Origin of the sequence: Listeria immobilis (assembly GCF_014322765.1) — a bacterium.
GTDB lineage: Bacteria > Bacillota > Bacilli > Lactobacillales > Listeriaceae > Listeria > Listeria immobilis.
On the sequence record NZ_JAASTZ010000002.1, the window covers coordinates 115,344 to 173,014 of the forward strand.

52 protein-coding genes and 5 pseudogenes (2 of these 57 cut by a window edge) are annotated in these 57,671 nt (G+C 36.5%); 37 read left to right on the top strand and 20 right to left on the bottom strand.

Annotation, left to right across the window (positions count from 1 at the left end; genetic code table 11):
• Positions 1 to 775 carry the 3' portion of a DNA cytosine methyltransferase gene (locus HCJ50_RS01810; RefSeq protein ID WP_185346035.1) on the top strand. Its footprint begins 455 nt before the window's first position, so 775 of the gene's 1,230 nt are visible here — the last part of the coding sequence; the start codon falls outside the window, past its left edge; its stop codon occupies positions 773 to 775.
• Positions 776 to 1,240: 465 nt separating this feature from the next.
• Positions 1,241 to 1,447: pseudogene (locus HCJ50_RS01815) on the top strand (ChbG/HpnK family deacetylase); the annotation flags it as partial.
• 87 nt (positions 1,448 to 1,534) lie between these two features.
• Here the strand turns inward: HCJ50_RS01815 and HCJ50_RS01820 are convergent.
• Positions 1,535 to 2,950 (bottom strand): glycoside hydrolase family 1 protein, encoded by a 1,416-nt coding sequence (locus HCJ50_RS01820; RefSeq protein WP_185346033.1) that lies wholly within the window; start codon positions 2,948 to 2,950, stop codon positions 1,535 to 1,537.
• Between the two features lie 258 nt (positions 2,951 to 3,208).
• Between HCJ50_RS01820 and HCJ50_RS01825 the strand changes: the two genes are divergently transcribed.
• Positions 3,209 to 3,868, top strand: a complete 660-nt coding sequence (locus tag HCJ50_RS01825; protein ID WP_185346031.1) for a GAP family protein — start codon at positions 3,209 to 3,211, stop codon at positions 3,866 to 3,868.
• A gap of 37 nt (positions 3,869 to 3,905) precedes the next feature.
• Here HCJ50_RS01825 and tkt read toward each other — a convergent pair whose 3' ends face one another.
• From tkt to dhaM, 10 genes are all read right to left on the bottom strand, one after another.
• Positions 3,906 to 5,903 (bottom strand): transketolase, encoded by a 1,998-nt coding sequence (gene tkt / locus HCJ50_RS01830; protein WP_185346029.1) that lies wholly within the window; start codon positions 5,901 to 5,903, stop codon positions 3,906 to 3,908.
• A 1-nt stretch (position 5,904) separates the two neighbouring features.
• The gene (fsa, locus tag HCJ50_RS01835) at positions 5,905 to 6,561 is read right to left on the bottom strand and encodes a fructose-6-phosphate aldolase (RefSeq protein WP_185395459.1); all 657 of its coding nucleotides are present in this window, start codon (positions 6,559 to 6,561) and stop codon (positions 5,905 to 5,907) included.
• 45 nt (positions 6,562 to 6,606) lie between these two features.
• On the bottom strand, positions 6,607 to 7,371 hold the full coding sequence (locus HCJ50_RS01840) for an SDR family oxidoreductase (protein ID WP_185346025.1): 765 nt from the start codon (positions 7,369 to 7,371) through the stop codon (positions 6,607 to 6,609).
• Between the two features lie 22 nt (positions 7,372 to 7,393).
• Positions 7,394 to 7,840 (bottom strand): ribose 5-phosphate isomerase B, encoded by a 447-nt coding sequence (rpiB, locus tag HCJ50_RS01845; protein WP_185346023.1) that lies wholly within the window; start codon positions 7,838 to 7,840, stop codon positions 7,394 to 7,396.
• Between the two features lie 6 nt (positions 7,841 to 7,846).
• Positions 7,847 to 8,611, bottom strand: a complete 765-nt coding sequence (locus HCJ50_RS01850; protein WP_185346021.1) for a triose-phosphate isomerase — start codon at positions 8,609 to 8,611, stop codon at positions 7,847 to 7,849.
• Between the two features lie 3 nt (positions 8,612 to 8,614).
• On the bottom strand, positions 8,615 to 9,265 hold the full coding sequence (gene dhaL / locus HCJ50_RS01855) for a dihydroxyacetone kinase subunit DhaL (RefSeq protein ID WP_185346019.1): 651 nt from the start codon (positions 9,263 to 9,265) through the stop codon (positions 8,615 to 8,617).
• A gap of 21 nt (positions 9,266 to 9,286) precedes the next feature.
• Positions 9,287 to 10,282 carry a dihydroxyacetone kinase subunit DhaK2 gene (gene dhaK2 / locus HCJ50_RS01860; RefSeq protein WP_185346017.1) on the bottom strand — a complete coding sequence of 332 codons (996 nt, stop codon included), beginning with the start codon at positions 10,280 to 10,282 and terminating at the stop codon, positions 9,287 to 9,289.
• Between the two features lie 21 nt (positions 10,283 to 10,303).
• Positions 10,304 to 10,645, bottom strand: coding sequence for a Lin0368 family putative glycerol transporter subunit (locus tag HCJ50_RS01865; protein ID WP_185346015.1), 342 nt, complete (start codon positions 10,643 to 10,645; stop codon positions 10,304 to 10,306).
• A gap of 15 nt (positions 10,646 to 10,660) precedes the next feature.
• Positions 10,661 to 11,092, bottom strand: a complete 432-nt coding sequence (locus HCJ50_RS01870; RefSeq protein WP_185346014.1) for a Lin0368 family putative glycerol transporter subunit — start codon at positions 11,090 to 11,092, stop codon at positions 10,661 to 10,663.
• Positions 11,093 to 11,174: 82 nt separating this feature from the next.
• Positions 11,175 to 11,552 (bottom strand): dihydroxyacetone kinase phosphoryl donor subunit DhaM, encoded by a 378-nt coding sequence (dhaM, locus tag HCJ50_RS01875; RefSeq protein WP_185346012.1) that lies wholly within the window; start codon positions 11,550 to 11,552, stop codon positions 11,175 to 11,177.
• A gap of 181 nt (positions 11,553 to 11,733) precedes the next feature.
• Between dhaM and HCJ50_RS01880 the strand changes: the two genes are divergently transcribed.
• The 9 genes and pseudogenes from HCJ50_RS01880 to HCJ50_RS16065 all read left to right on the top strand — a co-directional run.
• Complete coding sequence (locus tag HCJ50_RS01880) at positions 11,734 to 12,498, top strand: DeoR/GlpR family DNA-binding transcription regulator (RefSeq protein WP_185346010.1); 765 nt, start codon at positions 11,734 to 11,736, stop codon at positions 12,496 to 12,498.
• Between the two features lie 325 nt (positions 12,499 to 12,823).
• Positions 12,824 to 13,657, top strand: coding sequence for a BglG family transcription antiterminator LicT (gene licT, locus HCJ50_RS01885; protein WP_185346008.1), 834 nt, complete (start codon positions 12,824 to 12,826; stop codon positions 13,655 to 13,657).
• A gap of 111 nt (positions 13,658 to 13,768) precedes the next feature.
• Positions 13,769 to 15,637 carry a beta-glucoside-specific PTS transporter subunit IIABC gene (locus HCJ50_RS01890; RefSeq protein ID WP_185346006.1) on the top strand — a complete coding sequence of 623 codons (1,869 nt, stop codon included), beginning with the start codon at positions 13,769 to 13,771 and terminating at the stop codon, positions 15,635 to 15,637.
• The gene (locus tag HCJ50_RS01895) at positions 15,630 to 17,072 is read left to right on the top strand and encodes a glycoside hydrolase family 1 protein (RefSeq protein ID WP_185346004.1); all 1,443 of its coding nucleotides are present in this window, start codon (positions 15,630 to 15,632) and stop codon (positions 17,070 to 17,072) included. The genes HCJ50_RS01890 and HCJ50_RS01895 overlap by 8 nt, the downstream gene beginning before the upstream one ends.
• Positions 17,073 to 17,289: 217 nt before the next feature.
• Positions 17,290 to 18,960, top strand: coding sequence for a MucBP domain-containing protein (locus HCJ50_RS01900; RefSeq protein ID WP_185346002.1), 1,671 nt, complete (start codon positions 17,290 to 17,292; stop codon positions 18,958 to 18,960).
• A 454-nt stretch (positions 18,961 to 19,414) separates the two neighbouring features.
• Positions 19,415 to 25,696, top strand: a pseudogene (locus HCJ50_RS01905) (DNRLRE domain-containing protein); the annotation flags it as partial.
• A gap of 548 nt (positions 25,697 to 26,244) precedes the next feature.
• Entirely contained in the window at positions 26,245 to 26,799 is a 555-nt protein-coding gene (locus HCJ50_RS01910) for a hypothetical protein (RefSeq protein WP_185346051.1), read from the top strand.
• 67 nt (positions 26,800 to 26,866) lie between these two features.
• Complete coding sequence (locus tag HCJ50_RS01915; protein WP_185346000.1) at positions 26,867 to 27,280, top strand: YxiG family protein; 414 nt, start codon at positions 26,867 to 26,869, stop codon at positions 27,278 to 27,280.
• Positions 27,281 to 27,479: 199 nt separating this feature from the next.
• A pseudogene (locus HCJ50_RS16065) lies at positions 27,480 to 27,681 on the top strand (RHS repeat-associated core domain-containing protein); the annotation flags it as partial.
• A gap of 1,620 nt (positions 27,682 to 29,301) precedes the next feature.
• Here the strand turns inward: HCJ50_RS16065 and HCJ50_RS01925 are convergent.
• A complete protein-coding gene (locus HCJ50_RS01925) occupies positions 29,302 to 30,828 on the bottom strand; it encodes an AMP-binding protein (protein WP_185345998.1) in 1,527 nt (508 codons plus the stop codon).
• Positions 30,829 to 31,068: 240 nt separating this feature from the next.
• On the opposite strand from HCJ50_RS01925, the gene HCJ50_RS01930 reads away from it, so the two are divergent.
• The 9 genes from HCJ50_RS01930 to HCJ50_RS01970 all read left to right on the top strand — a co-directional run bounded on the left by HCJ50_RS01930 (position 31,069) and on the right by HCJ50_RS01970 (position 41,293).
• Positions 31,069 to 32,589 (top strand): flavocytochrome c, encoded by a 1,521-nt coding sequence (locus tag HCJ50_RS01930; protein WP_185345996.1) that lies wholly within the window; start codon positions 31,069 to 31,071, stop codon positions 32,587 to 32,589.
• Positions 32,590 to 32,824: 235 nt separating this feature from the next.
• On the top strand, positions 32,825 to 33,841 hold the full coding sequence (locus tag HCJ50_RS01935) for an oxidoreductase (RefSeq protein ID WP_185345994.1): 1,017 nt from the start codon (positions 32,825 to 32,827) through the stop codon (positions 33,839 to 33,841).
• 191 nt (positions 33,842 to 34,032) lie between these two features.
• Positions 34,033 to 34,473, top strand: coding sequence for a DUF1433 domain-containing protein (locus tag HCJ50_RS01940; RefSeq protein ID WP_185345992.1), 441 nt, complete (start codon positions 34,033 to 34,035; stop codon positions 34,471 to 34,473).
• Positions 34,470 to 36,155: a molecular chaperone HscC gene (locus HCJ50_RS01945; RefSeq protein ID WP_185345990.1), complete on the top strand. Its 1,686-nt coding sequence runs from the start codon at positions 34,470 to 34,472 to the stop codon at positions 36,153 to 36,155. The genes HCJ50_RS01940 and HCJ50_RS01945 overlap by 4 nt, the downstream gene beginning before the upstream one ends.
• On the top strand, positions 36,146 to 37,561 hold the full coding sequence (locus tag HCJ50_RS01950) for a molecular chaperone DnaJ (protein WP_260443037.1): 1,416 nt from the start codon (positions 36,146 to 36,148) through the stop codon (positions 37,559 to 37,561). The genes HCJ50_RS01945 and HCJ50_RS01950 overlap by 10 nt, the downstream gene beginning before the upstream one ends.
• Before the next feature lie 190 nt (positions 37,562 to 37,751).
• Entirely contained in the window at positions 37,752 to 38,198 is a 447-nt protein-coding gene (locus tag HCJ50_RS01955; RefSeq protein ID WP_185345988.1) for a PTS sugar transporter subunit IIA, read from the top strand.
• Positions 38,199 to 38,211: 13 nt separating this feature from the next.
• Positions 38,212 to 39,606 carry a PTS fructose transporter subunit IIC gene (locus tag HCJ50_RS01960; RefSeq protein ID WP_038406621.1) on the top strand — a complete coding sequence of 465 codons (1,395 nt, stop codon included), beginning with the start codon at positions 38,212 to 38,214 and terminating at the stop codon, positions 39,604 to 39,606.
• Complete coding sequence (locus HCJ50_RS01965) at positions 39,606 to 40,466, top strand: ketose-bisphosphate aldolase (protein ID WP_185345986.1); 861 nt, start codon at positions 39,606 to 39,608, stop codon at positions 40,464 to 40,466. Before HCJ50_RS01960 ends, HCJ50_RS01965 begins: the two co-directional genes overlap by 1 nt.
• 56 nt (positions 40,467 to 40,522) lie before the next feature.
• Positions 40,523 to 41,293, top strand: a complete 771-nt coding sequence (locus tag HCJ50_RS01970; RefSeq protein WP_185345984.1) for a DeoR/GlpR family DNA-binding transcription regulator — start codon at positions 40,523 to 40,525, stop codon at positions 41,291 to 41,293.
• 7 nt (positions 41,294 to 41,300) lie between these two features.
• Here HCJ50_RS01970 and HCJ50_RS01975 read toward each other — a convergent pair whose 3' ends face one another.
• Entirely contained in the window at positions 41,301 to 41,918 is a 618-nt protein-coding gene (locus HCJ50_RS01975) for a peptidase E (RefSeq protein WP_185345982.1), read from the bottom strand.
• Positions 41,919 to 42,016: 98 nt separating this feature from the next.
• On the opposite strand from HCJ50_RS01975, the gene HCJ50_RS01980 reads away from it, so the two are divergent.
• The 4 genes from HCJ50_RS01980 to HCJ50_RS01995 all read left to right on the top strand — a co-directional run bounded on the left by HCJ50_RS01980 (position 42,017) and on the right by HCJ50_RS01995 (position 44,695).
• Positions 42,017 to 42,958: a helix-turn-helix transcriptional regulator gene (locus tag HCJ50_RS01980; RefSeq protein WP_185345980.1), complete on the top strand. Its 942-nt coding sequence runs from the start codon at positions 42,017 to 42,019 to the stop codon at positions 42,956 to 42,958.
• Positions 42,959 to 43,000: 42 nt separating this feature from the next.
• Positions 43,001 to 43,510: an NUDIX hydrolase gene (locus tag HCJ50_RS01985; RefSeq protein ID WP_185345978.1), complete on the top strand. Its 510-nt coding sequence runs from the start codon at positions 43,001 to 43,003 to the stop codon at positions 43,508 to 43,510.
• Positions 43,511 to 43,607: 97 nt separating this feature from the next.
• Complete coding sequence (locus HCJ50_RS01990; protein WP_185345976.1) at positions 43,608 to 44,327, top strand: YebC/PmpR family DNA-binding transcriptional regulator; 720 nt, start codon at positions 43,608 to 43,610, stop codon at positions 44,325 to 44,327.
• Positions 44,328 to 44,356: 29 nt separating this feature from the next.
• Positions 44,357 to 44,695: a zinc ribbon domain-containing protein YjdM gene (locus HCJ50_RS01995; protein WP_185345974.1), complete on the top strand. Its 339-nt coding sequence runs from the start codon at positions 44,357 to 44,359 to the stop codon at positions 44,693 to 44,695.
• Positions 44,696 to 44,740: 45 nt separating this feature from the next.
• Here the strand turns inward: HCJ50_RS01995 and HCJ50_RS02000 are convergent, their stop codons facing one another.
• The gene (locus HCJ50_RS02000; protein WP_038406627.1) at positions 44,741 to 45,454 is read right to left on the bottom strand and encodes a GntR family transcriptional regulator; all 714 of its coding nucleotides are present in this window, start codon (positions 45,452 to 45,454) and stop codon (positions 44,741 to 44,743) included.
• Positions 45,455 to 45,610: 156 nt separating this feature from the next.
• Between HCJ50_RS02000 and HCJ50_RS02005 the strand changes: the two are divergent.
• The 4 genes and pseudogenes from HCJ50_RS02005 (at position 45,611) to HCJ50_RS02020 (ending at position 48,986) form a co-directional block, all read left to right on the top strand.
• Positions 45,611 to 47,078 (top strand): annotated as a pseudogene (locus HCJ50_RS02005) (glycoside hydrolase family 1 protein).
• The gene (locus HCJ50_RS02010; protein WP_185345970.1) at positions 47,047 to 48,381 is read left to right on the top strand and encodes a PTS sugar transporter subunit IIC; all 1,335 of its coding nucleotides are present in this window, start codon (positions 47,047 to 47,049) and stop codon (positions 48,379 to 48,381) included. The pseudogene HCJ50_RS02005 and the gene HCJ50_RS02010 overlap by 32 nt, the downstream one beginning before the upstream one ends.
• A 17-nt stretch (positions 48,382 to 48,398) precedes the next feature.
• Positions 48,399 to 48,701, top strand: coding sequence for a PTS sugar transporter subunit IIB (locus tag HCJ50_RS02015; RefSeq protein ID WP_003718473.1), 303 nt, complete (start codon positions 48,399 to 48,401; stop codon positions 48,699 to 48,701).
• 90 nt (positions 48,702 to 48,791) lie between these two features.
• Positions 48,792 to 48,986: a hypothetical protein gene (locus HCJ50_RS02020; protein WP_003718474.1), complete on the top strand. Its 195-nt coding sequence runs from the start codon at positions 48,792 to 48,794 to the stop codon at positions 48,984 to 48,986.
• Positions 48,987 to 49,026: 40 nt separating this feature from the next.
• Here HCJ50_RS02020 and HCJ50_RS02025 read toward each other — a convergent pair whose 3' ends face one another.
• Positions 49,027 to 49,947 (bottom strand): helix-turn-helix transcriptional regulator, encoded by a 921-nt coding sequence (locus HCJ50_RS02025; RefSeq protein ID WP_185345967.1) that lies wholly within the window; start codon positions 49,945 to 49,947, stop codon positions 49,027 to 49,029.
• Positions 49,948 to 50,048: 101 nt separating this feature from the next.
• On the opposite strand from HCJ50_RS02025, the gene HCJ50_RS02030 reads away from it, so the two are divergent.
• Entirely contained in the window at positions 50,049 to 50,465 is a 417-nt protein-coding gene (locus HCJ50_RS02030) for an effector binding domain-containing protein (RefSeq protein WP_185345965.1), read from the top strand.
• A gap of 43 nt (positions 50,466 to 50,508) precedes the next feature.
• Here the strand turns inward: HCJ50_RS02030 and HCJ50_RS02035 are convergent, their stop codons facing one another.
• Positions 50,509 to 50,916, bottom strand: coding sequence for a 2'-O-methyl transferase (locus HCJ50_RS02035; RefSeq protein WP_185345963.1), 408 nt, complete (start codon positions 50,914 to 50,916; stop codon positions 50,509 to 50,511).
• Between the two features lie 3 nt (positions 50,917 to 50,919).
• Complete coding sequence (locus HCJ50_RS02040) at positions 50,920 to 51,123, bottom strand: helix-turn-helix transcriptional regulator (RefSeq protein ID WP_185345961.1); 204 nt, start codon at positions 51,121 to 51,123, stop codon at positions 50,920 to 50,922.
• A 337-nt stretch (positions 51,124 to 51,460) separates the two neighbouring features.
• Between HCJ50_RS02040 and HCJ50_RS02045 the strand changes: the two genes are divergently transcribed.
• The 3 genes from HCJ50_RS02045 to HCJ50_RS02055 all read left to right on the top strand — a co-directional run bounded on the left by HCJ50_RS02045 (position 51,461) and on the right by HCJ50_RS02055 (position 53,193).
• The gene (locus HCJ50_RS02045) at positions 51,461 to 51,832 is read left to right on the top strand and encodes an iron chaperone (RefSeq protein WP_185345959.1); all 372 of its coding nucleotides are present in this window, start codon (positions 51,461 to 51,463) and stop codon (positions 51,830 to 51,832) included.
• Positions 51,833 to 51,924: 92 nt separating this feature from the next.
• Positions 51,925 to 52,293 (top strand): hypothetical protein, encoded by a 369-nt coding sequence (locus tag HCJ50_RS02050; protein ID WP_185345957.1) that lies wholly within the window; start codon positions 51,925 to 51,927, stop codon positions 52,291 to 52,293.
• Between the two features lie 192 nt (positions 52,294 to 52,485).
• The gene (locus HCJ50_RS02055) at positions 52,486 to 53,193 is read left to right on the top strand and encodes a hypothetical protein (protein ID WP_185346049.1); all 708 of its coding nucleotides are present in this window, start codon (positions 52,486 to 52,488) and stop codon (positions 53,191 to 53,193) included.
• 44 nt (positions 53,194 to 53,237) lie between these two features.
• Here the strand turns inward: HCJ50_RS02055 and HCJ50_RS02060 are convergent.
• Positions 53,238 to 53,402: pseudogene (locus tag HCJ50_RS02060) on the bottom strand (low temperature requirement protein A); the annotation flags it as partial.
• A 129-nt stretch (positions 53,403 to 53,531) separates the two neighbouring features.
• Here HCJ50_RS02060 and HCJ50_RS02065 point away from each other — a divergent pair.
• The 4 genes from HCJ50_RS02065 to HCJ50_RS02080 all read left to right on the top strand — a co-directional run bounded on the left by HCJ50_RS02065 (position 53,532) and on the right by HCJ50_RS02080 (position 56,045).
• Positions 53,532 to 54,194 carry a uracil-DNA glycosylase gene (locus HCJ50_RS02065; RefSeq protein WP_185345955.1) on the top strand — a complete coding sequence of 221 codons (663 nt, stop codon included), beginning with the start codon at positions 53,532 to 53,534 and terminating at the stop codon, positions 54,192 to 54,194.
• 146 nt (positions 54,195 to 54,340) lie between these two features.
• The gene (locus HCJ50_RS02070; protein WP_185345953.1) at positions 54,341 to 54,646 is read left to right on the top strand and encodes an NfeD family protein; all 306 of its coding nucleotides are present in this window, start codon (positions 54,341 to 54,343) and stop codon (positions 54,644 to 54,646) included.
• On the top strand, positions 54,643 to 55,581 hold the full coding sequence (gene floA, locus HCJ50_RS02075) for a flotillin-like protein FloA (protein WP_185395460.1): 939 nt from the start codon (positions 54,643 to 54,645) through the stop codon (positions 55,579 to 55,581). The genes HCJ50_RS02070 and floA overlap by 4 nt, the downstream gene beginning before the upstream one ends.
• A gap of 35 nt (positions 55,582 to 55,616) precedes the next feature.
• A complete protein-coding gene (locus HCJ50_RS02080) occupies positions 55,617 to 56,045 on the top strand; it encodes a hypothetical protein (protein WP_185345949.1) in 429 nt (142 codons plus the stop codon).
• A 48-nt stretch (positions 56,046 to 56,093) separates the two neighbouring features.
• Here the strand turns inward: HCJ50_RS02080 and HCJ50_RS02085 are convergent, their stop codons facing one another.
• Complete coding sequence (locus HCJ50_RS02085; RefSeq protein WP_185345947.1) at positions 56,094 to 56,936, bottom strand: polysaccharide deacetylase family protein; 843 nt, start codon at positions 56,934 to 56,936, stop codon at positions 56,094 to 56,096.
• A 13-nt stretch (positions 56,937 to 56,949) separates the two neighbouring features.
• A protein-coding gene (locus HCJ50_RS02090) for a DUF3298 and DUF4163 domain-containing protein (protein WP_185345945.1) crosses the window boundary here: on the bottom strand, positions 56,950 to 57,671 show its 3' portion. The gene runs 127 nt beyond the window's last position; the window shows 722 of its 849 coding nt (coding positions 128-849); the start codon falls outside the window, past its right edge — the gene reads right to left on this strand; the stop codon is at positions 56,950 to 56,952.

A 57,671-nucleotide genomic window follows, 5' to 3' on the forward strand; every position in this document is an offset into this window, starting at 1 on the left:
GTTTCCGTGTCCTGGTTTTTCAGCAGCAGGTCCCAGATTAATTGACGATGAAAGAAATTTCTTATATATCCACTTTATTCGTGCGCTTGTGCAAAGTCAGCCTGAATTTTTTGTGGCAGAAAATGTTAAGGGGCTAATAACTTTAGCTAAAGGAGAAGTTTTTAATCAGGTTATTCAAGACTTCTCCTCAGCGGGGTACAAAGTAAAAGCATTTCTTGTTAATTCAAGAGATTATGGTGTTCCGCAGCTAAGAGAGCGTGTTTTTTTAATTGGCACGCATGAAACCAAGCAACCTGATTTTGAGTATCATCTTCCTGCTCCAACAAATGGTACAGAAAAAGGAATGTCACCGTTCGTAACTTTAAGAGATTCTATTTTTGATTTATTAGATAATCCAGGAGATTCTTATGAAGGAAGCTTTTCTTCAATGTATTTATCAAGAAATAGAAAAAAGACATGGGAGGATCAAAGTTTTACTATTCAAGCTTCTGGACGACAAGCTCCCTTACATCCATCTGGTAAGCCAATGGAAAAACTTGATAAAGATATTTGGCAATTAGTAGGTGATACAAATAGAAGATTATCAGTGAAGGAAGTAGCTAGAATTCAAACTTTTCCAGATTGGTTTGAGTTTTCAGCAGGAAGAAATATTAAAGTTTCAAAAAATCATAGATTAAATCAACAGTATAAACAAATTGGAAACGCAGTTCCCGTTAAGCTAGCATTTGAAATGTTGCTCCCTATTGCTAATTATATGAATGAACAAAAGAAATAGACATTGTACTAGTAATGTGTTTTTTATCAAAGAAACTAACTCACTAACATGAAATAAAAAGCATCAATTGTTAAACTCGAGTGAAGTGAATTTAACAAGAGGTGCTTTTTGCAAGATAATGAGAATAAAGTATCTAAATGAAGCGAAAAATAGCTGCGATTACCTCAATCATAGTTCGGTTCTAAGAAAATCAATGCCACTTTTTATCACACAAGTATGTTTATAGTTAGTTTTCATGCTTATTTTTGATAATGCAAAGTGATCAAGTGTGAGGAGCGGGAAATGGTCATTTGAGTAGAATGTTTTCAATATAGTATATTTCTAGAAAATTTTCACTTGATGAATGTGCCGATCTATCATTTGGGGCTAATAATATTGATAAAACTAATCTAATTGTCTGAAATAAATTAGTTTAAATATTGAAATTAAAAGGAGACCACCCATGGCAAACTAATCATCGACGCCGACGATTTTGGCTTACTCAAAATGGCGCCAGACGAAATTGCTGAAATGCATTTTGATGTAGGTTTTCTCGATCAATTTGTACTTGATAATTCTTCTTATACCTTAATGCGATGTCGTGAACTGGCGACAATTTGCGACGTTCGAGTGCGAGACTGGCTTGAAAAAAATGGTTGTCAGTTGATTTCATTTGCGGATCTTGTGAAATAAATCAAGTTGACTGTGATAATATCAGCGAGCTCTATATAAAAAAATGAGGTTGGCCAATTAAATCGGCCAACCTCGGTTTTTATTCTATTACAAATCTTCCCCATTATTCGCAATCACATTTTTGTACCAATCAAAGCTCTTCTTCTTATAGCGATTAAGCGAGCCACTACCATCATTATTACGATCCACATAAATAAAACCATAACGTTTCTTCATTTCAGCAGTAGAAGCACTAACTAGGTCAATACAACCCCAAGAAGTGTAACCCATTAACTCAACGCCGTCTTTAATCGCTTCTTTCACTTGCGATAAGTGGGAGCTCAAATAATCAATCCGGTAATCGTCATTAACTGTAGGGTTTCCGTCAGCATCTTCTTCTAATTTATCAATAGCACCAAGACCGTTTTCAACGATGAAAAGTGGTTTTTGGTATCTATCCCAGAAGTCGTTTAGAACAACACGTAGCCCTTTAGGATCGATTTGCCAACCCCATTCGGATGCTTCTAGGTAAGGGTTTTGTACGCCGCCTAGGATGTTTCCTGCGCCTTCTTTACGTTTTGACTCATCGGCTGTTTCGGTTGTGCTCATATAGTAGCTGAAAGAGATGAAGTCAACGGTGTTTTTAAGAATTTCTAAGTCTTCTGCAGTAACATCTAATTCGATATTGTTTTCAGCGAAGTAGCGTTTCATATAGCCGGGATAAGTTCCACGGACATGCACATCAGAGAAGAAATAGTTTTTGCGTTCTGCTTCCATTACAGCAATGATGTCATCAGGATTGGAAGTAAGTGGGTATGTTGGCATTGCAAGAACCATACAACCGATTTTTGCTTCTGGCATGATTTCGTGACCGATTTTTGTTGCTAATGCGCTCGCCACAAGTTCATGATGAACAGCTTGATATAAGTCTTTTTGGGACAATTTATCTGGACTTGTGGAAATTCCGCCACTCATGAATGGTGCATGTAAAATGGAGTTAATTTCATTAAAAGTTAACCAGTATTTCACTTTTCCTTTATAGCGATTAAAAACAGTTCGAACATAGTTTTCGTAGAAGTTGATCATTTTGCGATTAACCCAGCCGTCATATGTTTTTGATAGGTGAAGTGGTGTTTCATAGTGAGATAGGGTAATAAGCGGTTCAATATTATGCGCTAATAATTCATCAAATAAATCATCATAAAATTGCAGTCCTGCTTCGTTTGGTTCTGTTTCGTCTCCATTTGGGAAGATACGAGACCAAGCGATAGAGGTGCGGAAAACCTTAAAGCCCATTTCTGCAAAAAGTTTTACATCGTCTTTATAACGGTGATAGAAATCGATTCCTTCTAATTTTAAGTTATCTGGGGTTGGACCATCAGTAATAGCGCCAAATCCGCCTTTTGGAGTAACATCTTGAACGGTAAGTCCTTTCCCATCAACATTGTATGCGCCTTCAAATTGGTTTGCTGCAGCTGCACCACCCCATAAAAAATCGGCCGGAAATCCAGTGTTTGTTTTCATGTTAAAATCTCCTTTTCTTCGTTTTAAAGTATTTATTAAAAAAACCAAATACTTTTCTAAATACATGCGAAAACATGCTACTTAGAAAAATATTTGGTTATGCCCAGTTTTTGCCGGTAACATTCCTATTTATATTATAAAATATATCAAATGTGTTGTTATTAGTCAATAAAAAGGGTAATGCTATTTTAGTTTTGGAAATAAAGGGTATAAGGTAATGGTTAGATAGAAATAACTAGCTAAAAAAGGAGGAACATGATGGATTCAGCAGTATCAGCAATTTTATCACCTGCCGTGGGGATTTTAATTAGCCCATTTCCAATTGTCGGACTTATTTTGATTTTACTTAGTAACAAGGCTCGCATTAATAGTATTTTTTATACGTTAGGTTGGATTATCGGTAATATTGTTATTTTCTTTATTGGATTATTTGTAATGGGTTCAGCTGTAAACACGTCAGGGGATCAGTCCATGTTAGTAAAAATAGTTCTTATTGTATTGGGCGTTCTGTTGATTTTACTAGGAGCGCATGATTTCACAAAACGACCTAAAAAAGGGGAGAAAGCGGATACCCCGAAATGGTTTGCTAAAATGAACAATATTAAGCCAGGTGGAGCAATGATTTTTGCTTTCTTACTATCAGCGGTAAATCCTAAAAATATGTTGCTTTCACTTACTGCAGGAGTTAGTGTTGGGGCACTTAATTTGATCGGAGGACAAGAAACGATGGCAATAATTTTATTTGGTATTATTGCTTGTTGTTCTATCTATATCCCAACTATTGCCTTTTTAATAGCAGGAGATCGACTTAATAATGTATTAGATAGCACGCGCAAATGGCTGATTCAAAATAATTCGCTTATTATGGCATTATTGTTTTTATTTATTGGACTTAGCGTAATCAGTAAAGCACTTTAATAAAAAGGCCTGAGATAACAAGTCTCAAGCCTTTTTTCTATAATTGTTGTAATGCAAGTTTGGTTAAGTTATCTATGGTGAATCCAAAGTGTGCTGCTAATTCATCACCAGATCCAGACATTCCAAACGAGTCAATTGCTAACATTTTTCCTGAATCGCCAAGGTATTTGTGCCACCCATAAGAAGCGCCCATTTCAGCAGCAAAACGTGTTTTAACTGCTTTGGGTAAAATGGATTCTTTGTATTCTGGGCTTTGTTTTTCAAATAGGTCGAAGCTGGGCATACTGACTACACGTGCGCCGTAGCCTTGTTTTGCTAATTTTTCTCTAACGGCTGTCATTAAATGGACTTCTGATCCAGAAGCTAGCAAGAGAATATCTAATTGATCAAGCGGAGAGTCAGCCAAAATATAGGCACCTTTTGCTAGACCAGTTTTAGCTTTTTCTGCGCTACCTGGAAGGATTGGTAAGTTTTGCCGGCTTAACACGAGCATGGTTGGTTGTATTTTCTGGTTAAAAGTATAACGATAGGCTTCGACAGTTTCGTTACCATCTGCCGGTCGAATGACAGTTAGACCAGGCATTGCACGGAAGGAAGCTAAATGCTCGATTGGCTCGTGTGTAGGGCCGTCTTCTCCAACAGCAATGGAGTCATGCGTCATAATGAATGTAGACGGAATACCCATTAGCGCTGCCGAACGAATGGCGGAACGAAGATAATCAGAGAAAACGAAGAAAGTAGCACCAAATGCTTGAACGCCACCGTGAAGGGTCATACCGTTGACAGCGGCTCCCATGGCAAATTCGCGGACGCCAAATGAGATGTTTTTACCAGCATAGTTCTCAGGAGCAAACCTATCACTTGCTTTTAAATTCGTTTTATTGGAAGAGGCTAAATCAGCTGCCCCACCGAATAAGTTGGGTAGTTTTTTCTCAAGTTCCTGCAAGACGATACCAGAAACTTCCCGTGTTGCAATAGCCGGGTTGTCTTTTTCGTGAAAAACTGGCAACTCCAAGTCCCAATCATTTGTCAAATTACCATCCATTAGTTGTTGCAGGCTTTCGGCAAGTTCTGGATATTTTTGTTTGTAGGCATTAAAAGTTCGAAGCCAGTTGCTTTCACTTGCACGACCTTTAGAATGATAAAATTCTTTTTGGTTTTCTACCGTTTTTGGTAGCTCAAAAGGAGGCATTTGCCAGTCATAGGCTGCTTTTGCTAGTTTAAGCTCTTTTTCGCCAAGTGGGGATCCGTGTGCGGCTGATTTACCAGCTTTTCCGGGACTACCATAGCCGATGACGGTTTTTACTTCAATTAAAGTGGGGCGAGATTTTTCCGTTTTAGCTAGGTGGATAGCGGCATCGAGTGCATCCAAGTCATTCCCATCATCAACACGTAGCGTTTGCCAACCTGCAGAACGGAATCGCAATTCTATATCCTCGGAAAAAGATTCGTTTAAATCCCCATCAAGTGAAATATCATTGGAATCGTATAAGACAACCAGTTTTCCTAGTTTTAAATGACCGGCAAGAGAAGCTGCTTCATAAGAAATACCCTCCATTAAACAGCCGTCGCCACAAAGGACATACGTATGATGGTCGATGACAGGGAATTCTGGTTGATTGAATTTGGCTCCAAGATGAGCTTCGGCCATTGCCATTCCAACACCCATTGCGAATCCTTGACCGAGTGGGCCAGTCGTTGCATCTACTCCAACTGTATGACCGAACTCAGGATGTCCAGGGGTTTTACTACCAGTTTGGCGGAATTTTTTTAGTTCGGATATTGGTAAATCGTAACCAAATAGATGGAGCAAACTATAAAGCATTGCTGAGCCGTGTCCTGCCGAAAGTACGAAACGATCACGGTTAAACCAAGTTGGATGTTCTGGATTGAACTTGAGATGGTTTTTCCAAAGAGCGAATGCCATTGGTGCGGCTCCCATTGGTAAGCCAGGATGTCCAGAGTTTGCTTTTTCAATCATATCCATTGATAAAACGCGAATGGAATTTACCATTTGTTCATCAATTCTACTCATATTAATTGCCTTCTTTCTGACTGAAGGCTTCCCAATCTTTTAAAAATCCTTCGATGCCTTTGTCAGTCAAGGGATGGGACCAAAGTTTTGGAAATAGGCTGCCAGGAATTGTTGCGATATGCGCTCCAGCTTCAGCGGCTTCCTCGAGATGACCAATATGACGAATACTAGCGGAGATGATTTCTGCTTTAAGTCCGTAGTTATCTAGAACGGTTTTGAGATTTTTGATTAAGAGAATGCCGTCTGTACCAATATCGTCAAGTCTGCCTAAGAAGGGGCTAACATATGTTGCTCCGGCTTTTGCTGCCATCAGCCCTTGGGAAACGGTGAAAATAAGCGTAACATTTGTTTTTATTCCTTCTGCTGCAAGTGTATGGACTGCTTTTAAACCTGATTCTGTCATAGGTATTTTTACAACTACATTTGGTGCCCATTTTGCTAGGATTCGTGCTTCTTCAATCATTTTATCTGCTTCTAAACCGATGACTTCTGCGCTAACAGGACCTTCTACGATAGAACAGATTTCTTTGATTACTTCTTCAAATGGACGTCCTTCTTTGGCAATAATTGTTGGGTTTGCAGTGACCCCATCCACTAAACCTAGTTCGCTAATTCGTTTGATTTCGGTAACGCTTGCCGTGTCTAAGAAAAATTTCATTACTACTCGCTCCATTCTCTCAGCTGGAATTTAATGCTGAATTGATTATTTAATCGTGTATCCGCCGTCGATTATTAGATTTTCGCCAGTAATTAGGCTTGCAGCATCACTGACTAAAAATAGTGCGCAGACCGCCACTTCTTCTGGATAACCAAATCTACCAGCGGGAATTAATTTTTTCATATCTTCACCGACTTGACCGGCCCATGCTTTTTTGCCGAGTTCTGTTAAAATAACAGTTGGTGAAATGGCATTAACGTTAATATTGTAAGGAGCCCATTCCATTGCTAGTACTTGTGTCATAGAAACAATAGCTGCTTTGCTAGCGCAGTATGCAACATGTTTATCAAGGGCGATGACAGATGCTTGAGATGCCATATTAACGATTTTTCCGCCACCAGTTGCTATCATTTCACGACCGATAATTTGCGCCATGAGGAAGGAGCCTTTTAAGTTAAGCTCCATGGTTTTATCCCAATATTCTTCTGGTAAATCTTCTGCTTTTTCAAGAAGTGCGACACCTGCTGAGTTTGCTAATATATCAATTTTGGGGTAGACTTTTTTTATTTCAGCGACGGCATTTTCGATATTTTCTTTTTTAGTGATATCGACTTGAAGTGCGAGCGTTCTTGATGGATTGATTTTTGCTGCGACATCTTTTACATCTTCCTTAATATCAAGCAAAACAACATAAGCACCTTTTTCGGAAAAAAGTTCTGCCATTGCTTTCCCAATCCCGCTTGCTGCACCTGTTACAACTGCTACTTTATCTGTAATATTAAAATCTTTATCAAAACCCTTAAAAGTCATTTTCATTACCTCCAATAAATTTTTATCTATTTTTCTGGTCGATTTCTTCCATTAAATCTACTTTTGCTTGTGAACGACCACCTGAAAAGTCACTATCAAGCCATGTGTCTAAAAGCGAGACGGCAAGAGATGGTCCGATGACGAGTGCCCCCATAGTCATAATATGTGCGTCATTACTCTTTCTCGCCCGCTCTGCTGAGTAGGAGTCATGAATTTGTGCAGCTCTTATTCCGTGGATTTTGTTAGCAGTAATCGCCATTCCAATACCTGTGCCACAAATCAGGATTCCACGATCATACCCATTATTTTTAACTTCTAATGCTACTTTTTCGGCGATGCTAGGGTAAAGTACTTTTTCATTTTCAAAGCTACCGAAATCCGTGCATTCAATATTTTTCTCCTGTAAACGTGCGATGAGAACTTGTTTTAGTTCAAATCCCATTTCATCACAACCGATTGCGATTTTCATGCTAAATCATCCTTTCATTTGGCTAACGATAGCAACAATGTCGGCAAAATTTTGTGGTTTGTGACCAAATCTTCCAACAAATAAGCCATCTACGTTTTTTTGACGAACAATTTCTGCGGCATTTTCTTTGCTAACAGAGCCGCCATAAATAATTCTTACAAGTGAATCGTTGCCACCAATTTCACGAATGATGTCTCGTAAAGTTTGGTGCGCATTTTCGATATAAGTTGTATCCGCAGAAACAGCTTTGCCGATTGCCCATTCTGGTTCGTACGCTAAAACAACATTTTGCCACTCAGATAAAGCAATTTCTCTAAATAAAGCATTGATTTGTGGTTGGAGTGCTGCTTTTAAATCAAGTCTGTTTGTTGCTTGAATTTGCTCCCCAATACAAACGACAGGAGTAACCTTCGCGTCTAGTGCTAGCTTGATTTTCTTTGCGATTTGGTTTTGCTCTTCATGGAAAATATTTTTTCGTTCGGCATGACCAATCTCTACATAATTTGCTTTTAAATCAATTATCGATTCTACTGAAAACTCCCCAGTAAGGGGGCCGGATCTCTCCGGCGCCATATTTTGTGGACCAAAACCAAATGAGCGATTTGCTAAAATAGTGGCAGTTGTTTCTAATGTGCCCATCGAAGGAAAAATGAACGTATCCACATTAGAAAAATTTTCAAGTAGGGGGATAGTTGATTCTAACCATTCAGCTGTTTCTTTTCGCGTGTTAATATAATTTTTCATATTAATACCAACTAAAGGTTTACGCATAAGTTAGACCGCCTTTTTTAAATTTTCTAAAATAACATTCATTAGCATCCAAGACGACTCCGAGCCAGGATCAAGGTGACCAATCGCTCGTTCACCAAGTCTTAAGGCGCGTCCTTTTTTAGCGATAAGCGGAATAGTGGACTGAGCGCCAGCGTGCATAGCATCAACAAACGCGGTAAAAGTAACTACAGGATCTGCATCTACAGCCCGGTTTTTTAGAACTTCTACCCCTGGCAAAAAAGCATCCATCATGGTTTTATTACCAAGTTCTGCTTTTCCGCGATGTTGAACTGCCGCTGCTCCGTTAATAATCATGCCGCAAAGATCATCAAAGCTAATTTCCGTTTTTCCTGCTACATCCGCACCACATTTCATAAAAAAGCTACCATAGAGCGGACCAGATGCACCGCCAACTTTACCTAATAAAATCATTCCGGATTTTTTGAGTAAAGTTGCAACATCAGGGGATACTGCTAGCAATTCGTCTAATTGTTTATTTAATTCACGGAAACCGATGCTTAAATTGATACCATGATCACCATCACCAATATCTGAATCTAGCTCGGTTAAATAATCGCGTTCTTTTTCAATTAGCGCTCCCATATCTTGTAAAACTTGGCCGAAAAAAGCACTATCCATAACTAATTCGCTCATTTTTATTCCTCCAGTAGTAATTTAGTCCAATTTGAAGTATGGTGTGTCGCAAGGGGTGTCTAGTAATTCTTTTAGTTCATCGTCTAAACGAACAAGGGTAATCGACATCCCAATCATATCCATCGAAGTTGCATAGTTCCCGACAAGTGGATGATGAATTTGAACACCTTTTTCTTTCAAAATTTCATCGACACGGCGATAACAAATATATTGGTCCATTACTGGTAAACCGCCGAGTCCATTAATTAAGACATGTACTTCTTCATCAGCTTTAAGTTTCATCTCTTCTAATAAAAATCCCATAATCTGGTCAACTACTTTATCTGCTGGTTCAACGGAAGAACGTTTTATTCCAGGCTCCCCATGAATTCCCATACCAACTTCCATTTCGCCTTCATGCATTTCAAAAATTGCTTTACCGGTTACAGGAAGTGTAGAAGAGGATAATGCGACTCCCATCGAATAAGTATTTGCATTTGCTTTTTCGGCTGCTTGTTTTACAGCGTCTAGGTCAAGTCCTTTTGCTGCTGCTGATGCCGCTGCTTTAAAGACGATTAAGTCACCAGCTACACCGCGCCGATCTTCCACTTTTTCTGCGGAATAAATATCGTCAGTTACAAGGACGGTTTCTACGCGTATTCCGTCATCTGCCGCCAGTTCTGCACCCATATCGAAGTTCATCACATCGCCAGCATAATTTCCGTACATATAGAGACAGCCTTTGCCGCTATCAACAGCTTTTACTGCATTGTAGCAAGGTTCGGGGGAGGGAGAAGTATTGATATTACCTACAACAGCAGCATCAGCAAAATCTTTCCCAACATAACCTAAGAAAAGTGGTTCGTGTCCAGAGCCGCCACCAACAATGATACGTACCCGTGGTTCCTCGCTTATTTGTTTGCTTACAATAACGCGTTTGTCATTTTCGGCAAAATCAACATATTTTCCTTGTGCCGCCACATATCCAGCCAACATTTCTTCTACTGCTTCATAGCCATCGTTCACTAAACGTCTCATTTTTGTTCCTCCTCAAAATTTTTATAAGAATAAGGATAATAAAAATCCGCCAATAGTTCCACCAACAAGTGCTGCCGCCAGATTTACCACTGATTTAGAAAATTTTCCGCCTGTTAAAAGGGAGGCAGTGAATACACCAATTCCGGCTGCAACTGCCATATCTACCCAAACTGTACCAGATTGATAGATCATTGATTTTGGGATACCGTGATTAATAGTCCAAACTGTTCCAACGATAAATGCTGCTGCCATCCAACCTCCGATAGCTCCCCATTCATCAACCATTTTCCCCCACATCATTCGAATAGCAAAAGGGAATAAAAAGCCACCTGCAATCGTTGCTAATGCAATACTTATGCTCATTATTTACACTCCTTTTTAGACTAATTGATTTTTGTTTAAGCGTTCTTCTTCTTGAATATTTGTGCCAGGTTCTGTTTTTTCTTGTTTTGCTTCCTTTTTCTTTGCCATATCTTTTTCAATAATTGCTGAAACAATTCCCGCAAGTACTGCGCCAATTGCTACAAGACCAATTGTTGGTAGCGAAGTAACAAGCTCGCTGCCACCTTGAATAAAGACGTCACGCATAATTCCACAAATCCCAATTCCAACAGCCATGTCGACAAACGCAGCATCTTCATCGTTTTCAATTAAACCAACATAGTGATTCATAAACCACATTGGACCAATAATGATAAATGCTGCTAGATAACCTCCGAAAATACCATAGTCAGTGGCAAGGGGAGTCCAAACACTCATAACAAGCATGCCTGCAATACAATAACCAATTGTTCCTCTAAAGAATTTCATAATAAACTCCTTTCAAACATAGTATTGTCATGTGAAATTAAATTTACAATATTGCCAATTATTAAGTTGCGTTTTATTACGTTTAATGTGTATTTGTAAGTTCCTGTAAAATAGCTTCTTTGGATGGATTAACGAGAGATTGAACAGCGGCAGTAAAAGCGCCTTCAACTAGTGGGGCATCAATAATAGTAGTTTTTTCGAGAAGGTCGGGGTCTAATAATTCTAGTGATGTTTCGGCACTTAAGATAGCGCTTCCAATATCGCAAAAAATATAAATATGTTCTGAATGAGTGCAAGCGGAAATATTATCTGCTATCATAAGTGCGTTTGTACCAAGACGTCCATCACCAGTTCCCCCTGAAGATATAACATGTACCGTATCGCCAACCATTTCAACAATCATTTCTTGTAGTCCTTCTGTGATTTTCTGGCTATGGGATACTAAAATAATACTTATCATCGCGTTGCTCCTTTCTGTTTTTAGTTGTGTTTGTTTGTTATTTAAATCCTAACATAATTGTGTTTTGCTGTAAAGTATTATTATTTGTTGTGCTTTTGAGAATAAATTTGTGTTTTGTTATTTTTTTAGGTAATATGTATATACATAAAGAAATCATTTATAGTCAAAGGAGGGCGAGCAGATGTTTCCATTTGAAAGACAAAATAAAATAATTCATCTACTAGACCAAAATAACAAAATAACTGTACCAGAATTAAGTCGTATCTTGGATGTCTCTATTAGCACCATCCGAAATGATTTATCTGCATTAGAAGAAAGCGGGATGATAAAAAAAGTGCACGGGGGTGCGGTACTTTTAAAAAGCGAAGAAAAATTTACTAATTTTAACGATCGAATTATTCGTAATATAGAAGAAAAAGAAGCAATTGCGAAGGAAGCGGTGACTTTAGTAAAAAACAACCAAACAATTATTCTGGATGCTAGTTCGACTGCACTTGCGCTTGCAAAAGAATTACATGGCTTCACCAGACTCACTGTAATTACAAGCGGGCTTTATACAGCAATTGAGTTAAAAGATAATCCAAATATTAGCGTTATTTTAACTGGTGGTATTGTTACTACAAATTCTTTTACACTTGAAGGAATTCTTGGTTCTAATTTAATTGAAAATATTCATGCGGATATATGTTTTATGTCAGCAAAAGGCTTTACTATGGAAGAAGGTTTAACAGATTTCAACATTTATGAAACTGAATTAAAGCGACTTCTAGCTAAGCGAACCAATAAACTCGTGGCATTGTTGGATCATACCAAAATGGGAGTTATTTCCACTGCGAGTATCACGGCGGCGGAAAATATTAATTTATTGATTACGGATAACAAAATAAATCGTACATTATACAAACAATTTCAAGATGGCGGATTGCCCGTGAAAATTGCAGAGTGAAGATTTAATAAGAGGCAATACTTGTTTTTTGATACACCCATACCAAATTGTTACCAGCGCCAAAAGGAAAAACATTTACCATTAAACTTAGAATGTACTTACAAAAAAGAAGTAGTAGATGTAACATAGTTTGTTCCAGCAATTCAGAAACTATAAAAGCAAAAAATAAAATAAAAACCATCTATTGACAGCGATTTCAATTGATGATAGTATGTGTTTGTGGCTTGTTACCGGTAATGCGGGCAATACCTAATAAGTAAGAGTGCGCTCTGCTTTTGGGTATTGCCCTTTTTTGTTCAAGTCCAAAATGATGGTGGTGATAAATTTGAAAATTGAGAGGATATTTAATAATAATATTGTCAGTGCGAGGGGCGAGGATGCGCATGAGTTATTGATTTTAGGCAAAGGTCTTGGATTTAAGTCTAAAGTTGGTGATGAAATTAATGAATCGCTCGTCGAAAAAATATTTCAATTGCAGGATGAGGCCGTAAGCAATAAATTCAAAATGATTATTGACGAAATTCCGCTTGCTATTATTGAAATCACGGATGATGTTGTCCAATTAGCGAAACAAAATATCTCGAAAACAATAAGTGACGTCATTTATATTTCTCTTTCTGATCATCTTTATTTTACTACACAACGTATGGAACAGAATTTAGTCATTCAAAATCCTTTATCTTGGGAAGTGAAGCGCTACTACCCAGAGGAATATGCTGTGGCAAAAGAAGCAGCAAAGATAGTCGAGAAACGCTTAGGATTAGATTTACCTGACGAGGAAATTTCTAATATTGCGCTCCACTTTGTTAATGCGGAAATTAATAACAGCATGAATGACGTAACCCATATTATGCAGTTGCTTCAAGAAATCATGAATATTATTAAATACCATTTTGTCATTGAATTTGATGAAGATAGCACTAGTTACTTCCGGTTTATGACGCATCTGAAATTTTTCTGCCAGCGAGTGATTACTGGCGAGGCAATGGATGAGACGGAAGACTATTTATATCAAGTAATGTATAAAAATTTGCCAGATATATTCGCGTGTATTGATAAAATTGCCGTATTTCTGGAAAATAACTATTCATTTAAAATGAGTCATTCAGAACAACTATATCTCGGAATTCATTTGGACCGAGTATTAAATAGAAAATAATAGGCTTGTTACTGATTTTTATATCAGGCAATACCTGAACAGACTGCTCCTTATTTTGGTGCGTTTCTGTTCAGGTTTTTCTTTTTTTAAAACATATTTAGGAGGATTAACATGGACTACAGTCAATTAGCAAAAGAGATTATCCAAGCAGTCGGTGGAAAAAACAACGTAAATGAAGTCTTTCATTGTATTACACGGCTTCGTTTTCAACTGAAAGATCAATCAAAAGTCGATGTTGCGAAATTAAAAAGCTTAGATAAAGTAATGGGGACAAACGTTTCTGGAACGCAATTCCAAATTATTATCGGAAATGATGTACCAAAAGTATTTGACGCAATGACAGAATTAAATCCAGCTTGGAAAAATAAAGCAGATAATACTGCAAAACCAAAATCAAAAGGTGTAAAAGGTTTCTTTTCAAATATGTTTGATGCTATTTCAGGCGTATTTGCACCAATTTTACCGGCAATTGCTGGAGCTGGTTTACTTAAAGGATTTATGGCATTGTTCGTATCATTTGGTTGGTTAGCTGCGAATACCGAAACGTACCGAATTTTAATGGCGATTGGTGATGGCGTATTTTACTTCCTACCAATTCTTGTTGCTGTTAGTGCAGCGCGTAAATTTGGCGCGAATATGTATGTTGGTTTAGCAGTTTCGGCCGCGCTACTTTATCCTGATTTGACTGCACTTCTTGCAAAAGGTGTGACAACTCATTTTCTAGGGTTACCAGTTACTTCGGTCTCTTATGCATATTCTGTTATCCCAATTCTAATTGCGATGTGGTTTATGGCCGTAGTAGAGCGTAATGTTGATAAAATTATTCCATCTTCCCTAAAATTACTGTTTGTCCCATTAATTACAATGTTTATCGTTGTTCCTGTAACATTAATTGTTATTGGACCACTTGGCACGTTTGTTGGTGATGGTATTTCTGGTGGGATTAACTGGCTATTAAATAATGGCGGATTATTCGCGGGTCTGATTTTAGGTGGAGCAATGGCGATTATCGTTATGACCGGGATGCACTATGCGATTGTGCCATTCATTATAAGTAATTTAGCTAAATATGGTTATGATAAATTTTTACCACTAACTTATATTTCGAATATGAGCCAAGCAGGAGCAACATTTGGCGTATTCTTCCGTTCTAAAGATAAAAAAGTAAAATCATTGGCATTTTCAACTGGTTTAACGGCTTTGATGGGTGTCACAGAGCCAGCGATGTACGGAATAAATATTGTCTATAAACGTCCATTTATGGCATCCCTTATTGGTGGAGCAGCTGGTGGTGGATTCGCGATGTTATTCGGAGTTAAAGCTTACGTATTAACAGGGAATGGCGGAATTCCAGGGCTTCCGGGCTTAGTGGGAGATACTTTTGTTTATGCCCTAATTGCTATGGCACTAGCATTTGTTGTTTCGCTCATTTTCTCATATATTTTTGGAATTGATGAAACAGTAGCAATATCTGATTTAGATGAAGCGCCAAAAACAGTGGATACAGTTCAAATGGGTGAAAAGCTTAATGCACCGGTTTATGGTGAAATGAAAAATATTAAAGAAGTAAGTGATGCAACGTTTGCAGATGAAATGATGGGTAAAAGTGCAGCATTTCTTCCAACAGAAGGCAAATTATTTTCACCAGTTAATGGAACGATTATTTCTGTCTTTAAAACAAAACACGCAATTGCGATTAAAAGTGATTCCGGAGCAGAAATTTTATTGCATGTTGGAATTGATACAGTGAAATTAGATGGAAAATATTTTGAAGCACATGTTAAAACTGGTGATATTGTTGAACAAGGCGATTTATTGTTAACTTTTGATGCAGAGAAAATTAAAGAAAATTATGATTTAACAACCATTATGGCAGTTACTAATACTAATGATTATGCTGCTGTCGAGTTAGTAGGGTCAGGAGTTATGACACCAAAAAGCCAAGTATTAGAATTAAGGAGTGAAGCAAATAATGAGTAAATCCGTATTTCCAGCAGACTTTTTATGGGGTGGTGCAACAGCCGCTAACCAATTTGAAGGTGGCTATAATTTAGATGGGAAAGGGCTAGCCGCAGCAGACTTATTTAGTAGCGGAACCCACACCGAGCCACGGAAAATCACCGCAGAAATAGACGAAAACTTATTTTACCCAAGTCATGAAGCAGTAGATTTTTATCATCATTACCCCGAAGATATTAAGTTGATGGCAGAAGCTGGTTTTAAAACATTCCGCATGTCGATTAACTGGACGAGAATTTTTCCAACTGGAATGGAAAGTGAGCCAAATGAAAAAGGGCTGCAATTTTACGAAGATGTTTTCTTGGAATTGAAAAAATATAATATCGAACCGCTTGTAACAATAGCTCATTTTGATATTCCGCTACAAATTACAAACGAACTAAACGGCTGGGCGAGTCGCAAGGTAATTGATTATTATTTACAGTTTTGCAAAACGATATTCACACGATATAAAGATACTGTGAAATATTGGCTAACTTTTAATGAAATCAACACTGCAACAATGGAAATTGGTAATTATTTAACACTTGGAATTAGAAATGCAGAAGGAGATTTCTTGCATCAAAAAGACGATCCAACTATGCGTTTTCAAGCTTTACATCACCAATTTGTTGCCAGTGCAAAGGCTGTAGAACTAGGGCATGCAATTAATCCTGACTTTATGATTGGCTGTATGATTGCCTATATGCCGAGATACCCACGAACTTGTGAACCGAGTGATGTGCTGCTTGCTAAACAAACTGAAAACATGCACAGTCACTTCTGCGGTGACGTCCAGGTAAAAGGTGCTTATCCATTTTTTGCGAAAAAATATTTTGAGGAAAATAGCATTAAAATCGAATTCGCAGAGGGTGATGAAGAAATTTTACACAAAGGCACAGTGGATTTTTACACATTCAGCTATTATTTATCGCTATGTGCTTCTAATGATTCAGCCTACAAAGATACTGGGAAAAGTGTCATCGGTGGTGCCGAAAATCCATATCTACAAACTAATGCTTGGGGAATGCAGACTGATCCAGTGGGTCTACGAATTTCTTTGAACGACATCTATGCCCGCTACAATGTTCCAATTATGGTCGTGGAAAATGGTCTAGGCGCCTATGACAAACTTGAAGAAGATGGCACTATTCAAGATGGATATCGTGTTGATTACTTCAGAGACCACATTGTCCAAATGAAAAAAGCGGTTGAAGATGGTGTAAACTTGATTGGGTATACAATTTGGGGATGTATCGATTTAGTAAGTGCTTCCACTGGCGAAATGGCAAAACGGTACGGAATTATTTATGTAGAAAAATATGATGATGGAACTGGGAGCTACGCGAGACGCAAGAAGAATTCCTTTTACTGGTATAAAAAAGTGATTGAGACTAGTGGCGAAGATTTAGACTAAAGATGTATTAAAAAAACGTTCAAAATGTAACTTTTGAACGTTTTTTTAAGTTTTGTCTGCTGGTTTAAAAACTTGACATATAATATAACTATTGTTGTAACATTTAAACATAAGGTTGTTTATAAGCTCTGATATAATTTCAAAGCAAGTCATATCCAGGGGGCTTTTTTTTGGAGAGACTTAGTAAAATTATTTTTTGAAATCGAAGGAGAGAAACATGAAAAAAAGTTATATTGGAGTAATGCTACTAAGCACTGCTTTAGTTGTTCAATCACCTTTTCAAGCGTTCGCAACAACTACAGCTGCCACGGAACAAGCGAAAACGGGCACGACTGCACCAATCACATTAATGGATGGAAAAACATTAGCGGCGACTAGTGATTTAGAATTAACAATAGGTAAACCAATGACTGGAAATATCCATTTTCAAGACACTGAAATGAATGGCAATGAGTGGGGAAGCTATATTAAAAGCGTGGATGTAACTCTGACTAATATGGATGGCGTTGATTATAACTTAGAATATGGTCCTCAAAATGAAGATGGTAACTATCAATATATAAATGTTGTACTATCTGGAACACCAACAAAAGCTGGATCTGGAAGTATTAATATTACGCTTATGGATGGCGTAGGAAATGTTGGAACATACAATTACACAGCTAATACCCAGTCCACGACAACAGTTGAATATGTAGACGAGAACGGTACAAAGCTTGCGGATGATACTGTACAAGCTGGAGATTTAAATACATCTTATACAACATCAGCAAAAACAATTGATGGCTATACACTTGATGAAACCAAACTTCCAAGTAACCAAAATGGACAATTTGGTGAAACGAACCAAACAGTAACTTACACTTACACTAAAAATGAAAGTGAAGTCAACAAAGGAACAGTAGGCATTTCATTCTATGCAGAAGATGGTGAGCGTCAAGAACTTGTAACATCATTAGACTTATCTTATGCATATCCAGATGGCGTACCATCAAACACAGTAACATTTAATGATTTGGCAAATGTAGCAACCTACAATAACCTAGTAAATGATGGAAGTGTGCTACAACCTGATATTTCTTGGAATGACTTATTGAAAAATACAATAGACTACGTACAAGGTAACATTGATCGTGCGCAGTTTGAAACAAATGTTGGTGTAACTGTAGATCAATTTGACCTAGACTACATTGCGAACAATTTTGCTGGATACGAGTTCGACGAAGCGGTATACCAAGAAAATCTAGCTAAAATGGTAATATTTGAACAAAATGGTGGAAATGTTAACTTACAAATTCCATTTAAAAAAATAGAAACAGCTCAGGTTGCTGCTGATGTAACAGTGAAATACGTAGATGCTGATGGAAATGAACTTGCAACATCAGAAACATTAACTGGTAATGTGGATGATAGCTATACGTCTGAAGCAAAAACAATTGAGGGCTGGACACTAGCAGAAACACCAGCAAATGCAACAGGTACATTCAGTGACCAAGCTCAAACAGTAACGTATGTTTACACAGAAAATACGGATAACGATAACACTTCAGGTGATGATTCTGATACTCATTCCGATGATAACTCCGGTATTCCTTCTGATGACAGCACTCAAGGAAATGACAATACTGGTAGCAACGATATCATTAATAGTAACGATACTACAGATAACAGCACAGACATGAAAGGTGATTCATCTAAACTACAAACAAGAGAAACAACTACAGTGAATTCACAAGGAAAAACAGCAACTAAAACAGCAAAAACTGCCAAAGAATCTTTACCAAAAACAGGTGATAACGCTTTTCAAAATAGCCTATTAGTAGGTTTAGGAGCACTTTTACTTAGTGGGCTTTTTGCATTTATGCGTAGAACTAGAAAAGCAAAATAACCATTAATGATGAAAAAAGAGGCTGGACAAAAGGGTCTCTAAAATGAAAAAACAAGCAGAAATCATGTCTATTCCATTTTTTAAAATGGCTCTATACATGATTTCTGCTTTTCTATTTTCCAATTTTTATTGCGGAGATTTAGTTATGTCCCAGCCTCGTTTTGTTTATTTTGTTACGAAAATTTGTCTAAAAAGCTAATTATTCATAAAATAGTAGTGCAATTTTAGTAAAATATGTTTCATATACACATAATTGTTATTTTTTGACAAAGCGGAATATGATACAATATCTTTGTAAAATTAACAAAAGCCCCAGTTTTATTTTAAGTAAAACTGGGGCTTTTTTTCAAAAAAGGAGGGGAAAGCTTGGTGTAGCTATATGGTAATAAAAAGAGAGGACACCTTTTAACACTTTAGATTGATTTTATCATACGAAAAAGGGAGAGCATGATACATGAAAAGATGGGTAAAGACAAAAAAACTACTACTTAGTATGACGGCTTCGGTGATGATTTTATCACTATTACCTGCTTATGTACCACTTGCTGAGGAGACAGCAACTGGAGTAGAAGCACCAACGAAAACGTCCGAAGAAAGTGTACCAACTGAAGTAAAAGAAGAACGAACTGAAAACGAAATTGTTTACGATAATCACGACGGGAGTTTTACCAAGCAAATTTTTGCTGATCCAATCAATATGGAAGTTGATGGGGATATGGCGCGAATTGATGCTAACGTGGAAAAAGAAACAGAATCCGGGATGATTGTTCCAAAACAAACACCACTTGATTTAGGATTTTTAGAGCAAATGGAAAATGGAGCATACCAAAAGCTTACCAAGGCAGGCGCGGAAGTCACTTTCCGATTAAAAGGGGCTCGCCAAGGAGAAACAGAGCATGCGGTAACTGATCAGCCGGCAACATACCAGGAAAATGAAGTTACGTACAAGGAGGTCTTTCCAAAAACAGATTTACGGCATTTAACCTTTCCGCAATCAGTAAAGGAAGACTTAGTACTGCAAGAACCAAACCAGATAGATACGTATGTTTATCAAGTAGAAACAAAACTAGACGTAAAAAAAGCAGAAAATGGCGACGTGATTTTTGAAAATAAAGCAGGCGATACATTATACACGCTTCCAAAACCAGTAATGACTGATTCTAATGTCGGTGAGGAAACTGGCGAGGCAGCTTTGTCTGAAGATGTCTCTTTTGAAGTAAAACCACTTACAAAAACCGTCTATGAATTACAACTCAAAGTAGATACTGAATGGCTAAATGATGCCGAACGAGTTTATCCAGTTTATATTGATCCATCTGTCCGCTTAGATGAAGTTTATAATGCGAATGTCAATTCAGCCAATCCGACAACAACGAATATCGGCAGTAAATTATGGGATTCTGGTCAAAATGCCTATACTTTAAAACTAGGGAAATGGGATAACTCAACTGGCAATAACGCTGCATTTTTAAAAATGGATACATCTACATTAAACAAAGCGACTATTTCCAAAGCCACATTAAAAGTGTATAACATTTGGCATATGTCCCCCACTTTGAAAAATGATCTTTGGTATTATGAAGCCAAAGCAAACTGGTCTCCATGGCAAGTAACATGGAATACCGTGCCACCTGTAACTCGTTTAGGAAGTGTAAATGTCGGACGTGGCGAGTGGGCAAATCTTGATGTTACTAATACCGTTCAAGCGTGGGCAAGTGGTACGCGAGCAAATTACGGTTTCCGATTAGGCACAAATAGCGAGCAAACCTACTGGAAAAAATTAGTTGCAAGTGAAAATAATAAGAATTATCCATATCTAGAAGTGAACTATACTTACGCAAAACCGGAAAAACCAACAGTAAAAACAACATCAAACGGTATTGGAACAGGTACTGGTTCGCTGGATTTATCTTGGAAAGCGGTCCCGGGAGCTACAAGTTACAACATCGTCATCTCCAATGGATACAAATATGAATACTTTAATACAGGAAGCACAGCAACTACATGGAGTACAAAAGGTAAAAAAATCTTCCCAACTGCTACCGAAATAGCGAACGGCGAGTTTGAATTTCACCATGATGGAAAAGGAGCAGAATTTGCGCTTGATCCACGAGAACAATATGAAAATGCCTTCCAAGCCGGAAGTACATTTGGTTTACGTAATTTAACACGCTACTTAGTTAGAGTGCAAGCCGTTTATCCTGGTGGAGAAAGCCCGACTTCAGATCTAGTTTTCGCTTATATGCCAATTGAAAAACCAAAACCACCAGTTGCAAAAGCTTATGCCAATTTGGCGCATAAAGAAACTGGTTATGTTGAGCTAAATTGGGAAAAGAGTCCAATGGCGGATGGCTATAAAGTGCTCGTTTTTAATGGGAAAGCCTATGAACAGTATGATGTTGGAACTGCCACAAAATGGACGACACAAAACAAAGGGATTTGGCCAACAAAAGAAGAAATTGCAGAAGGGAAATTTGCACTTCATCAAGATGGAAATGGTGCTGAACTAGCAAAGGATCCTTCTCCGGTATATACAAACTCTGGTGGAAACTACAAGGAACGCCAAAATTATTGGTTCCGAGTTATCGCATATCAAAAAGCAGGCAATAATGCAACAAGTGTCCAATCAGAACCAGCTACACCAACTATTCCAGAAGCTGTGAATAAACAACTAGGAATGGTCGATTACTGGACAAGCGTGCCAGTGCGTGGTGGAGAAGTCAACGCAACTAATGGTAACTTTTTATTCCACGAAACCGATTTTGAACTCGACGGGCGAGGTCCAAGCATTAATGTTAACCGAACCTTTAACAGCCAAGATGAAGCGACGGGGATTTTTGGAAAAGGCTGGACAAGTACACTGGAAGAAAAACTCGTAGAAGAAGCAAATGGAGATATTATTTGGATAGAATCAGATAAGAAAGTCCATCGTTTTACGAAAAAAGGTGATAAATACGAAGCGCCACCAGGGATTTATTCCGAAATCACTAAAAATACAAATGGGTATTTAAAAACAGAAGAAGACAAGGCAGAAACCCGTTTTCTTCTTGATGGCCGTTTAGCTTCCGAAAAAGATACAAAGGGTAATCAGCTTACCTATAATTACACAGATGGCAAATTGTCAAGCTTACGTGATGCTTCTGGTCGAACGATTACGCTTACTTATGACGGCGATTTAGTTACCAAACTAGTCGGACCAGATAATCGAACCATCACTTACACCTAAAACGACAAACAAGAACTAACAGCCTCTTCCACAGCTCGAGGCAAAATGTATCGCTACGGTTACACAGATGGCTTATTAACATCGATTTATGATCCAAAACATACCGCAGAAAAACCGTATGAAACCAAATTTGCATATGAAGAAGAAAAACTAACGGAAATTACTGATCCAGTTGGGAAAAAGACGACACTTTCCTACGACAAAGATGGTCAGCAAACCACTTTAACTAATGAGAAAAAGAAAAAAACGATTTATGAATACAACGATGCTGGAAATCCTAAGAAAGAAATTGTTGATGCAGACGGCTTAAAACTAACAACCACTTATACGTATGAATCAAATAATTTAACAAAAGAAGTCAATCCAAAAGGTCAAGCGGAAACATATACTTATGATGCAGATGGTAATGTGACGCAGATGACGGATGCTTATGGTACGGAATCTTACACGTACAATAATAACAATGACGTAACAAGTGCGACTGACACAGAAGGACGCGAAACAACAATTGCTTATGATGGCACTGACGCCGTATCCGAAACTATTGCAACAGAATCTCAAGTATCATCCGTAACACAATATGATGGATATGGAAACCCAATCCGTGGAAGCGGAGAACTAGCATCTGGTGGGAATCTTGTGCAAAATAGCGGCTTTGAGAATGGAACAAGTCTGTCAAATTGGCGACTAGTCCAATGGAGTGCAAAAGGCAGCATGACAGTAGACACAACTCAATCAGCACCGGGAGCGCTCGGTGGAACTGGCTCGGTCAAAATAACAAGTGAGGCACTAACCACCGATAAAGGCTATTCCGCAGCTATCCAAAGTGTGGATGTCGAACCAGAAACAACCTATACACTTAGCGCTTGGACAAAAACTTCTGGAATGACAAATGCAGACGGAATTCTCATCGGTCGTTTACAAGATGCGAACGCAAAAGACATCACTGATGGAAGTGTATGGCAATCCAACCGCCCGACATCCATCAAAAATAACGGTAACTGGGTAAAACGCCAACTAACTTTTAAAACAACTAAAAACACTCGTCAAGTATTACTTTATTTAGATAACGAACAACCAGCACCGCACAAAGGAAAAGGCACCGTTTGGTATGACAACATTCAATTCGAAAAAGGGAGTGTGGCTTCTAGCTATAACCCAGTAGTTAATAGTAGTGTGGAAAATCATAATGGAACACTTCCAACAGGATGGATGCGCACAGGGAACACCGCGCTAACGCAAGCGAAAGTGGTTGATAATGAAAGCTTTAGTGGAGACAGTTCTGTGTATTTTGAACGAAAAGCAACAAGTGAAGCCTACACACATATTGTCCAAGATGTTCCTGTAAACCAGAAAGTAGCCAAAGCATTAACTCTGACAGCACTTTCCAAATCAGAAGATGCTAAATCTGGTGGCAGCACAATAGCGATGTCAAATGACTACTCGATTTGGGGCACGATTACTTACCAAGACGGCACCACTTCTTCCGTCCAAGGGCAATTCCCACTTGGAACCAATGACTGGAACCGGAGTGCGGTAGTTATTAAGCCAACCAAGCCAATTAAAATGATCAAAGCCTACACCATGTTCCGCAACGGCTTAACCGGAAAAGCTTGGTTTGATGATATTCGCGTTATGGAAGATGAAGTGTTAACAAAAGACGAATATGATGCAGCAGGTAATTACGTCGCGGCAAGTTACGATGAAGAAGGTCGTAAAATTAGCTTTACTTACGATAATTACGGCAACACCACATCCGAAACAGACGAAAAAGGCAATAAAAAAACCTTGACTTACGATGCAGACAACGCGCTAATCGACACCAAGCTCGCAAACGGCACATCAGTAGCCTACAAATACGATGACAACGGCAATACTACCGAAAAAAATGTTACAGCATCCGGGAAAACACACAAAAACAGCTACGAATACGATGTCGACAATAAAATCACCTCATTTACCGACGCACTAAATCGCACCATCAAGTATGAATACGATGCAGCCGGTAATGAAACAAAAGCCATTTTGCCAAATGGTCGAGTAACAGAAAGCACGTATGATTCAGCTGACCGAATGAACGGAATTAAATGGAACGATGAGCCTGCATTTAAGTTCCAATATGATCCAAACGGCAATCAAACAAAAGTCACGGATGAAATTAATGGCTTAGTCACCGACAAAACTTACGACGACGCCAACCGTATCACCAAAGTAGCCGAACGCTCTGGCGCAATAAGTTACACCTACAAAGATAAACCGACAGCAGACAACAAAGGAAAAACTGATAAAGTCGGGGAAGTCGCAATCAGTCATGGCAGCTACACAGCAAAAACATCTTACACTTATAACGATTTAGACCAAAATACCCGCGTTAATGATGGAAGTAAAAACGCCTATTTTGAGTTTGATGAATTTGGGAATGTCAATGTTTACACAGCAGGAAATGGTTCCGCAGCTAACTACACTTACGACAGTACCCAAAAAGTAACGAATGTAGCTGTTGGTAGTGCAGACGGAACCCCAATTTTAGACGAAAGCTATACCTACGATGCAGCAAGCAACCGCACAAGCATCGACAACAAACAAGATGGAAAAACAACCTATGAATACGATGCAATCAATCAATTAACAAAAGAAACACTACCAAACGGAACTGTAAAGTCTTATACGTATGATGGTTTCGGAAACCGCACCCAAGTCGCAATCAGCGGAAACGAGACAAAAACAATTGCTGCAAGTTATAATGATGGTAATCAACTAGTTTCGTGGAACGGAGAAGCACTAACTTATGATACCAATGGAAACCGCACCAGCGACGGCAAATTCACCTACACTTGGGACACAGGCGACCGTCTAATCAACATCACCAAAAAAGACGAAAGCAAACCATTCACCACCTACAGCTATGATGACGATAACCGCCGCTTGTCGAAAACAGTCAATGGCGTGACGACCAATTATCATTATGATGGCGATAGTATAGATGTTTTGTATGAGACTGATAGCGATGGCAAGGTTATCCGTCAGTATGTCTACTCAGATAGCGGAGTCCGTTTAGCGATGAAGATGAACGGCAAAACACTTTATTACCATTACAATGCACATGGCGATGTGGTTGCGTTGACGGATGAGGCAAGTAAAATGGTAGCAGAATACGCGTATGATGCTTGGGGAAATGTATTAAAAAGCGAAGCGACAACAGAAGAAGCCAAAGCCAATCCATATGGTTACGCGGGATATACGTATGACAAGGAAATTGAACAATATTACTTGATGGCACGTTACTACGACCCGGAGCAAGGTGTGTTTACAGCATACGATCCAGACCCAGGAGATGAAGACGACCCACAGACGATGAATGGGTATAATTATGCGAATAATAATCCGGTGATGATGATTGACCCAGATGGAAATGTCGCGTGGTGGATTGGAGCAGCCGGTTTTGGGGCGGCGTTCGAGTTAGGTTCGTATTTATGGAATAATCGTAAAAAAGGATATTCATGGAAAGGCGCAGGTAAGGCTGCTTTATGGGGAGCGGCTAAAGGCGTATTATCAACAGGAGGATTTAGGTATATCGCGGGTACTAGAAAACCATTAACATATCTTATGAAGGGTGCAAAGAAAAGAAATATACCACGTGAAATTAGGATTGGAATTAAGAGTGTTAAAAGGACATATAGAAAATATTCTAAAGTAATTAAAAAAAGTTCCAAAAGAGTTAAAAAATTTGATTATAGTAAAAAGAAAGTATATAAAGGCAAGATTATGAAAAAGAGAAAGCGAAAGAGAAAATAAAAATATTAATATAAGGCTGTGGAAAATGAATATTCTAATAGGTGTGAGTTGTTTAATATTAAGTATATTAATATTCTGTGTATGTTTGCATATTGCTGGGAAAGTTAGCAATAAGGTAGTTGCAAATATTTGGACATATCTGGGCATTATTTTGTCTTGTATAGGGCTAATTATGTTTTGGATAATAACCTAAAGTTTTAATAAAATTCACAAATAGAAAAATGATCATTTTAAAAACAATTAATAATAAGGAGAATCCAAAAATGTCGACAAAATTCATGTACGAAAGATTACTAAAATGCCAAGAAGCACAAAAACTAGTAGCCATCTACACATCACGAGAAGATGATTATTTCGAAGCCGGCTACATTGAAGCAGTTACCACGAGCGATGTTATGTTTCGCGCAAGGCGTTCAGACGGTTACGAAGAAGGACATGTCGTTCTTCCGTTAGAGCTAGTGTATCGAATAGAAATAGATACAGCGCATTTAAAAACTGCCGAACTACTTGCAAAACATCTGAATCAACCAAAAAGCCCAGGATTATTTGAAAAAGCACCAAACAAAAAGCATTCTCTTTTCGAAATTGCTGCAGATTATGTATACCAAAGTGAAGAGATAGTCATTATTGACATCATAGGAGACGAAACTCAAGTTATTGGAATTATCGCTGCAGACGAATATGAAGGATTAGAAATTACTTTGGTGGATGACGAGGGTCGATTAGATGGGACTTGCTGGATCAAAAAAGAAGATATTCTTGCCTTGCGTTTTGGTGGAAGTGTGGAACAAGATTTAATGAGCAAGCTAAAAAGATAACGTAGACTCATATCAACTATCATTTAGGTTGAAAAAAAGCTATTAAACATTTAGGAAGGGGCTAATCATGTCTTTGAAAAGGAAAAAGGGCACTTTAAATCAAGCGATAGGAAACGAGTTGTATAAATACCCTGAAAAAAGGCTTCATGAAACGCACATTAACTTGCATGAGGCCAGCTTGGAATTTATATTTGCTGAAAATGATGAAGATGATACCCCGCTAACATTAAAAATAGAAGGGGTAACGGCTTATTACTTTCAAAGAGACTACGGAGAGAGTAGACATGATTTAGATACTGAAAAAAGTTCTTTGTTACTAATTGAAACGCTTGAAGTAGTTGTGCCTCCTTTTAATATAGGACATAACCAAACGGATTTTTTGGCTGAAGGAAATCTTGTTCTTGAGTTAGATAGAATGAGCTATGTTATAGAATGTAAAAAAATTAAATTAAACGATGTAGTTTTTAATTTAGATAAGTAATTATCAATAAAGAAGACATCCTAACCGTCCTTTTTGGTGGGACTGTAAAACGAGAAGTAATGAAAAATGACAAAAATAAACCAACAGACCCCTACTCGAATCTGGAGGAGGGGTTATTTTAAAAAATGTAAGAGGAAGAAAAAATGGTCGTGGGAATATATTGTAAAGTACAGCGACAATAACAAAATCCAAAACCAATCCCAATCCCTATGGTTACGCGGGATGTACGTATGACAAAGAAATCGAACAATATTACTTGATGGCACGTTACTACGACCCAGAGCAAGGTGTACTTACAGCGATTGACCCAGACCCAGGCGATGAACACGACCCACAAACAATGAATGGGTAATAATTATGTCGGAAATAATCCGGTGATGATGTTTGACCCGGATGGGAATGTCACATGATGGATTGCAGCAGTCGGTTTTGGGGCTTTTGAAGGGGGAGTAGAATATTTATTAACAACTAAGAAGAAAAGCTGGAAAGGTTTTGGGAAAGCGGTGGGTAAAGGAGCTATTTTAGGTCTTGGATTTGGTAAGTTTTACAAAGGGGCCAAGTTTTTAAAATCAACAAAAATAGAAAAAAGGCTTGAAAAAAGAGAGGAGTTTATTTAATTGTTATTAACAATTTATATATTTCTAGTAATTATCTGTTTAATAATTTGTCTTTATTTAGAGTCAAAAAAGCAAAAATGGAGTAAGTTTTTGTTTTGGTCAGTATTTGCTATTGGAGTATTTTTTACAATAAGGATAGGGGATTTGTTTTTATGAAAGATGCATGGTAAATCTAATATGAACAGAGTCGCCTAAGTGTCTTCTTTTAGAGGAGAATGTATTTATAAAACTATACAATAAAAATAACCATTTCGGAAGCAAGTAATAGATAGTAGGAAGAAATATTCACTTGAAATTAAAGAATTTAAATTTAAGAAAAGAAAACTGAAAATCGATAATATAATAAAAAGGAAATTCTAAAATGAAATACACCAATTAGAAATATTAGATTAAGATTCTATTTATGAAGTATACAATGACATTGACTCGTCAGAAAATTTTAAGCAAGATCGACAGTGTATAATACAGATATTATCGAAGTGAGTATGGATACTAAACAGTTGAAATTTACGATAAGTAATATTACTAAATAAACTTGAACTAGTTTAGAAATACTCCATTATTTAAATTAGATGAATGAGTTATATGAAAAAGTAATAACTAGAAAATACTAAAATTACTGGAGTTGAAATTTATTGGCTTTTCTCAAAAAAAATAGCTTTTTATTATTTTTGATATTCTTTTTTATGAGCGCCATCTTAATTAATATGTTTTTTAATAATTTACTAACAGATATTATTGTTACTGTGTTTTTAGGAGTAGAAACATTATTAATCATAGGTATCTCAGTAGAAATTACTGATAATAAAAATCAAAAGAAACGTACAACAAAAATTAATGAAATATACTTATTTGTTTTGTTTATTATAACGCTAGTTGCATCATATTTATTTTACTAAGGAGGAAAGTTTTTTATTGTGGCTATTTCAATTGCATCTTTGATTAACCTAGTAATAATTGCAGTATTATATTTAATTAAAAGAAATAAAAAAGGTGTGAAGTGTAAAGTTTTCCTCGCTGTCATCCTATGTACTTTCTCCGTTGTAATGTATGCATATCTCGCGGTGTATAGTTGGTTTTAGTGCTATATGAAAATTTTGATAAAAAGTGCTCAGCTATAGAATTTATTGGGATAATCAGCGGATTAAAAAGAAAATACATCGTTAAATTTAAAAACCAACAATAAATTAGTAATGCAATCAATTTGGAATACTAAAATCGTCTAATAAAAGGGCGCGATTTGTAATGATTAAATTTTCCTAGATATAATAAAACTAGTTGAAGGTATTGAAAGAGGCTACAAATTATCGTTAGAATATCGACAATCTATAGCCTAATCTATTGCTTTTTAAATACAATTTCAGTTTAATGGAACAACTACAAACAACTTAATACCCTTTTTGTTTATAGTTGTCGTAATTCCCGTTCCATTTGCAGACGTTGTACTTTCATTGTTGCTGTTCTTGGGATGTCTTCATATTTCATTACGATAGGTTCGTTCATATGTGGTAAATCAGAAACTGCTTCCCACCAAGGATCCCATTTCATTTCTTTGTCACCATGGACGGCGATAATTGGTTGTGGGCTACCATTTTTGCCGCGGATGATTACGACCTCGTCCAAGAAAGTTAGTGTATCAAGTAGTTTATCTTCAATTGCAAGGGTGCTATCAATCGTTTCCACTAAATCCACTTGGCGATCTTGTAAGAATAGGCGACCAAGTTCATCTTTCATACCATAATCGCCACTATCCCACCAAGGGCCATAAACATTTTCTTCAAAACGAGCCTCTTCTTTGTAATACGTCAGTGCGCGCCCTTTGGAAAGCATTTGAATATTCCCGCTAACACCAGCTGGTACAGAGACGCCTTCTTGGTCGACAATACGAACTTCTGTAAGTCCAGGCATGCCAATTCCCATATCACGTGCATTTAACGTTTCGATGGATTTTAATGTATGAGCACGTAAAATCATCGGTCCACATTCACTTTGACCATAAATTTGTAAGAAAATCGGTTTTTTATAAGACGATGTGCGTAAGAAAGTAGCCATCGTTTCTTTATTAATAGCATCAAATGTAGAGTGATAAAATTTAATACTTTCAAATACATCTGGTTTTTCGCGCGCAAGGGAAGCCCATTGTACAAAGTGATTTGGATGTGTTTCAAGTACATATGGTCTATATTCACGTAATATTTTAGTGATATTTTCTTTAGATGGGTTGGCAATTGGAAGCAGTGGGAAGCCAAGCGACATCAAGGAAGAAACACCAATATTAAAGCGAGAATGTACAGGCGATATATGGAAAGCAACAAGGTCTCTTGGTTTGATGAAATTAAGAATACGGCGTTGATATTTTGTTCTCCAGCCCATTGAATTCGCAGAGTGGGCAATCAGTTTTGGTATCCCTGTTGTTCCGGAAGTGTGTGTCATATAAGCAATCATATCTTTTGGAAGCTCTTCTTGCGGACATGTATAATCGCCAATTGCTGTTTTAAACACTTGTTCAGCGTTGATCAAACGGCTGTCCGGTAAATTATTTAATTGATGACTTTTAGAAGAAGTCTCGCTGTCAAAAAGCAACCAAGGTTCGTCCAGTCTGTTAACAAAAATATCAATTGTTGATGCTGGAAGGTGAGGCGAAACCATGATTGGTACTGCACCAAGATAAGAAATCGCAACAGCTAAAACATAGGAATCAAATTTGGCTGATTTATAAACAATGACTTTATCGGCTTTACGAACTCCAAATTTATGCAAGTGTGCTGCTTTTTGAATAATTGCCGCTTCACACTTTTTATAAGTCGTATGTAGCCCTAATTCTGGAAAAGTGACTAGCTCCTCATCAAAATGAATTGGCATTCCTGGATAACGCTCTGCAGCATCTTTAAAATTGGTATAGAGATTTAATGGTTCATACTTATTAATCATATATGGCGTAGCTCCTTTAACATTTGATGCTGTTATTATATCATTTTGTTGAAATAATGAGGAGTAGTTATAGGAAAGATGCAGCATTTTTATAAGAAGTCTGTAAATTCCTCTTTTTCTTACTTTAACAAATCCTTCTGTTGCCCTATAAAGATATCTCAGTTAATGCTATAATTATGTTAAGTTAATCACAAACTTTTAGACAGAAGAAAAATTATTCAAAAAAGCGGAGGTACGAAAATGAAAAAAAGGTTGTCAATAACACTCATCATGTTGTTATCACTTGTACTAGTCATTGCTGGCTGTGGAAGTAATAACACAAGTAAGAGCGACAAGGTTGAAACAAAAGAGAAGGAAAAAACAGAAGTAACATCAGGAGCATCCAAAACAAGCTACACAGATCCATCTGAATTAAAAGATAAATATGATATTGTTATTGTTGGTGCAGGTGGAGCAGGAATGTCAGCAGCACTCGAAGCAAAAGCAAAAGGAATGAACCCAGTAATTCTTGAAAAAATGCCACTAGCAGGCGGAAACACTATGAAAGCCTCTTCCGGTATGAATGCATCTGAAACTAAATTCCAAAAAGAACAAGGAATTAATGATAGCAATGATAAATTTTACGAAGAAACATTGGCAGGTGGTCACGGAACAAATGACAAAGAAATGCTACGTTTCTTTGTTGATAATTCCGCAAGCGCGATTGATTGGTTAGATTCCATGGATATTAAATTAAATAACCTGACTATCACAGGCGGAATGAGCGAAAAACGTACACACCGCCCAGAAGATGGTTCCGCAGTAGGTAAATACCTAGTCGACGGTTTATTAAAAAATGTCCAAGAAGAAAAAATTCCAGTATTTGTTAACGCTGATGTAAAAGAAATTACTCAACAAGACGGAAAAGTAACTGGAGTAAAAGTACGCCTTAATAATAAAGAAGACAAAAATATTAGCTCTAATGCAGTAGTTGTAACAACAGGTGGTTACGGAGCAAATAAAGAATTAATCGAAAAAGAACGTCCAGACTTAAAAGGATACGTAACAACCAACCAAGAAGGAAGTACTGGCGACGGTATTAAAATGATTGAAAAACTTGGTGGTACAACAGTTGATATGGACCAAATCCAAGTTCACCCAACTGTGCAACAAGATAAATCTTACCTGATTGGTGAAGCTGTACGTGGTGAGGGAGCCATTTTAGTTTCACAAGAAGGAAAACGTTTTGGGAATGAATTAGATACACGTGATAATGTGACAGCTTCCATCAATAAACTACCTGAAAAATCAGCTTACCTTATATTTGATTCAGGTGTAAAAGATCGCGTAAAAGCAATTGCTCAATATGACGAAATGGGCTTTGTTGAAGAAGGCGCAACTATTGATGAACTAGCGGGCAAAATCGATGTACCAAAAGAAGAATTAACAAAAACGTTAGATACTTGGAATACTAGTGTGAAAAATAAAAATGACGAAGCGTTTGGCAGAACTACAGGTATGGAAAACGAATTATCTAAAGCGCCGTATTACGCAATTAAAATCGGTCCAGGAATCCATTACACAATGGGTGGCGTGAAAATTAATACTAATACAGAAGTTTTAGATAAAGATGGTAAACCAATTACAGGATTATTTGCTGCAGGAGAAGTAACAGGGGGCTTGCACGGAGAAAACCGTATTGGTGGTAACTCAGTAGCTGAAATTATTATCTTTGGTCGTCAAGCTGGCGATAAATCAGCTGAATTTGTAAAAGAACAATAATATTTTCCGAGTAATAGTTTGTGATTAGAAAAGCTTGCGGAAACACTTTTTAATAAGTGTTTTCGCAGGCTTTTTAGTTGTTAGAATTTGTTTGCAGTAAAGGATTTATAGTATTATGAGTAAGTGAGGATGAATCGGCTAAAGTCGAAAAAAGTACATATCCGAATGATCATTGGCAGTTCCCACACAACAGTCATAGCCTTTGCCACTTGTTAAAATAAAAGGAGGAATAATTATGTTGAAAATGGGTTTTATTGGTAATGGAAAAAGCACCAACAGATACCATCTGCCATTTATTCTAGAACGTGAAAATATCCAAGTGAAAACAATTTATAATCGAAATCCAAAAACTGCTACTTGGGATAAAATCGAAGGCGTACACTACACAACAAATTTAGAGGAACTTTTAACTGATCCAGAAATTCAGCTAATTACAATTTCGACAACACAAAGCTCTCATTTTGAATATGCTAAAAAGGTGTTAGAAAATGGCAAAAATGTCCTAGTCGAAAAACCATTTATGATGACGTATGCAGAAGCGAAAGAAATTTTTGAGTTGGCAAAAGAGCGAGGACTAATTGTTCAATGCTATCAAAATCGCCGCTTTGACTCTGACTTTTTAACAGCTCAAAAAGTGATTGAAAGCGGAAAACTAGGTGAACTTTTGGAAGTGGAAATGCATTACGATTATTTCCGACCTGAAATCCCTGAATCTGTCCATGAATTTAAGTTTTATAATAGTTACTTATACGGTCACGGTTGCCATACCATCGACCAAGTACTTTCTTACTTCGGAAAACCAGACGATATTCATTATGATGTTCGTCAATTACTCGGAGAAGGCCGAATGAACGACTATTTTGACCTTGATTTTTATTACGGAATTACCAAAGTCTCCGTAAAATCAAGCTATTTCCGCATTAAAGCTCGTCCAAGCTTTGTTTTGTATGGTAAAAAAGGAATGTTCACGAAAGAAACAAAAGACCGCCAAGAAGAACATCTAAAACTATTTTATATGCCGAGTCATAAAGATTTTGGAATTGATTTACCAGAGCATTACGGCACATTAACTTATGTGGATGATGCGGGAGTATGGCATGAGGAAAAAGTCATTTCCGAAGTGGGCGATTATGGTCGTGTGTACGATGATCTCTATGAAGCCATTATAAATGGAAAACCGAAGCAAGTAACAGACGAAGAAACGCTACTACAAATGGAAATTTTGGAAAAAGGCGTCGAAGCTTGTAAATAAGGAAAAATGCCGTGAGGGAATCTTGCGGTATTTTTGTGGTGTAATACTATAGCAAAAAGTGTGTTATTAGCATATTGATTTCGTGAAAATAGACCATTTTGTGACAATTCAATGAACTTTTTTCACTTCAATTATATTTTAGAAAATTATTGCTATACTTATTTAGTAAACAAGCAGTTGGGAGGAAACTTATGGCTGTGAAAAAAACACCAATAGTTTTAATAGTATTAACTATTTTTCTGTTAGTAACATTAAGATTCATAGGCATGGCAATAGTTTTCTTTATGTGGGGGAGTTATTATTCAAAAAAATTATTCCCTAGCAAAGAGGTTAAACTAGAGATAGAATATTTGAGAAAAGAGCAAACGAAAATCGAATATTACTTAAAGTACAATTTAGGCGAAAACATACAGATAACTTTTGCCAAGAGTGGAGTTGCAACATTTGGAGTTCCTTACATTATGGGGTATATCAATAATGAAAAGGAGTTGCAATTCACAGCATTTATGGATGAAGAAAATCATTTTGAAGATAGAATGATTGTAACAAAAGAACTTTCAGAAAAATTTCGGGTAGACGAATTATCCTATACTGAAATAATAAAACAAAAGCAACGGGAGGAAATACGATGACAACGTTAGGAATTGATTTAGGAACATCCAATAGTTTAGTGGCATATTGGAATGAGGACAAAGCAGTGTTGATACCAAATGTATTTGGTGATGTTTTAACGCCATCTGTTGTAGGTATTGATGACAACGGTGAATTTTTAATTGGTAAAATTGCTAAAGAGCGTTTAACAACTCATCCTGATAAAACGGCTGCTGTTTTTAAGCGTTTTATGGGAACAGAAAAGAACTATTATTTAGGAGAACATAGATTTTCAGCTACAGACTTGTCAAGTTTCGTTTTAAAAGCGCTAAAAGAAGATGCTGAGAAATTTTTGGGAGAAACCTGTACAGAAGCAGTCATAAGCGTCCCAGCATATTTTAATAATACCCAACGAAAAGCTACAGTAGATGCCGCTTTTTTAGCCGGTTTAAAAGTAGAACGATTAATAAGTGAACCGACAGCCGCTGCTATTGCTTATGGGATTCATGAACAAAATGACACAACCATAATGGTAATTGATATTGGCGGAGGGACTTTTGATGTCTCTATATTAGAAATGTTTGATGGTGTCATGCAAGTAATTGCGATTGCGGGGAATAATTACCTAGGCGGTGAAGATTTCACAACAGTAATCATCGAAACCTTTTTAAATGCAACAGGTTTGAAAAAAGAGAGATTAACTACAAAAGATTTTGCATCATTATATAGACAAGCAGAAGATGCAAAGCAAGTTGTTTCTGAAAATGGTGTCGGAAAAATTGTTTTAGCTGAAAATGAGTTTACACTTACAGTAGACCAGTTTGAACAAATCAGCCAACCCCTAATTTTAAAATTGCGAGAACCGATTATCCAAGCTTTAAAAGATGCACAGTTAAAACCAGCAGATATAGAACAGATTGTACTAATTGGTGGAGCAACAAAAATGCCTATTATAAAAAGTTTTGCTAGTAAATTTCTTGGGAAAATTCCGTTTATGCACATTAACCCGGATGAGACAGTTGGGCTAGGTGCAGCAGTGCAAGCCGCTTTGAAAGAACGACATGAATCATTGGAAGAATTTATTTTAACAGATGTCTGTGCGCACACATTGGGAGTGGATTCAGTGCGGCAAATTAGCAATTCTAAGTATCAAGAGGGTGTTTTTACGCCAATTATTGAGCGGAATACAACAATACCTGTAAGCCAAATGAAAGAATTTTATACAATTTATGATAATCAGAATACTGTAAAATTAAGTGTGTACCAAGGAGAAAGTAGCAATGTTAAAGATAATTTGAAACTAGGAGAATTGGAAATTAAGTTACCTCCGAATACAAATAAAGATGCAAAAATTGAAACACGTTTTACATATGATAAAAATGGGCTTCTAGAAATTTTGGTGAAAATTGTTAGTACTGGTGAAGTAAAACAATTAATTATTCAAAAAAATCCTGGAGTATTGTCTGATAGCGAATTAAAAGGGCAGTTAGAAAAGCTAAGTGATCTGAAAATCCATCCACGAGATCGTTCCGAAAACAGGTTATTACTTGCAAGAGCGGATCGGATTTATCAAACATCGTTAGGTGAAACACGTCAATATATAGAATTTTTAATGTTGGAATTCCAAAAGGCTATTGAATCTCAAAATGAAAAGAGCATACAAATACAAAGCAAAAATTTAAAAGAGAAATTAGCCGATCTTGAGGGATTAGGATGGGATTGACAGTTTGGGAGATTCTAAAAATAGAAAAGACGACAGATAAACGTGTAATCAAGCGTGCCTATGCAAAAGCATTAAAATATACACATCCAGAAGATGAGCCTGTTGCTTTTCAAAAATTAAAAGAAGCTTTTGATCAAGCTCTAAAGTATCAAGCATTTGATGATGCTGTATCAACGTCAGGGGATATTTCAAGCTTTGAAATACGAGAATTAGATGAATGTAATCCCACAATGGATTTAGATGAGCAAACAGAAGCAATAGAGTTCTCTTTTAAAGAAAGACTGGAAATGGTTTTTGCAAATTATAATGAGCGAATAAACATAGAAGCATGGCGGGAAATATTTCAGTCAGAAAGTGCATTTAAAGTAGACGAATATGAAAGAGATAGATACTATTTAGCTATCTTTTTAATTGAAAATAGATACTTTATTCCTAAAAAAATTATCAATTTAGCATTTGAAATATATAATTTAAATGAAATGATTTCAAATGATACAAATTTAGACTTGGTTTTTGCTTTAAAGGAAGTGAAGGATTTACCTCCGTTTGAGTTTGTTGCATTACAGGACTTAGAAGAGAACGAGCGAATTAGATTTATTTTAGCACGTTTAAATGCATATCAATGTTTGGAAACGAAGAAAATTCAAAGTTACATTAAACAGGCTAAAGCTATTTTTGATAAAGATCCAGACCTTGAATTAATTGAAATTATAAGTAGAACAGGAAAGTTTAATTTTAATTCAATATTAAAAGAAATTAATGCCTTTATCGCTAAAAATCCGGAACAAGCGACGGCGCGGATGTATCGATTATTTCTTCATAAAAAGCTTAGTAAGCCACTAAACTATAAAGATCTTAAAGGTGCAATATTGGAGACATATTATTCTACTCCACGAGAGAATGAGTTTTTTGATGAAATTATCTTTCATATAGATAAAAATAAACTGTTAGGACTTATTTACTATGATTTAAAAGAATACACAACAGCATATACTTATTTAATTAATGCTAGTGACACAAGTAGAAAAGAGATTCGAGATAGGGTTGCTTTTTGTTTAAAACTAAAGCTAGAGCAAGAAAAAAATTCTTTTAAAAACAAATCAAAAATTAATGATATCAGAACAGAATTAAGTTTATACTCTTTGTGGACTTTTGAGCAGTTATGCTTAAAAACACAAAAAAAGCGTATCTTACTCATGCTCATATTGACTGCTTTTCCCGTATTAATTTTTGCTGCTTTAATTACAGATGACCAAAAAACAGATACTATTTGGGCTAATTACTGGTTTGTATTTGGCTGTATATTTGTTATTATACTAGCAGTCGCTTATTTATTATTTAGAAAAGATTTATGGAAAAGATATAGAGAGGCAAAAATAGAAGAGTATTATCAAAATAAAAAATAAGCTAATAAGCAGGATATTCTATAAAGGGATTTCCTGTTTTTTGATTTATTCAGATCATTATACGGATCATAAATTGCCTTAAAATGAACAATTTGCATAATTAGCGCATTTTGTTGAATGATTTCGTTCAACATGATATAGTGTAATCAAATGAGGGAAGCGCTTACTTCGTTAAGAGAGGATGTAGAGGATGGACATATCAAATTTGATAAATGAAAGTCGGATTATTTTTGATACTAGTATTCAAACCAAGCAATTATTATTTGAAAAAGTAGCGAATGTACTAGGTGAAGAAGGGGTTATAACGAATCAAAAGAAATTTATACGTGACTTGTATAAACGAGAAGAGGAAACTTCGACAGGAATTGAGTCTGGATTTGGTATTCCTCATACAAAGAGTAAATATGTGAAAGAACCTTTGATTGTTTTTGTTCATTCAGATGTTATGACCGATTATTTTGGACTAGATGATGCACCAATTGAATGCAGTTTTATTATTGGAGTCCCAAAAAAGGCAGCAGACACACATTTAGAAATATTAAGTAACCTTTCAAGGAAATTAATGAACGATGAATTTATTGAAAAGTTAAAAAAATCAAAAAACGAACAAGAGATTATGACAATTTTATCAGAATAGGGAGGCGTTTTACATGAAAATAGTTGGAGTTACAGCTTGTCCTACTGGCATTGCTCATACGTACATGTCTGCTGAAAAGTTAACTAAAACAGCAGAAGACCTTGGTTATGAAGTGAAAATAGAGACTCAAGGAGCAAAAGTTGAAAATGTTTTAACGAAAGAAGATATTGCATCAGCTGATTATGTTATTTTAGCGGTTGATAAAGAAATTGATACAGCTAGATTTGCTGGAAAGAAAGTAAAAAGAGTATCTACTTCCAGAGCAATTAAAGAAGCAGATGTCATAATTAAGGAAGTCATTGCAGAAAAAGGACTAATAAATTATTCAGCGGAAAGCAGTTTAAGTAATTCTGAACAGCCACCAAAAGCAAGTTTATATAATCATTTTATGAATGGTGTTAACTATATGCTACCATTTGTTATCGCGGGTGGGATACTAATCGCAATTAGTTTTGCTTTCGGTATTGATGCTGCCAATCCAGATTCTGCTTCCTATAATGCAATTGCAGCAGCATTTTCTAAAATAGGTGGAGATACCGCATTTGCATTAATGGTTCCAGCACTTGCTGCCGGAATTTCCGTATCAGTCGCAGGGAGGGCTGGTTTTGCTCCTGGACTTGTTGCCGGAACGCTTGCAACAGCTGGTGGATCTGGTTTTCTAGGCGGAATGATTGGTGGTATTTTAGCAGGATATGTAGCTCACTTCTTTGCTAATAAAGTGAATGTTACAAAATCACTTGCTTCTATTTATCAGTTGATTGTTGTACCACTTCTAGCTATTACAATAGTTGGTTTGGCGATGGTATTTGTTATTGATACACCAATTGCTTGGGTCCTAGATGCGCTTACAAGTTGGCTAAATGGTCTTGGTGAAACATCTGGTGTTTTATTTGGACTTCTTATTGGAGTGATGATGGCAGCAGATATGGGTGGACCTATAAATAAATCTATCTCTACTTTCTCTATCGGGCTTATGACGGCCGGGGTTACAGCACCAATTGCCGCGTGTATGGCAGCAGGTATGGTTCCGCCACTTGGTCTAGCACTTGCAACGCTACTTTTTAGAAATAAATTTACAACAGAAGAAAAAACAGCAGGAAATTCTTGTTGGGTGTTAGGGGCATCATACATTACAGAAGGGGCTATCCCGTTCGCAGTCGCAGATCCACTTCGAGTTATCCCTAGTCTTATGTTAGGCTCAGCAACAGCAGCAGCTATTTCGATGGGTGCGGGAGTAACTTCACTTGCTCCACATGGTGGTATTTGGGTAATGTTCATTCCTAATGTTATTGACCATCTATTTATGTATATTATTGCAATCGTAGCAGGAACAATAGTGACTGCAGTTTCAGTAGGATTATTAAAAACACCAGTAAATAAACGAAAAAATAAAGGGGAGATGCTATAATGTTATATACAATGAAAGATTTATTAAAAGTAGGAAAAGAACATCAATTTGCGGTACCGGCATTTAATATCTGTAGTTTTGATATGTTAAAAGCAGTAATGGAACAAGTAGAAGAAAGTAATGCACCCGTTATTATTGAAATCCATCCCGATGAGATTGCTTATCTTGGTGATAATTTTGTCGCGACGGTACGTGAATACGCGCTTAGAAGTAAAGTTCCTGTTGTAATTCATATGGATCATGGCGGAACCATTCAAGATGTCATGCGAGCAATTAGAAACGGCTATACATCAGTTATGATTGATGCTTCACGTGCTAGTTACGAAGACAATGTTGCGCTGACAAAAGAAGTGGTAGCACTTGCGCATAAAGTAGGTGTATCAGTGGAAGCGGAACTTGGAACAATTGGCGATAATGGATCGGCAGAAGGTGGAGCAGATACAATCATTTATACAGATCCAGACCAAGCGGAGGATTTTGTAAAAAGAACAGGTATTGATACATTAGCGGTTGCAATTGGAACAGCGCACGGACTATATCCTAAAGATAAAAAACCGGAACTCAATATGCCGCTACTAAAAGAATTAAATAAACGTCTAGATATTCCATTCGTCCTTCACGGAGGTTCTGGTAATCCAGACAAAGAAGTGAGTGAATCTGTACATTTTGGAGTTAGAAAAGTGAATCTAAGCTCTGACTTGAAAAGTGTGTTTTTTGAAGAAATTCGCCAATTATTAGCAAAAAATCCAGATATGTATGAACCAAATCAAGTTTACCCATCAGCAAATGAAAAAGTAAAAGAAGTTGTAAGACATAAATTACAAATTTTAAATACTACTGGGCAAGCGGACAAATACTAATCGGAGGGGTAGAAGCGCTAATTATAGTGCTTTTGCCCTTTAAGGAGTGGAGGAATATGTTAAGCACAGCAAAGGAACGACAATTAAAAATCGTTAATCGGCTAAAAATCGAACAATTTATGCGGATTATTGATTTAGTGGAGCTTGTCAATTACAGCGAAGCCACTGTGAAGCGAGATTTAGTAGCATTAGAAAAAGAAGGACTTGTAAGACGAACACGAGGCGGCGCAATGATTATTGATAATAAAAAAATCGATTTGCCGTATTTAATGAAAATGAACGAACGCAGTAATGAAACAAGTAAAATAAGAATTGCAGACATTGCAAAATCACTTATTCGTGATGATATGGTGATTTTCTTGGATTCAAGTTCTACATCGCTACATTTAATTGATGTTTTAAGTAAATTTGATGGTTTGCAAATTATTACTAATGGAGTGATGACGGCTTCGATGTTATCAGAATTTACCAATGCGCGGGTTAGTATTTTAGGAGGATCCATTCTAACAAAGCGATACACGGTAAATGGAGCAAAAGCTTATAATGATGCCCTTACATATAATGCGGATATTGCATTTGTTTCTTGTCGTGGAATTGACTGTGACAAAGGTGCGACGGAAACACATGAAGGAGAGGCACTAATCAAACAAGCATTTAGGCGCCAGTCAAGTTTGCTCGTTTTACTCGTTACAGAAGAAAAAGTAGGCCATAAGTTTATGCACCAAAGTCTTGCGTGTCACGATATTGACTACTTAATTACGGACTTTAAACTGGATACAGAAGTGGAGCAACAGTTTAAAGCCCATCAAATTACTTGTTTGTATTAACGCTTGCTTAATGAACGCTTTTAGTGGTGATTTCATTATCGCGGATTAATATCGCTTCCTTATTACTAATTGGAAGCAGAGGTAGTGAACTAGCATAGTCAGCTAGGATTTTTTGAGTTGCATTTTTAAAAGGTGCAGAACCATAATGCGGCATAGTATAGAAATCAACTAAATTTAAAGCATCGTAACTCGTCAAAGTTGCGGCTTTTTGCATGTTATCCATATCTTTAATATACTCAATATTAGCTGAAGTTATAACCGCACCAGCTGATTCCCCGATATATAATTTACCGGCTGCGACTTCTTTTAAAATGCACTTGTCCGCGCCAGTTCGTTTTAATTCTTGCAATAAAAAGAAACTATTACCGCCAGAGACATAAATATACTCATTTCGTGCTAATTTCTGCCGAATGGTCTCTGAGTCTGCAGTAGATATATCTAATTCATCAATTATTAACCCTAATTTTTCTAGGGCTTTTTTTGCTGTCTCCACATAAAATACCACTTTTTCCACATTACTTGCTGTAGGAACAAATGTTACCGTTTTGCCATGTACATTTTTTTCAAATGAACTAAATAAAGTTACAACATCGTTAAAAGAAGATGCTAAAAATAGTTTTTTCATGTTATCAGCTCCTATGGATTTGTCTTTATTTATAGTATAATGTGAAAAGGTATCAAATAGTGACACCTTTTAATTTACTTTAAGGAAAAGAGATGCTTATGAAAAAATCAGAGAGATTAACTGATATGATGCTATTTTTAAATGATAAAAATTCTTTCCAATTGAGCGAACTAATGTCTAAGTATAATATTTCTCGAAGTACCGCTATTCGCGATATTAAATCATTAGAAGAAATAGGCATGCCGATATATTCCCAACTAGGTAGAAATGGTTATTACGGTTTGCTTCAAAATCGCTTATTATCACCAATTGTGTTTAATATGGAAGAGGTATTTGCGTTATACTTTGCCATGCTAACTTTAAAAGCTTATGAAACTACACCATTTCATTTAAGCGTAGAAAAATTAAAAAAGAAATTTGAAACTTGTTTAGCAGAAGAAAAAATTACTATGCTTCGTCAAATAGAAAATGTATTTAGTTTAAGTTTTATTCAACATAACAATCAATGTGAATTTTTAGATGTTATTTTACGCTGGACAATAGAAGAACAAGCCTGCGAAATTGCCTATAAGAAAAACGGGGAAATAAAAAACTATCTAGTGCAATTTTTTAATATATCTTCCGCGCATGGGCAGTGGTATGGTACCAGCTATAATTTTGAAACCGAAAGCACCCAAGTATTTCGCTGTGATAAAATTGTAGCAATTAAAGTAACTAACAAATACCCGCCAAAATCACTAGCAGACCTTAAACGAAAATCGGAGGAACTTTATCAAAAGAAAGCAGCAAATAATTTTGAAGTAGAAATAACTACTAAAGGGATAGATTTATTTTATAAGGAACACTATCCATCCATGGAATTACACATAGAAAATGGAAAAAATATCATTCGCGGTTTTTATCATCATGCGGAAGAGGCCTTTATTATCAATTATTTGCTAGGATACGGTACGAATATTTTAGCGATAAAACCAAAAACACTAAAACCAAAACTAATCCAAAGGCTAAACTTTCTAAAAACAAATCTCGAACAAATATAAAAGTAAAAACAGCGTAACAAATTTAAAAAGAGGAGTGAGTTAATGGAGGAATGGGATTTGCTAAATGTAAACCGTGAACGAACAGGAAAAACACATATCCGTGGTGAGAAATTAGCGGCTGGAGACCTTCACTTGGTTATTCATGTCTGTATTTTTAACCAAAAAGGGCAACTTTTAATTCAAAAGCGCCAAAAAGATAAAGACAACTGGCCAAATTATTGGGACTTTTCTGCGGCTGGCTCTGCACTTAAAGGCGAAACAAGTAGACAAGCCGCTGAAAGAGAAGTACAAGAAGAACTTGGAATTACAATTGATTTAAGCAAAACTCGTGCAAAATTTAGTTATCATTTTGATGCAGGATTTGATGATTATTGGTTTATTACAGAAAATGTAGAACTAAAAGACTTAACATTACAAAAAGAAGAAGTAGCAGATGCTCGTTTTGTAACACCAGAAGAGCTAGAAATGTTGAAAAATGCAGGTGAATTCATTCCTTACTTCTTTTTAAATCAGGTTTTCGAGCTAAAAAATGCTACAAGTAGTCACTTTTAATAAATATAACTAAAATTCCACTTAACAAATCACGCGCTTACACTTATAATAGTACAGAGACAAGAGAAAAACTCCAATTCAGAAAGAGAGTGGTAATATGGGCCGTAAATGGGCAAATATTAAAGAGAAAAAAGCGTCAAAAGATAAAACAAATAGTCGTATCTATGCGAAATTTGGTATTGAAATATATGTAGCGGCTAAATCAGGCGACCCAGATCCACATTCCAACCAAAAATTACGCTTTGTTATCGAACGTGCAAAAACATACAATGTACCAAAACATATTATTGATCGTGCTATCGAAAAAGCAAAAGGAACTGGCGACGAAACGTATTCCGAACTACGCTATGAAGGCTTTGGTCCAAGTGGTTCGATGATTATTGTCGATGCGTTAACAAATAATGTAAACCGAACTGCCTCTGATGTACGTGCTGCTTATAGTAAAAATGGTGGTAATATGGGCGTTAGTGGCTCCGTTGCTTATATGTTTGATAATACAGCTATTTTCGGTGTAGAAGGTAAAGATGCCGACGAACTTCTCGAACTTTTAATGGAAGCGGATATTGATGTTCGTGACATTTTAGATGAAGATGGACAAGCGATTATTTATGCAGAGCCAGAAGATTTTCATAAAGTTCAAGAAGGATTAAAAGCTGCTGAAATTGAAGAATTTACTGTAGCTGAAATCGAAATGATTCCTCAAAACGACATTCAATTAGCAGGAGAGGATTTAGAAAAATTCGAGAAACTAATTGATGCTTTAGAAGATTTAGAAGATGTGCAAAAAGTATATCATAACGTCGAATTAGAAGATTAATAACAACCACAATCGGAGGAAAAAGCAAAATGCCAAAATTACCAAATTGTCCAGAATGTAACTCAGAATATGCTTACGAAGACCGCGGACTCCTAATCTGCCCAGAATGCGGACATGAATGGAGCGCAAATGCCACAGCAGAAGTATCCGAAGAAAAAGTATTTAAAGACTCCAATGGCAACATCCTAACAGACGGAGATTCCGTTACCGTCATCAAAGACTTAAAAGTAAAAGGCGCATCTAACCCAATTAAAATGGGTACAAAAGTAAAAAACATCCGCCTAGTTGACGGCGACCACGACATTGATTGCAAAATTGATGGCTTTGGTCCAATGAAACTAAAATCAGAATTTGTGAAGAAGATATAGCAGAAAAACAGCGATTCTCAATAATTTGGGAGTCGCTGTTTTTTATTAATTTTGCACAAAAACCGTCTCAAACACAAACGATTCATACGTATGTCGCGTAATCGAATATTCAAAAACACGCCCGTCTTCCAAATGAGCGAGTTTCTCAATTTCCATCATAAAGGTAGGTTCTTCCAACTCGAGCAACTTGCTATCCTCTTGATTCGATTTATCACCTCGAACCCAAACATGCGCACTCTGCATTTTTAATTTCAAATCTTCTCGAATATAGTTATAAATCGAGTCTTCTAAGTGGCGTGGTTCTAGTCCTGGAATAATCGCTAGTGGCATATAGGTGTGTTCAATCGAATATGCTTTATGACCAACCTCCCTCATCCGAATTATTCGGTAAATATAGTCATCTTGCATTTCTAGTTTTTCGGCTACTTCCTTTGAAGGCTTTTCAATCGAGAATAAAATAACTTTTGACTTAATATTGTCTTTTCCAAAGGTATTTACAAGCCCAGCCATCGGTCCGAGAGCTAATTCGCCGCCGTTTGTCGAGTGAGATTTCACAAAAGTACCAGCTCCGCGACGCCTAATAATCATCCCTTCCTGAACAAGCATATCCAGTGCTTTTTTGACAGTAAGCTTGCTGCAGCCGTATTCACGTGCCAATGTATCTCCATCTGGTAATTTTTCATTAATGGTATATTTATTTTGGTTAATTTTATCACGGATATCTATGTATATTTCCATGTATTTAGCCATTCCCGACATTTTATTGGCTCCTTTTCTCATGTAATAAAGATAGTATATCATATACTTTTGATAAAAGGTATCTCTATAACTAAAAGTATATATCTTTTTTAAAAAGTATTGTTTTTTAAATAAATGTATGCTATATTTATTTTGACAAAAGGGAGGCCATAAAACATGAAAGAATTATTAACATTTCCAAAAGACTTCTGGTGGGGCTCAGCGTGGTCTGCAGAACAAGCAGAAGGCCGCGGCGACACTGGAAAAGCAAAGACTGTTTGGGAGCATTGGTTTGAAACAGAGCCTAATCGTTTTTACGAAGGTGTAGGGTCAGACGTTACAACAGATCATTTAAACCGTTACAAAGAAGATGTGCAGTGGATGAAGAAAACAGGACAAAATTCATTCCGGATTTCCATTTCATGGGCACGAATGTTTCCGAGTGATGGTGTGGGGGAAGTGAACCCAAAGGCAATTGCGTTTTATCGTGATTTACTTACTGAAATGAATGAAAACGGTATCAAACCATTTGCGAACTTATATCATTTCGATATGCCAGTTGCACTTCAAGATGCGGGTGGTTGGGAATCAAGGGAAGTCGTTGATGCCTATGTTCATTTTGCAGATACTTGTTTTAAAGAATTTGGCGATTTAGTTTACCACTGGTTTACGTTCAATGAGCCACTTGGACCAATTCTTGGTGGTTATTTAGAAGATTTCCACTATCCGAATCAAATTGATTTCAAACGCGGGGCACAAGCTGGTTTTAATACTATTTTGGCCCATGCCCTAGCGATTAAAGCATTCAAAAAATTAAATTTAACTTCGAAAATAGGTGTGATTTTAAATCTTAGTCCTACTTATCCGCGTAGCCAAAATGCATATGATCTAGAAGCTGCAGAAATCTGTGATGCTTTTTATACGAGAAGTTTCCTAGATCCAATGGTTAAAGGAACTTTCCCAGCAAAATTAGTTGAAATCATGCGCGAATATGACCAAATGCCGGAATATACAGAAGCTGATTTGGTTACCATTAAAGAAAATACGGCACAAATTCTTGGTTTGAATTATTATGAACCGCGACGTGTTAAAGCTCGTCTTACTGCTATCAATGAGAAGAGCCCATTTTTACCGGATTGGTTTTTTGAACCACATAATATGCCTGGCAAACGAATGAATATTTATCGCGGTTGGGAAATTTATGAACGTGGTATTTATGATTTATGTATAGATATTCGTGATAATTACGGTAATATCGAATCCTTTATTTCCGAAAATGGGATGGGTGTTGCGAGTGAAGAACGCTTCCTGAATGCAGAAGGTCAAATTGAAGATGATTACCGGATTGAGTTTGTCAAAGATCACCTAGCATACGTACATCAAGCGATCCAAGAAGGTTGTGCTATTAAGGGTTATCACTTATGGACATTTATTGATTGCTGGTCATGGATTAATGCGTATAAAAATCGTTACGGGTTAGTTTCGCTAGATGTAAAAACTGGCAAGCGGACGATGAAAAAAAGTGGCGAGTTTTATAAAAAAATGAGTGATGCTAATGGCTTTGAGTATGAAACAAGCAAGATTGTAGGGACTGAAAAGGGAGGAAATGACTGATGGCAGAGTCGAAAAAAAAGTCGATTGTTAATGGGTTTATTAATGTAGCACAAAAGCTCGGGGGACAGATTCATTTGCGTTCCTTGCGTGATGCTTTTGCGAGTATTATGCCATTTATGATTTTGGCTGGTTTTGTAACGCTAATCAATTATGTTATTTTAGAACCAACTGGCTTTATGGGCAAGATTGTTAACCCTGACACACTCAGAACCTGGCAAGAAATCGGGATCTCGATTGGGAACGGAACGCTAAGTGTTATTACGTTACTTGTAACCGTCGCAATTTCGTACCACTTATGTTTAAACCGTGGCTATAAAAATGTGATTGCACCAATTTTAGTTGCCTTATCTTCTTTTATTGTTGTGACACCGATTGCGACAACTTTCCTTCCAGCAGGTGCAACTAAATCCATCGAAGTTCCAAATGTTATCCCTGTTAGCTATACTGGTGCAGCCGGCATGTTCGTCGGAATTATCGTTGGCTTGATTGCAACGGATTTATTCATTAAACTATCGAAAAACAAACGGATGCAAATCAATTTAACCGGAAATATTCCACCAGCTGTGATTAAGTCATTTAATGTATTAATTCCAATTATGATTACGGTGATTATTTTCTCGGTTGTATCATTCGCGGTCAACCAAATTTTCAGCATGGACTTCAATACGTTAGTAACGACAATTATTACGAAACCACTTAGTTACGTAACAACAAGTCTGCCAGGATTCTTGCTTATTACCTCTATCGCCAACTTGTTCTTTGGCTTAGGGATTCACCAAGCCGTTATTTCTGGACCATTACTAGATCCATTTTTACTACAAAATATGCAAGAAAACATGGTAGCTTATGCGAATCATCAAGAAATCCCACATATTATCAACATGGCATTTAAAGACACTTTTGCTGTTATGGGTGGATCAGGAAATACGATTGGCTTACTAATTGCCATTTTCATCTTTGGGAAACGAAAAGACTACAAAGATATTTCCAAACTGTCTGCGGCGCCTTCTCTTTTCAACATTAGTGAACCAATTATCTTTGGACTACCAATCGTTTTCAATCCGTTACTAATTATTCCATTTGTACTTGCACCAATTTTCTCATTAACAACCGCGTATTATGCGACCGCAGCTGGTTGGATTAATCATGTCGTTGTGCAAACACCATGGACGACACCGCCAATTATTTCTGGATTTTTAGCAACAGGTGGAGACTGGCGAGCGTCTGTTTTACAAGTAATTATCATTGTAGTGACTGTCTTTATTTATCTGCCGTTCTTGCGCATGGATGAAAAAGTCGCATTTGCTACAGCACAAAAAACAGAAGAAAAATAAGAGAGGAAGTTTAACTCATGAAAAATATTTTATTAGTATGTAACGCTGGTATGTCAACAAGTTTCTTGGTAGAAAAAATGAAAACAGCCGGAACAGAACAAGGAATTGAAGCGAATATTTGGGCTGTATCCGATGCCGAATTACACGAAAACTGGGAAAAAGCAGATGTCATTTTACTTGGCCCTCAAGTTGGCTATTTAAAAGGAAACACCGAAAAAGTAGTCGGTGGAAAAATTCCTGTCGAAGTAATCAATATGCTTGATTACGGACGTGTGAACGGGGCAGCTGTTCTCGACCGTGCAATGGAACTAATTGGTTAAGAAATTGCAAAGGGAGTGGTGACGTCATGTCGCACTCCTTTTTTATCAAGCTAGAAAGTGTTATAATGTGTGAAAAGGAGCGGAATTGCGATGAAATATGTAAAATCACAAATGAAAGAGCTTGTAAAAGATAGCGTGGACCTTCAAGAACGCCTTCAAAAGTTAATGAAAGAAATGGATTTAGAAAAAAGTTTCGCTTTAAAAGCACTGTATCATTCAGAAGTTGCTGATGGTGGACATTACCAAACAGCTTATCAAGATTTGGATTATAAATATAAAGATTAATCAACTAATGGCTCTGCTAAATTTTTTAGCAGAGCCATTTTTATAAATATTTCCCTTGGATTTCGTTCAAGTAAGCAACAAAATTGTCGTAAAAGTCATCACGATTTTGAATGGTTACATGGGTTCCTAGCTGCAAAATAAAGCGATAACCAGCCTCGTGATCAGGCAGCGTTACTTTTGCAAAAAAGTGTTCAGCATCATGTCGTTTAATTTCTACCAAATTAAAACGCTCAACGATTTGTTCACGGGCGACTTTGTCAACAATAAGCGAGACTTCATGCATTAAAAAGTGGGGCTGCGTAGGGATGGCTCCAATAGGTTTAACCGCAAATGGACGGGCTTCAAAAGTCTCCGCCAGCACGCTAAGCTCAATAATTCGCGATAACTTAAAAGTTCGAAAGTCGCTGCGCTCCAAACTGTAACCTTGCAAATACCAAGAACGATTCCTAAAAAGGAGGTGATAAGGCTCTGTTTTCCGGATAGTTTGATTCCCGCTTCGGTCAATATAGCAGAGTTCTACAAGTTGGCGTTTTTTAATCGCTAAGTATAGTTTTTCCACTTGGGAATTTGAATCACTTTTTGTCGTTAAATTGGAGAAATCTACCGAAATAGAGCTTGCAGGTGATTCGCTTGTCGGGTCGAGCATATTTTTCATTTTCTGCAAAGTTTTCTTGGTTTCAATGGATGAAAGTAACTGCTCCATTCCGTCTAAACTAGTGATAATCGCTTGTAAATCTTCTGTTGTAAGTAGCTTCTTGTCCACTTTGTAGGTAGGCATAATCCCGATACCACCTTTTGTTCCAGCAATCGTATAAATCGGAATATTTGCCATGGAAAGCGTGTCAATATCGCGGAAAATAGTTCGTTTGGAAACTTCGAACATTTCCGCCATTTCAGAAGCACTGACTAGTTCTCGTTGTAAAAGTAGCATAATAATACCAATGAGCCGCTCAATTTTCATTTTGTTCTCCTTTATTTTCGAATGATGACAGACAGTTGTCATCATTTACGTGTTATAGTTACATCATATCAAAGTTAAATAACTTTTTGGAGGGAAATATTATGGCATTTGAAATTGTTGAATTAAAAGCAGAAACATTTACTGGAACTAAATCCGAAATCCCTGAATTTGATCCACAAAAAGGGTTTGGACCAATGAGCGAAATTAAAGAAGCAGCATTTACAAAATTTGCAAAAAATGAGAAAGACTACGTAGGCATTAATGCAAGCCTTGATGGTTTACAATATTATATCGTTGCAAGTGTGGATGGCACAGGCGATACAACTTTTAGCGTCCCAGCAGGAAAATACGCTAAATTCGTAACCGCTGAAACAGATCGCCCAGCATTGGACGGATTCATCGGTGGAGCATACGGCGAAGTTAGCCAGAGCAGTGACGTTGCAATTGCTGGTTCATTTAACTTGGAAGATCTCAGAGAAGCAGACTTTACGCTTTATATTCCAGTTGTAGCAAAATAAAGGAAAACACCCCAATGCCAAATTAGACTTTGGTATTGGGGTGTTATGCTTTTCTTTGAATGATTTCTAAACAAATCATATAGAAAAAGCTAATTATAAAATAGCCGATAGCAAGACTTGAAAGTGATATTTGTAAATGGTGTTGCGTATTTAAAATAGCCATAAAAATTGGCAATATTATGGCTAAGGCGATAACAAAATAAAAAGAGAAGGTATTCCTATTTTTATAATAGCGCTCATCTTTTTCTGTTTTCTCTTTTTTATATTGCTTTTCAAAGGTTTCTTTAAATATGAAAATAGAGAAGACAGATCCGACGATAATTGCAGGAATTAATATGAGGAAATCATTTACTGTGGAAGGTTGTTCTCCTCGTGTAATTGGTAATAAAAAAAAGCATATAATTACCATAAAAATTAAACTTACAATTCTCATAAAGTGATATTTTTTCATTTTCTACGCCTCCTCTAGCTGGAATATATCTTCTACCGATAACTCAAAATACCTTGCCATCTTTAAGCTAAGCTCTAAACTGGGGTTATATTTTCCTTTTTCAATCGCGTGAATAGTTTGCCTTGAAACTTCTAATATCGAAGCTAAATCATTTTGCGCAATCCCTTTTTCTTCGCGTAACGTTTTAACTCGATTTATTACTTTCAAATGATCACCGCCTGGTAAAGATATCTTTACAAATACTTTAAAATAAAGTGAAAGAAATGTAAAGCTTCCTTTATATTTTTTGGAAATTATTCTATTATTCGCCGCTCAATTTTATGGCAAGTTACTTAAGGTTGATTTTTCTATTCATTAATTTGGTAACTGGTGGAGTGTCGATGGTATTAGATAAAGCAGCAATTGTTTCCGAGCAAGCCATGACGATATAGGGGATTTATAAACAAGTCATTCTACTTAAAGTAGCTTGTTTAAATTTGCAACACCTATTTTTTTCTATATAATGGGAGTAAGTAAAAGACGAGTTTTGATAGGAGGAAGCAATATGGAAGTTTTTGCAGAATATTTGGCTGGGATTGAAAACCCTGACCATCGTGAGCGTACAAAAGAAGTTTTAACATGGGTTACGGAAAATTTTCCAACTTTAAAACCAGAAATCAAATGGAACACACCAATGTTTTCGAATAATGGAACTTTCATTCTTGGCATTTCTGTTGCAAAACAGCATATGAGCATTTCCCCAGAAGTAGCTGGAATTGAGCGCTTTGAAGAAGACATTAAGCAAGCTGGATATGGCTATACAAAAGGACTATTTAAAATCACTTGGGCAAAACCAGTTGATTATAGTTTAATAGAAAAAATTATTCAGTTTAACATACAAGATAAAGCAAATTACACCAGCTTTTGGCGTATTTAAAAGATTTAGTTACTTTTGTCATCTAGCAAACGCAGATATTTTATGCCATAATAAATAAGCTAATATGGATTTTATTAAAAGAGTGGTGTAAAATGCGGATTTTTTGTGGAATTATGTCAATCCAAGCTGGCTTTATCGGAGGACTTGCCGAAATTTTTAGTCCGGATAGCAAGAAAATCAACCTATTTATGATACCAGACAATCTAGCATCCTCATCCGGGTACTTAATGTCATTTGCAATGATAGTAGCCGGAATCCTAATCATCTGCGCTTATCGAAACGATTTTTTAATTTTTATGGCGCTGATATTATGGTTATTTGGACTAATTTTCGGACTAATTTTCACCCCAAGTTTTTCCGGCTTTTATTTCCGCCCGATTGTTTGTTTAATAAGCTTTTTGATAGGGTTGTTTATTTTTACGGATTATACGAGACATAGGGATAGTTGGGAGGAGAGGTGAGCGAGGAGCTTGCTTCTTTTTTTGTTTTTTCATAAAAAATATTGAGAGAAATTAATGTTTCGGGAATTAATTTTTAGATAATTTCAAAAATAAACATTTTTTTATGGTATTTGTGCTTAAGGAACAAGTTTTTATGCGAATTATATTATCTTTTTGTGTATAATATGGGAAAAGGTTCTAGGAGGTTTTATATTGATTTTAACCATTATAGTAATAGGTTTAATTTTTTTTATTTGGGTTATTTACTCAGAAAAAAGCAAGAAAGAATTAGAACGGAAAATTAAAGAGGACGAGGAGATTGATTATAAGAATGAGTTAGAGTTATTTAAAGTAGATAAAAATGGAATAGATTATCTAGTAGCTACATGTATGGTTTATCAGCAAAATAAAAAGCGCGTAATTAGAAGTTTTTTTGTTCCAGGTAATATTATAAACTGGAATGATGTTCAATGGGAGGTTATTTCTACCCCAGAATATGAGCATGAGGAGAAAAATGGTAATACAAAATATGAAAGAATAGTAAATAAATATCTTGTTAAAGTGCGTTATATTAGTAAATTAAGTGGAAAACAAGAGATTATTAATAATTATGGGATTATTAGCGAAATCAATGATTCTAAATTTTATAGCAGTAATTTACATATTGATAATCAGGTTGAAGTAAATAAAGAACTGATAAAAAAAATAGATGAATTATTGCAAATGGATTCTAAAAATAATGAAATTCTAGATTTAAAGAAAGAATTGAGACTTCTAAAATATGAGATTTTAAATAATGAAGTTAATAATGAGGAAATTCCAAATTTAATTGACAAAATGAAGAAACTTTCTGAAACTGCTGCGCCATTTGCTTCTCTGTTATGTGCAATAATAGATTTAGCACAAAAGGTTATAAAGTAATTTTTATAGAGGCATTTTTTAGCAGAAATGAGTGTGTTGTTTTGAAACATAGAAGTAAAAAGTTCCTTAAGTAAATATTCACCAAAATAAACCGCCGTTTTATCCGGATGATTATTGATACTTAACAATAGGTGGGTAGTAGAAGCCACCGCGGTAACAAATGTCAAATCAAAAAACAATTCTAGCCAAGAAACTTTTCGTTCTTTCATCTCTCCACCTCATTTGTTTCTCTTTACCCAAAATGAAAAATAGAAATCCTCTGAACTTTTGACAGCGGCTTCCATCCATAAGTATAATGGAATGACATACGCAAATTTTATTGCTAGGGGGGGATGAAAATGGTAAAAACTTGGGATGAATTTCTGAAGCAAGAAGCTACCAAACCATATTTTATTGATTTAATGAAGGAAGTCGCGGATGCTAGGGCAAAAGGAAACGTTTATCCATCAGAAGAAGACATGTTTTCCTGTTTCCGCTTATGTCCATATGATAAAGTCAAAGTCGTCATTCTAGGCCAAGATCCATACCACGGACCAGGACAAGCACATGGACTCAGCTTCTCCGTCCAAAAAGGAGTGCGGATTCCGCCAAGCCTCCGAAACATCTACAAAGAACTAAAAACCGACCTAGATATCGAACCAGCTGACCACGGACATCTTGCTAAATGGGCCAAACAAGGCGTGCTGCTGATGAACACTAGCTGGAGTGTGGAAGAAGGTAAAGCAGGGAGTCACAAAAAATTAGGCTGGGCGACGTTTACTGAACATGTACTTGAAGAATTAAATAACTATGAAAAGCCATTAGTATTTATTTTATGGGGAAATCATGCTATTAAAGCCGCAAGTGGAATCACTAATCCGAAGCATTTACTAATTGAAGGCGTTCACCCATCCCCACTCGCAGCAAGTCGCGGATTTTTCGGAAGTAAACCGTTTTCAAAAACAAATGATTTCCTAGAAAAAGCTGGAAGAACCCCGATTAATTGGGATTTAAATGAATAAAAAATAACTGGCTTGTATTTTTTATGAAAAAATGAAAAAATTTAAATATTTCTCATCGAAAGCTTTTTACATAAGGTTTCATTCGTGTTATGGTTATTACAGGAGAAAGTAAAAATTTAAAAAAGTTCCTAAAGAAGGTGACTGGATTGAAGCATAATTTTACAGAAGATGACTTTGTATATGGAGAATCATGGGGACTCGTACATCGAGGAGTTTTAGAAGACAAGGAAATCGAACGAATGAAAGCGTTACGAGATAAAGTAGTCGGCAAAAAGGGCGTAGCTGCAACAACACTAAAACCAATTGGTAGTGTCAAAATAGATGGAGAAGTCTATGAAGCGCGCTTGAAAACAGGGTATTTGGAAGTGGGCAAACCAATAATTGCCGTAGCTATTGATTTTGGATATGTGTTAGTAAATGAAGATATACAAGAGGAGGAAAAAGGACAATGATTGGACCAATTATTATTGCAGCATTAATTATCATCTTTTTAATCGTATTTTTCACTTTAGTACCAGTGGGGTTATGGATTAGTGCTTTATCTGCACGTGTACCAGTGGGACTAGGAATATTAATAGGGATGAGATTGCGTCGTGTTGTACCATCTCGTGTTGTAAAACCTTTAATCAAAGCTGTAAAAGCAGGTCTTGATTTAGAAGTAAACCAATTAGAAAGTCACTATTTAGCTGGTGGGGATGTGGATAACACTGTTGATGCGTTAATCGCTGCACACCGCGCAAATATTGAATTAGATTTTAGTCGTGCAGCAGCAATTGATCTAGCTGGACGTGATGTACTTGAAGCAGTGCAAACTTCTGTAACACCAAAAGTTATTCGTACTCCTGAATTTACTGGTGTGGCTAGAAATGGTGTAGAAGTAAAAGTTATTACACAAATTACCGTGCAGTCCAATATTGAACGTATTGTTGGGGGTGCTGGTGAAGATACGGTTATCGCTCGTGTCGGGGAAGCCGTAGTATCTACAGTTGGTGAAACTGGAGAACACACAGATGTACTTGAAAATCCAAATAGTATCTCGAAAAACGTCCAAGAACAAGGACTTGGAGATGGTACAGCTTATACTATTTTATCGATTGATATTGCTGAAATGCGTATTGGAGACAATATTAAAGCAAAATTAGACATCGAAAAAGCGAACGCAGACATGGAAGTTGCTCAAGCAGCCGCATCGAAACGTAAAGCAGAAGCGATTGCTCTAGAACAAGAAAACAGAGCAGCCGTAGTAGCCGCAGAAGCAGAAGTGCCACGTGCCTTGTCTCGTGCTTTAGAAGAAGGAAATCTTGGTGTAATGGATTACTACAAAATGGAAAATGTACAATCAGATACAGCAATGCGTGAATCGATTGCAAATGAAGACGAAAAATAAACCTCGATCTTTTTACAAGAAAGAAGGTGTTTTAAGTGGATTGGAATAGTTTTATTGAAGGCGGCTGGGAAAGTATTGTTGTTGTCTTAGGGATACTTGGTTTTATCATTAGTATGTTTAGTAAATCAGGTTCTGAATCTAAGGAGAGAGCCAAAAATGCTGCCTCTACACCAAAACACACCCATTCGCAAACTACTAAAAAGCCGGCGAAGCGAAATGTATCACAAGGGACTTTTACACAAAAAGAACAACAAAATAAAGTGCTAGCAAAACAACAAGTGATACTACAAAATTCGCTTAAAGAAGCCGAGCGAGAAGCAAGACGTAAGAAACAAGTGAAGCCGGTACAAAGTAGTAGATCGCAAAGTTATAAGCGTAGTAGAAAAATACGTGGAAGTTTGCAAGAAGCTATTATTACTAAAGAAATATTAGATAAGCCGGTGTCATTACGAAAAGACCGTTAAAAAACAGTGGTTCCTCGAATTTCGAGAGCCACTGTTTTTTTGCGCAAATTAGTCTTTAAAAATTTCTGTGAAAGGTGTTTTTTCATAATAAGCATCAAATCGGTAACCTTTGTCTTTAAGTTGTTTAATAATGGTTGGTAGTGCTTGGAGAGTATTTTTTCTTTCGTGAAATAAGATGACTAAAGGTTCGTTACTTTGTTCTAAGTTTTTTACTTGGGTCATAACAGACTGGATAACACTCTCTGCATTGTCTTTGTAGCGCCAATCGTTGCTATCTACATTCCAATCAAGCATTTTAAATCCTTTTTGTTTTACGTTCTGATACTCGCTATCTGTTAAATAAGTACTGCCATAAGGTGCGCGAATTAAGTTGGTGGTAACCCCGGTTTTATTTTGAATAGCTGTTTTTAAGCGTTCCATCTCAGGGATAAATGTGGGGTTAGTATCTCGATAAAGTAGCTTTGCATCATGAGAGTAGCTATGTAGCCCAATGCTATGTCCGGATTTAACCAAAGTAGAAGCTGTTTCTTTATTCATTTGCTCTAAACTATTTCCTACAAAAAAGAATGTCGCCGGAGCTTCTGCTTTATTTAAAATGGAAATAAATTCATTTAAATAAGTGGTAGGTCCATCATCAAAAGTTAGAAAAACCGTTTTTCCGTCTAATTTCACTGGTTGATCGATTTTTTTAGGTTTTAGTTTATCGGTTATTTCTTTTGTGACAAATTGCTTGGCAGGTGGTGCTTTCACAGGATATTCACTAGAAGCGTTGGTGTTATCGACAAACACAAAACTTTTTATTACAAGAATTACGCTAAGGAGGCAAATTGGGATTAGGCAAATTAGAAAAAATATCAGCAGGTTTCGTTTGTTTGTTTTTCTTTTTTTCATGGTGTATTCTCCTTTATTTTATAAATGTATTATTTTTAAGGCTGCTTTGAATAGCGCTAGTAGGAATTTCAAAGTCGATGGTTCCCATAAAGCCAGGTGCGATTTCAAACTTGTTAAATGAAATAACTAATTTGTTTTGTGCATTAATATAAAAGCGTTTTTCTAGGTTTTTGGAAGAAAAAGATGGCTCCCATTCATTAACATCCCAGTAAATTATTTCGGGATTTGCTTCCATTCGTGCATGTGTTTGTGAGAGAATATTTTCTTTAATTAATTTTACATAATCATCATTTTTAAATAGATTATGTAGTTTTAGGATGGTTTGATTTTTTTTATCTAAATTAAGATAACTATTTTCTGTGTAACTGTCTGCCCGAGTTTTTTCTGTGGTTAAACGAATAGTAAGAAGGTTAGCGGTATTAGTTATTTCTTTAAAATCACTAGAAGTTTGGATATTTTCATTTCCACTTTCCACAAAGGCTTTATATTCTTTCAAAAGTTCTTCGCCTGTATTAATATAAGTATTATTAATTCGTTTTTGTAGTTCGATTTCGTCTAGGCCTTGAATCTTAGGTATTTTTAGAGAAATTTCTGTTTTAGCTGTTTGTTCTTTATGTTCAGAACCAACAAAAACCTGAACAATATTTTTTATAATTGGCACTTGCATCATTGCTTGAGCAACAGCCGTATTAGTTGAGATAGTGATGATAAATATCGCTATGCCGATTACTATGG

Bases quoted from the DNA above. Each gene is read 5' to 3' on its own strand.
- HCJ50_RS01820 (WP_185346033.1), bottom strand. From the start codon at position 2,950: ATGAAAACAAACACTGGATTTCCGGCCGATTTTTTATGGGGTGGTGCA.
- HCJ50_RS01825 (WP_185346031.1), top strand. From the start codon at position 3,209: ATGGATTCAGCAGTATCAGCAATTTTATCACCTGCCGTGGGGATTTTA.
- tkt (WP_185346029.1), bottom strand. From the start codon at position 5,903: ATGAGTAGAATTGATGAACAAATGGTAAATTCCATTCGCGTTTTATCA.
- fsa (WP_185395459.1), bottom strand. From the start codon at position 6,561: ATGAAATTTTTCTTAGACACGGCAAGCGTTACCGAAATCAAACGAATT.
- HCJ50_RS01840 (WP_185346025.1), bottom strand. From the start codon at position 7,371: ATGACTTTTAAGGGTTTTGATAAAGATTTTAATATTACAGATAAAGTA.
- rpiB (WP_185346023.1), bottom strand. From the start codon at position 7,840: ATGAAAATCGCAATCGGTTGTGATGAAATGGGATTTGAACTAAAACAA.
- HCJ50_RS01850 (WP_185346021.1), bottom strand. From the start codon at position 8,611: ATGCGTAAACCTTTAGTTGGTATTAATATGAAAAATTATATTAACACG.
- dhaL (WP_185346019.1), bottom strand. From the start codon at position 9,265: ATGAGCGAATTAGTTATGGATAGTGCTTTTTTCGGCCAAGTTTTACAA.
- dhaK2 (WP_185346017.1), bottom strand. From the start codon at position 10,282: ATGAGACGTTTAGTGAACGATGGCTATGAAGCAGTAGAAGAAATGTTG.
- HCJ50_RS01865 (WP_185346015.1), bottom strand. From the start codon at position 10,645: ATGAGCATAAGTATTGCATTAGCAACGATTGCAGGTGGCTTTTTATTC.
- HCJ50_RS01870 (WP_185346014.1), bottom strand. From the start codon at position 11,092: ATGAAATTCTTTAGAGGAACAATTGGTTATTGTATTGCAGGCATGCTT.
- dhaM (WP_185346012.1), bottom strand. From the start codon at position 11,552: ATGATAAGTATTATTTTAGTATCCCATAGCCAGAAAATCACAGAAGGA.
- HCJ50_RS01880 (WP_185346010.1), top strand. From the start codon at position 11,734: ATGTTTCCATTTGAAAGACAAAATAAAATAATTCATCTACTAGACCAA.
- HCJ50_RS01890 (WP_185346006.1), top strand. From the start codon at position 13,769: ATGGACTACAGTCAATTAGCAAAAGAGATTATCCAAGCAGTCGGTGGA.
- HCJ50_RS01895 (WP_185346004.1), top strand. From the start codon at position 15,630: ATGAGTAAATCCGTATTTCCAGCAGACTTTTTATGGGGTGGTGCAACA.
- HCJ50_RS01900 (WP_185346002.1), top strand. From the start codon at position 17,290: ATGAAAAAAAGTTATATTGGAGTAATGCTACTAAGCACTGCTTTAGTT.
- HCJ50_RS01910 (WP_185346051.1), top strand. From the start codon at position 26,245: ATGTCGACAAAATTCATGTACGAAAGATTACTAAAATGCCAAGAAGCA.
- HCJ50_RS01915 (WP_185346000.1), top strand. From the start codon at position 26,867: ATGTCTTTGAAAAGGAAAAAGGGCACTTTAAATCAAGCGATAGGAAAC.
- HCJ50_RS01925 (WP_185345998.1), bottom strand. From the start codon at position 30,828: ATGATTAATAAGTATGAACCATTAAATCTCTATACCAATTTTAAAGAT.
- HCJ50_RS01930 (WP_185345996.1), top strand. From the start codon at position 31,069: ATGAAAAAAAGGTTGTCAATAACACTCATCATGTTGTTATCACTTGTA.
- HCJ50_RS01935 (WP_185345994.1), top strand. From the start codon at position 32,825: ATGTTGAAAATGGGTTTTATTGGTAATGGAAAAAGCACCAACAGATAC.
- HCJ50_RS01940 (WP_185345992.1), top strand. From the start codon at position 34,033: ATGGCTGTGAAAAAAACACCAATAGTTTTAATAGTATTAACTATTTTT.
- HCJ50_RS01945 (WP_185345990.1), top strand. From the start codon at position 34,470: ATGACAACGTTAGGAATTGATTTAGGAACATCCAATAGTTTAGTGGCA.
- HCJ50_RS01950 (WP_260443037.1), top strand. From the start codon at position 36,146: ATGGGATTGACAGTTTGGGAGATTCTAAAAATAGAAAAGACGACAGAT.
- HCJ50_RS01955 (WP_185345988.1), top strand. From the start codon at position 37,752: ATGGACATATCAAATTTGATAAATGAAAGTCGGATTATTTTTGATACT.
- HCJ50_RS01960 (WP_038406621.1), top strand. From the start codon at position 38,212: ATGAAAATAGTTGGAGTTACAGCTTGTCCTACTGGCATTGCTCATACG.
- HCJ50_RS01965 (WP_185345986.1), top strand. From the start codon at position 39,606: ATGTTATATACAATGAAAGATTTATTAAAAGTAGGAAAAGAACATCAA.
- HCJ50_RS01970 (WP_185345984.1), top strand. From the start codon at position 40,523: ATGTTAAGCACAGCAAAGGAACGACAATTAAAAATCGTTAATCGGCTA.
- HCJ50_RS01975 (WP_185345982.1), bottom strand. From the start codon at position 41,918: ATGAAAAAACTATTTTTAGCATCTTCTTTTAACGATGTTGTAACTTTA.
- HCJ50_RS01980 (WP_185345980.1), top strand. From the start codon at position 42,017: ATGAAAAAATCAGAGAGATTAACTGATATGATGCTATTTTTAAATGAT.
- HCJ50_RS01985 (WP_185345978.1), top strand. From the start codon at position 43,001: ATGGAGGAATGGGATTTGCTAAATGTAAACCGTGAACGAACAGGAAAA.
- HCJ50_RS01990 (WP_185345976.1), top strand. From the start codon at position 43,608: ATGGGCCGTAAATGGGCAAATATTAAAGAGAAAAAAGCGTCAAAAGAT.
- HCJ50_RS01995 (WP_185345974.1), top strand. From the start codon at position 44,357: ATGCCAAAATTACCAAATTGTCCAGAATGTAACTCAGAATATGCTTAC.
- HCJ50_RS02000 (WP_038406627.1), bottom strand. From the start codon at position 45,454: ATGTCGGGAATGGCTAAATACATGGAAATATACATAGATATCCGTGAT.
- HCJ50_RS02010 (WP_185345970.1), top strand. From the start codon at position 47,047: ATGGCAGAGTCGAAAAAAAAGTCGATTGTTAATGGGTTTATTAATGTA.
- HCJ50_RS02015 (WP_003718473.1), top strand. From the start codon at position 48,399: ATGAAAAATATTTTATTAGTATGTAACGCTGGTATGTCAACAAGTTTC.
- HCJ50_RS02020 (WP_003718474.1), top strand. From the start codon at position 48,792: ATGAAATATGTAAAATCACAAATGAAAGAGCTTGTAAAAGATAGCGTG.
- HCJ50_RS02025 (WP_185345967.1), bottom strand. From the start codon at position 49,947: ATGAAAATTGAGCGGCTCATTGGTATTATTATGCTACTTTTACAACGA.
- HCJ50_RS02030 (WP_185345965.1), top strand. From the start codon at position 50,049: ATGGCATTTGAAATTGTTGAATTAAAAGCAGAAACATTTACTGGAACT.
- HCJ50_RS02035 (WP_185345963.1), bottom strand. From the start codon at position 50,916: ATGAAAAAATATCACTTTATGAGAATTGTAAGTTTAATTTTTATGGTA.
- HCJ50_RS02045 (WP_185345959.1), top strand. From the start codon at position 51,461: ATGGAAGTTTTTGCAGAATATTTGGCTGGGATTGAAAACCCTGACCAT.
- HCJ50_RS02050 (WP_185345957.1), top strand. From the start codon at position 51,925: ATGCGGATTTTTTGTGGAATTATGTCAATCCAAGCTGGCTTTATCGGA.
- HCJ50_RS02065 (WP_185345955.1), top strand. From the start codon at position 53,532: ATGGTAAAAACTTGGGATGAATTTCTGAAGCAAGAAGCTACCAAACCA.
- floA (WP_185395460.1), top strand. From the start codon at position 54,643: ATGATTGGACCAATTATTATTGCAGCATTAATTATCATCTTTTTAATC.
- HCJ50_RS02085 (WP_185345947.1), bottom strand. From the start codon at position 56,936: ATGAAAAAAAGAAAAACAAACAAACGAAACCTGCTGATATTTTTTCTA.